General features: G+C 71.2%; 44 protein-coding genes and 1 riboswitch. Of the genes, 26 read left to right on the top strand and 18 right to left on the bottom strand.

The window, feature by feature from the left end; genetic code table 11:
• Positions 1-570: 570 nt before the first annotated feature.
• Positions 571-897, bottom strand: coding sequence for a chorismate mutase (locus AB0D57_RS14650; protein WP_362071611.1), 327 nt, complete (start codon positions 895-897; stop codon positions 571-573).
• A gap of 584 nt (positions 898-1,481) precedes the next feature.
• Here AB0D57_RS14650 and guaA point away from each other — a divergent pair.
• The gene (gene guaA, locus AB0D57_RS14645) at positions 1,482-3,062 is read left to right on the top strand and encodes a glutamine-hydrolyzing GMP synthase (RefSeq protein WP_362071603.1); all 1,581 of its coding nucleotides are present in this window, start codon (positions 1,482-1,484) and stop codon (positions 3,060-3,062) included.
• Between the two features lie 9 nt (positions 3,063-3,071).
• On the opposite strand, the gene AB0D57_RS14640 is transcribed toward guaA, so the two are convergent.
• Positions 3,072-3,584 carry a pyridoxamine 5'-phosphate oxidase family protein gene (locus AB0D57_RS14640; protein ID WP_362071601.1) on the bottom strand — a complete coding sequence of 171 codons (513 nt, stop codon included), beginning with the start codon at positions 3,582-3,584 and terminating at the stop codon, positions 3,072-3,074.
• 201 nt (positions 3,585-3,785) lie between these two features.
• Between AB0D57_RS14640 and AB0D57_RS14635 the strand changes: the two genes are divergently transcribed.
• Positions 3,786-4,580 (top strand): class II aldolase/adducin family protein, encoded by a 795-nt coding sequence (locus tag AB0D57_RS14635; RefSeq protein ID WP_362071599.1) that lies wholly within the window; start codon positions 3,786-3,788, stop codon positions 4,578-4,580.
• 32 nt (positions 4,581-4,612) lie between these two features.
• Here AB0D57_RS14635 and AB0D57_RS14630 read toward each other — a convergent pair whose 3' ends face one another.
• Positions 4,613-5,497 (bottom strand): DUF4429 domain-containing protein, encoded by an 885-nt coding sequence (locus AB0D57_RS14630; RefSeq protein WP_362071597.1) that lies wholly within the window; start codon positions 5,495-5,497, stop codon positions 4,613-4,615.
• Between the two features lie 200 nt (positions 5,498-5,697).
• Between AB0D57_RS14630 and AB0D57_RS14625 the strand changes: the two genes are divergently transcribed.
• Positions 5,698-7,011, top strand: a complete 1,314-nt coding sequence (locus tag AB0D57_RS14625) for a hypothetical protein (protein WP_362071595.1) — start codon at positions 5,698-5,700, stop codon at positions 7,009-7,011.
• Between the two features lie 326 nt (positions 7,012-7,337).
• Positions 7,338-7,877 carry a DoxX family protein gene (locus AB0D57_RS14620; protein WP_362071593.1) on the top strand — a complete coding sequence of 180 codons (540 nt, stop codon included), beginning with the start codon at positions 7,338-7,340 and terminating at the stop codon, positions 7,875-7,877.
• A 64-nt stretch (positions 7,878-7,941) separates the two neighbouring features.
• On the opposite strand, the gene AB0D57_RS14615 is transcribed toward AB0D57_RS14620, so the two are convergent.
• Together AB0D57_RS14615 and AB0D57_RS14610 are read right to left on the bottom strand one after the other, a co-directional pair.
• Positions 7,942-8,163: a hypothetical protein gene (locus AB0D57_RS14615; protein ID WP_362071591.1), complete on the bottom strand. Its 222-nt coding sequence runs from the start codon at positions 8,161-8,163 to the stop codon at positions 7,942-7,944.
• Entirely contained in the window at positions 8,150-9,592 is a 1,443-nt protein-coding gene (locus tag AB0D57_RS14610) for a PspC domain-containing protein (RefSeq protein ID WP_362071589.1), read from the bottom strand. Before AB0D57_RS14610 ends, AB0D57_RS14615 begins: the two co-directional genes overlap by 14 nt.
• Before the next feature lie 142 nt (positions 9,593-9,734).
• Here AB0D57_RS14610 and AB0D57_RS14605 point away from each other — a divergent pair, with 142 nt between their 5' ends.
• Together AB0D57_RS14605 and AB0D57_RS14600 are read left to right on the top strand one after the other, a co-directional pair.
• Positions 9,735-11,060, top strand: coding sequence for a PspC domain-containing protein (locus AB0D57_RS14605; protein WP_362071587.1), 1,326 nt, complete (start codon positions 9,735-9,737; stop codon positions 11,058-11,060).
• The gene (locus tag AB0D57_RS14600) at positions 11,057-11,905 is read left to right on the top strand and encodes a response regulator transcription factor (RefSeq protein WP_362071585.1); all 849 of its coding nucleotides are present in this window, start codon (positions 11,057-11,059) and stop codon (positions 11,903-11,905) included. Before AB0D57_RS14605 ends, AB0D57_RS14600 begins: the two co-directional genes overlap by 4 nt.
• A gap of 54 nt (positions 11,906-11,959) precedes the next feature.
• On the opposite strand, the gene AB0D57_RS14595 is transcribed toward AB0D57_RS14600, so the two are convergent.
• Both AB0D57_RS14595 and AB0D57_RS14590 read right to left on the bottom strand, forming a co-directional pair.
• The gene (locus tag AB0D57_RS14595; protein WP_362071583.1) at positions 11,960-12,592 is read right to left on the bottom strand and encodes a hypothetical protein; all 633 of its coding nucleotides are present in this window, start codon (positions 12,590-12,592) and stop codon (positions 11,960-11,962) included.
• A gap of 100 nt (positions 12,593-12,692) precedes the next feature.
• A complete protein-coding gene (locus tag AB0D57_RS14590; protein ID WP_362071581.1) occupies positions 12,693-13,763 on the bottom strand; it encodes an NlpC/P60 family protein in 1,071 nt (356 codons plus the stop codon).
• Between the two features lie 426 nt (positions 13,764-14,189).
• Between AB0D57_RS14590 and AB0D57_RS14585 the strand changes: the two genes are divergently transcribed.
• Positions 14,190-14,543, top strand: coding sequence for a hypothetical protein (locus tag AB0D57_RS14585; RefSeq protein WP_362071579.1), 354 nt, complete (start codon positions 14,190-14,192; stop codon positions 14,541-14,543).
• On the opposite strand, the gene AB0D57_RS14580 is transcribed toward AB0D57_RS14585, so the two are convergent.
• Positions 14,521-15,585 carry a tellurite resistance/C4-dicarboxylate transporter family protein gene (locus tag AB0D57_RS14580; RefSeq protein WP_362071577.1) on the bottom strand — a complete coding sequence of 355 codons (1,065 nt, stop codon included), beginning with the start codon at positions 15,583-15,585 and terminating at the stop codon, positions 14,521-14,523. The genes AB0D57_RS14585 and AB0D57_RS14580 overlap by 23 nt on opposite strands.
• Positions 15,586-15,681: 96 nt before the next feature.
• Positions 15,682-16,875, bottom strand: coding sequence for an NlpC/P60 family protein (locus tag AB0D57_RS14575; protein ID WP_362071575.1), 1,194 nt, complete (start codon positions 16,873-16,875; stop codon positions 15,682-15,684).
• A 7-nt stretch (positions 16,876-16,882) separates the two neighbouring features.
• A riboswitch (cyclic di-AMP (ydaO/yuaA leader) is annotated at positions 16,883-17,055 on the bottom strand.
• Between the two features lie 333 nt (positions 17,056-17,388).
• Here AB0D57_RS14575 and pcrA point away from each other — a divergent pair.
• A complete protein-coding gene (gene pcrA, locus AB0D57_RS14570) occupies positions 17,389-19,893 on the top strand; it encodes a DNA helicase PcrA (RefSeq protein ID WP_362071573.1) in 2,505 nt (834 codons plus the stop codon).
• A 66-nt stretch (positions 19,894-19,959) separates the two neighbouring features.
• On the opposite strand, the gene AB0D57_RS14565 is transcribed toward pcrA, so the two are convergent.
• Entirely contained in the window at positions 19,960-21,495 is a 1,536-nt protein-coding gene (locus tag AB0D57_RS14565) for a M23 family metallopeptidase (protein WP_362071571.1), read from the bottom strand.
• Between the two features lie 220 nt (positions 21,496-21,715).
• Complete coding sequence (locus tag AB0D57_RS14560; protein WP_362071569.1) at positions 21,716-22,576, bottom strand: alpha/beta fold hydrolase; 861 nt, start codon at positions 22,574-22,576, stop codon at positions 21,716-21,718.
• 494 nt (positions 22,577-23,070) lie between these two features.
• Here AB0D57_RS14560 and AB0D57_RS14555 point away from each other — a divergent pair, with 494 nt between their 5' ends.
• Complete coding sequence (locus AB0D57_RS14555; RefSeq protein ID WP_362071567.1) at positions 23,071-23,487, top strand: cobalamin B12-binding domain-containing protein; 417 nt, start codon at positions 23,071-23,073, stop codon at positions 23,485-23,487.
• Between the two features lie 233 nt (positions 23,488-23,720).
• On the opposite strand, the gene AB0D57_RS14550 is transcribed toward AB0D57_RS14555, so the two are convergent.
• From AB0D57_RS14550 to AB0D57_RS14540, 3 genes are read right to left on the bottom strand one after another with little or no spacing between them, the layout of a single operon-like run.
• Complete coding sequence (locus AB0D57_RS14550) at positions 23,721-25,343, bottom strand: DUF5691 domain-containing protein (RefSeq protein ID WP_362071565.1); 1,623 nt, start codon at positions 25,341-25,343, stop codon at positions 23,721-23,723.
• Positions 25,340-25,537 carry a hypothetical protein gene (locus AB0D57_RS14545; RefSeq protein ID WP_362071563.1) on the bottom strand — a complete coding sequence of 66 codons (198 nt, stop codon included), beginning with the start codon at positions 25,535-25,537 and terminating at the stop codon, positions 25,340-25,342. Before AB0D57_RS14545 ends, AB0D57_RS14550 begins: the two co-directional genes overlap by 4 nt.
• Positions 25,531-26,886, bottom strand: a complete 1,356-nt coding sequence (locus AB0D57_RS14540) for an SWIM zinc finger family protein (protein ID WP_362071561.1) — start codon at positions 26,884-26,886, stop codon at positions 25,531-25,533. Before AB0D57_RS14540 ends, AB0D57_RS14545 begins: the two co-directional genes overlap by 7 nt.
• A 133-nt stretch (positions 26,887-27,019) precedes the next feature.
• On the opposite strand from AB0D57_RS14540, the gene AB0D57_RS14535 reads away from it, so the two are divergent.
• From AB0D57_RS14535 to sucD, 7 genes are all read left to right on the top strand, one after another.
• Positions 27,020-28,165, top strand: coding sequence for an AAA family ATPase (locus AB0D57_RS14535; protein ID WP_362071559.1), 1,146 nt, complete (start codon positions 27,020-27,022; stop codon positions 28,163-28,165).
• A complete protein-coding gene (locus AB0D57_RS14530) occupies positions 28,162-30,594 on the top strand; it encodes a DUF5682 family protein (protein WP_362071557.1) in 2,433 nt (810 codons plus the stop codon). The genes AB0D57_RS14535 and AB0D57_RS14530 overlap by 4 nt, the downstream gene beginning before the upstream one ends.
• The gene (locus tag AB0D57_RS14525) at positions 30,591-31,766 is read left to right on the top strand and encodes a VWA domain-containing protein (protein ID WP_362071555.1); all 1,176 of its coding nucleotides are present in this window, start codon (positions 30,591-30,593) and stop codon (positions 31,764-31,766) included. The genes AB0D57_RS14530 and AB0D57_RS14525 overlap by 4 nt, the downstream gene beginning before the upstream one ends.
• 485 nt (positions 31,767-32,251) lie before the next feature.
• The gene (locus AB0D57_RS14520; protein WP_362071553.1) at positions 32,252-32,905 is read left to right on the top strand and encodes a hypothetical protein; all 654 of its coding nucleotides are present in this window, start codon (positions 32,252-32,254) and stop codon (positions 32,903-32,905) included.
• Positions 32,906-33,111: 206 nt separating this feature from the next.
• A complete protein-coding gene (locus AB0D57_RS14515; RefSeq protein WP_362071551.1) occupies positions 33,112-34,458 on the top strand; it encodes a hypothetical protein in 1,347 nt (448 codons plus the stop codon).
• Between the two features lie 423 nt (positions 34,459-34,881).
• A complete protein-coding gene (sucC, locus tag AB0D57_RS14510; protein WP_362071549.1) occupies positions 34,882-36,060 on the top strand; it encodes an ADP-forming succinate--CoA ligase subunit beta in 1,179 nt (392 codons plus the stop codon).
• A 21-nt stretch (positions 36,061-36,081) separates the two neighbouring features.
• The gene (sucD, locus tag AB0D57_RS14505; RefSeq protein WP_362071547.1) at positions 36,082-36,966 is read left to right on the top strand and encodes a succinate--CoA ligase subunit alpha; all 885 of its coding nucleotides are present in this window, start codon (positions 36,082-36,084) and stop codon (positions 36,964-36,966) included.
• Positions 36,967-37,029: 63 nt separating this feature from the next.
• Here the strand turns inward: sucD and AB0D57_RS14500 are convergent, their stop codons facing one another.
• A complete protein-coding gene (locus tag AB0D57_RS14500) occupies positions 37,030-38,220 on the bottom strand; it encodes a helix-turn-helix domain-containing protein (RefSeq protein ID WP_362071545.1) in 1,191 nt (396 codons plus the stop codon).
• Positions 38,221-38,328: 108 nt separating this feature from the next.
• On the opposite strand from AB0D57_RS14500, the gene AB0D57_RS14495 reads away from it, so the two are divergent.
• Positions 38,329-39,840, top strand: a complete 1,512-nt coding sequence (locus tag AB0D57_RS14495) for a DUF6350 family protein (protein WP_362071543.1) — start codon at positions 38,329-38,331, stop codon at positions 39,838-39,840.
• 279 nt (positions 39,841-40,119) lie between these two features.
• On the opposite strand, the gene AB0D57_RS14490 is transcribed toward AB0D57_RS14495, so the two are convergent.
• The gene (locus tag AB0D57_RS14490; protein WP_362071541.1) at positions 40,120-40,959 is read right to left on the bottom strand and encodes a hypothetical protein; all 840 of its coding nucleotides are present in this window, start codon (positions 40,957-40,959) and stop codon (positions 40,120-40,122) included.
• Between the two features lie 536 nt (positions 40,960-41,495).
• On the opposite strand from AB0D57_RS14490, the gene purN reads away from it, so the two are divergent.
• Together purN and purH are read left to right on the top strand one after the other, a co-directional pair.
• Positions 41,496-42,116 (top strand): phosphoribosylglycinamide formyltransferase, encoded by a 621-nt coding sequence (gene purN, locus AB0D57_RS14485; protein ID WP_362071539.1) that lies wholly within the window; start codon positions 41,496-41,498, stop codon positions 42,114-42,116.
• Complete coding sequence (gene purH, locus AB0D57_RS14480) at positions 42,113-43,675, top strand: bifunctional phosphoribosylaminoimidazolecarboxamide formyltransferase/IMP cyclohydrolase (RefSeq protein ID WP_362071537.1); 1,563 nt, start codon at positions 42,113-42,115, stop codon at positions 43,673-43,675. The genes purN and purH overlap by 4 nt, the downstream gene beginning before the upstream one ends.
• A 186-nt stretch (positions 43,676-43,861) precedes the next feature.
• Here purH and AB0D57_RS14475 read toward each other — a convergent pair whose 3' ends face one another.
• Positions 43,862-44,467 carry a proline-rich domain-containing protein gene (locus AB0D57_RS14475; RefSeq protein WP_362071535.1) on the bottom strand — a complete coding sequence of 202 codons (606 nt, stop codon included), beginning with the start codon at positions 44,465-44,467 and terminating at the stop codon, positions 43,862-43,864.
• Positions 44,468-44,748: 281 nt separating this feature from the next.
• On the opposite strand from AB0D57_RS14475, the gene AB0D57_RS14470 reads away from it, so the two are divergent.
• The 7 genes from AB0D57_RS14470 to AB0D57_RS14440 all read left to right on the top strand — a co-directional run bounded on the left by AB0D57_RS14470 (position 44,749) and on the right by AB0D57_RS14440 (position 53,075).
• Positions 44,749-45,603: a bifunctional methylenetetrahydrofolate dehydrogenase/methenyltetrahydrofolate cyclohydrolase gene (locus AB0D57_RS14470; protein WP_362071533.1), complete on the top strand. Its 855-nt coding sequence runs from the start codon at positions 44,749-44,751 to the stop codon at positions 45,601-45,603.
• On the top strand, positions 45,593-46,144 hold the full coding sequence (locus AB0D57_RS14465) for a DUF3017 domain-containing protein (protein ID WP_362071531.1): 552 nt from the start codon (positions 45,593-45,595) through the stop codon (positions 46,142-46,144). Before AB0D57_RS14470 ends, AB0D57_RS14465 begins: the two co-directional genes overlap by 11 nt.
• Positions 46,145-46,784: 640 nt before the next feature.
• A complete protein-coding gene (locus AB0D57_RS14460) occupies positions 46,785-48,056 on the top strand; it encodes a DUF2690 domain-containing protein (protein WP_362071529.1) in 1,272 nt (423 codons plus the stop codon).
• Between the two features lie 844 nt (positions 48,057-48,900).
• Positions 48,901-49,890, top strand: a complete 990-nt coding sequence (locus AB0D57_RS14455; protein WP_362071527.1) for a malate dehydrogenase — start codon at positions 48,901-48,903, stop codon at positions 49,888-49,890.
• Positions 49,891-50,111: 221 nt separating this feature from the next.
• Positions 50,112-51,797 carry a hypothetical protein gene (locus AB0D57_RS14450; protein WP_362071525.1) on the top strand — a complete coding sequence of 562 codons (1,686 nt, stop codon included), beginning with the start codon at positions 50,112-50,114 and terminating at the stop codon, positions 51,795-51,797.
• On the top strand, positions 51,790-52,167 hold the full coding sequence (locus tag AB0D57_RS14445) for a hypothetical protein (RefSeq protein ID WP_362071523.1): 378 nt from the start codon (positions 51,790-51,792) through the stop codon (positions 52,165-52,167). The genes AB0D57_RS14450 and AB0D57_RS14445 overlap by 8 nt, the downstream gene beginning before the upstream one ends.
• A 2-nt stretch (positions 52,168-52,169) precedes the next feature.
• Positions 52,170-53,075 (top strand): hypothetical protein, encoded by a 906-nt coding sequence (locus AB0D57_RS14440; RefSeq protein WP_362071521.1) that lies wholly within the window; start codon positions 52,170-52,172, stop codon positions 53,073-53,075.
• Between the two features lie 64 nt (positions 53,076-53,139).
• Here AB0D57_RS14440 and AB0D57_RS14435 read toward each other — a convergent pair whose 3' ends face one another.
• On the bottom strand, positions 53,140-53,643 hold the full coding sequence (locus AB0D57_RS14435; RefSeq protein ID WP_362071519.1) for a carboxymuconolactone decarboxylase family protein: 504 nt from the start codon (positions 53,641-53,643) through the stop codon (positions 53,140-53,142).
• Positions 53,644-53,682 lie beyond the last annotated feature (39 nt).

Below are 53,682 nucleotides of genomic sequence, written 5' to 3'. Positions count from 1 at the left end.
ACGCTCGGCTGGGAAACCCCAGCCGAGCGCCTGTCTAAACTGCTCGCGGCCTGATCAACCGACCACGTGTTGCAACGACCCCTTGAATTCGCCGAATCCGCGGGGCCCTCATTCGTCAGCACCGACGTCAGGGGCAGCGCCGGTGCTTGGGGAGCGGCGCCGGGGGGTGCGTCGCTGGTCTTGGATGGCAGTCAGCCTTGTGGGGGGCGTTGGGTGGGTCCTTTGGGTGGGCGGTTTTCGCCGTGCGCCGGGTGGGTGACGGCCTCCGTAACCGCCTGGACCACCTCGGCACGGATTCCGCCGGTCGGCCCCGGGCGTCCCCGGAGCCGACCGTTCTTTTGAGTGACCGGGCTGCTGTCCCCTGCCGTCCGGTCACCACCCTGGGACGAGGTCCCATGACGTACGGCACGATCCGATCCGTACGTCTCATCGCCCCAGAGGGGCCACGCGTGGTTCCTTCGAGCCCGCCCCTGGCTGGCACGGACACCATGACCAACGAAGCCCGCGCCGCACTGGTCACGCGCCGTACGGATGCGAGGGCATGCGTACGTGCGTACGCCGTGCACGGGTTCAGACGCGGCCGCGGCACAGCTCCAGCAGCGTCATGGCCAGCGAGGTGCCCGGCTTGCCCAGCGCGTTCCTGTAGTGGCCGAGGATCTCCATCTCGCGCGAGAGGTTCACCCGGCGGCCGCCCGACGTGATCCGGGCCTCCTGGATCACCACCGACACGGCCATCCGTTCCTGCACGAGGCCGATGATCCGGTCGTCGAGTGCGTCGATGCGGTCGCGGGCGTCGGTGATCACGTCGGCGGCCTCGTCGGTGCGTGCGCCGGTCTTGTCGAGTACGTCGGCCATGGTGGGGCTCCTCTGCTCTGTGGAGGTGCCCCGGAGCGGCAGGGCCCGGAAACGGCAGACGCCCCGGGCCTTGTCGGCCCGGGGCGCCTGGGAAGTCGCTTGTCAGTTGCTCAAGCAGCACGACCATGGCAGCCGGTGGGCCGGTTGCCATAGGTAAACAGGAAGTTCGTGTGCGTGAGCATGGGGGCAGTATGCCCGGTGGGGTGGGGCGGGGCCAAGCTGGTTCGGATGGTGAGACCGCTGGGCGGGTGAGTTTTTTCGCCCCCGCCGCCCCTACCCGTCCCATCCGTACCTGGGGGCTCCGCCCCCCCCAGGCCCCCGTTCGGCCTGAACGGCCTCGTCCTCAATCGCCGGACGGGCTGAGATGCCTAGGGGCGCGGGGCTGTGACATTGTGCCGCTCCGCCGCGTGGGCGCGCCCAGCCCCCACCGCCCGCAGCAAATCAACAATCTGCCGGGGGTCCGGGGGCGGAGCCCCCGGGGATGATGGGGGTCCCCCTGCTCGAGCGAAGTCGAGAGCTTGGGGGAGGGTAGGGGCGGCGGGGGCGAAAACCGGCTCGGCGGCCCCACTCCGACCCCCGGTAGACTTGGTGCACCACACCCCTCGCTCACCGCCGGAAGGCAAACCGTGCCAGAAGTGTCCCCCGCCGCCCCCGACACCGTCCTGGTCGTCGACTTCGGTGCGCAGTACGCCCAGCTCATCGCCCGCCGCGTCCGCGAGGCCCGGGTTTACAGCGAGATCGTGCCGAGCACCATGCCGGTCCAGGAGATGCTCGCCAAGAACCCGGCGGCGATCATCCTCTCCGGCGGCCCCTCGTCGGTGTACGCGGAAGGCGCCCCCCGCCTCGACCGCGAGATCTTCGAGTCCGGTGTCCCCGTCTTCGGTATGTGCTACGGCTTCCAGCTGATGGCGACGACCCTCGGCGGCACCGTCGACAACACGGGCGCCCGCGAGTACGGCCGTACGCCGCTGCATGTCTCGAAGTCGGGCTCCACCCTCTTCGAGGGCACCCCGGACGAGCAGTCGGTGTGGATGTCGCACGGCGACGCGTGCAGCGCCGCCCCCGAGGGCTTCACGGTCACGGCGTCCACGGACGTCGTCCCGGTCGCGGCCTTCGAGAACGACGAGAAGAAGCTGTACGGGGTCCAGCACCACCCCGAGGTCATGCACTCCACGTACGGCCAGCAGGTGCTCGAGCACTTCCTGTACCGGGGCGCGGGCCTCACCCCCTCCTGGACCACCGGCAACGTCATCGACGAGCAGGTCGCGCTCATCCGCGAGCAGGTCGGCAGCAAGAGGGCCATCTGCGGCCTCTCCGGCGGCGTGGACTCCGCCGTCGCCGCCGCCCTCGTCGCCAAGGCCATCGGCTCGCAGCTGACCTGCGTGTATGTCGACCATGGCCTGATGCGCAAGGGCGAGAGCGAGCAGGTCGAGAAGGACTTCGTGGCCGCCACCGGCGTGCAGCTGAAGGTCGTCGACGCGGAGGAGCGGTTCCTCGCCGCGCTCGCCGGGGTCTCCGACCCCGAGGAGAAGCGGAAGATCATCGGCCGGGAGTTCATCCGGGTCTTCGAGCAGGCGCAGGCGGAGATCATCGCCGAGGCCGCGGAGGGCGAGGACGTCGCCTTCCTGGTGCAGGGCACGCTCTACCCGGACGTGGTCGAGTCCGGTGGCGGCACCGGCACCGCCAACATCAAGTCCCACCACAATGTGGGCGGTCTCCCCGAGGACCTCGAGTTCGAGCTCGTCGAGCCGCTGCGCAAGCTGTTCAAGGACGAGGTGCGGATGGTCGGGCAGGAGCTCGGTCTTCCCGACGAGATCGTCCAGCGCCAGCCGTTCCCCGGCCCCGGCCTCGGTATCCGTATCGTCGGCGAGGTCACGAAGGAGCGGCTCGACCTGCTTCGCGACGCCGACGCGATCGCCCGCGAGGAGCTCACGGCCGCCGGCCTCGACCGCGACATCTGGCAGTGCCCGGTGGTCCTGCTCGCCGACGTCCGCAGCGTGGGCGTCCAGGGCGACGGCCGTACGTACGGACACCCGATCGTCCTGCGTCCGGTCTCCTCCGAGGACGCGATGACGGCCGACTGGTCGCGTCTCCCGTACGACGTCCTCGCCAAGATCTCGACCCGGATCACGAACGAGGTCGCGGACGTCAACCGAGTCGTCCTCGACGTGACGTCGAAGCCCCCGGGCACCATCGAGTGGGAGTAGTCCCGCGGCTCACGTCCGCCTGAGAGTGCGCACCGGCTCTCCGGGCTTCCAGATCTCGACGACCAGATAGGTGTCGTCCTCGATGTAGGTCCGTACGACCTCCGTCAGCTCGGTGCGGAAGAGGTGGAACGGCTGCGGCGGTTCCACCTCTTCCACATACAGGGCCTTCGCCGCGGGCTCGTCGACCTCGACCGCCCGCCCGCTGATCCGGACGTCGCCCCCGGCCATCCCGGTCCCCGGCCCGGGGTTCGCCTGGAGCGTGAAGCGCGGGTCGCGGCGCAGGTCGAGTGCCTTGAGCGAGTCCGGCATCATGCCCAGCCAGAGCTCGCCGTGCACGAAGCGCACCTCGAGGCCGCTGGTGCGGGGCGAACCGTCCGCGCGGAGGGTCGCCAGGACGTGGTGCGTGAAAGCGCCGAAGCGGCTTTCGGCCAGCCGGGCGAGGTCGGGTTCGGCGGCCGTGAAGGCTGCCCAGTTCGTGTGACTCGTATGGCTGGTCTGGCTCGTCTGGCTGATCCGGCTCATATGGTGAGTCTCGCGCCGATACCTGACATCTTCTGGCCGGTTTTGGCGAGGCCTTTTCGCCGGAATGCGGCCGTACGACATCCCGCTCCGTACCCCGCGTAACGGTTGCGCACTCTCTTCACGGAACGGCTCTGTTCTCCTGCACCGGCCGGAGGTACCTTCCGCTCCGTCACCGCCGAACAAGCCAGCGCTGGAGGACCTATGCAAGGGCCCACGCCGCCCCTGCCCCTGCCCACCGACCAGCTGCAGTTCGCCATGCCGCCGATGTACGAATCGCCGGACGACGAACGGCGGCACCGCAAGGAGCGGCTGGCCGGGGCGTTGCGGATCTTCGGGCGGCTCGGATTCGAGGACGGGGTCTCCGGCCACATCACCGCGCGTGACCCGGAGTACAGCGACTGCTTCTGGGTGAACCCCTTCGGGATGCCGTTCAAGCACGTGACCGTGAGTGATCTGGTCATGGCCAACCAGGACGGGCAGGTGATCGAGGGCCGCTACCACGTGAACCAGGCGGCGTTCACCGTGCATGCGCAGGTGCACGCCGCCCGCCCCGATGTCGTCGCCGTCGCCCACTGCCACTCCGTGCACGGCCGCGCCCTCTCCGCCCTCGGTGCCCTCCTCGATCCGATCAGTCAGGAGAGCTGCGCCTTCTACGAGGATCTCGCGCTGTACGACTCGTACACCGGTGTCGCCGTGGACGCCGAGGAGGGCCGCCGGATCGCCTCCGCGCTCGGCACCCGCAAGGCGCTCGTCCTGCGCAACCATGGGCTGCTGACCGTCGGCGACTCGGTGGACGCGGCGGCCTGGTGGTTCCTGTCGCTGGAACGCTCCAGCCAGGTCCAGCTCCTTGCCCAGGCCGCGGGCCGCCCGATCCTGATCGACCACAAGCAGGCGACCGCGACGCGCGAACAGCTCGGCGGCGACCTGGTGGCGTGGATCAACTACCAGCCGCTGTGGCAGGACATCAGCAGGAGCGAGCCGGACCTGCTGAGCTGAATGTCCCGGAAGCCCTCCAGACAGGCCCTGGCTCAGAAGCCCCGCAGGACCGCCGCTTTGGTCACCGCGAACTCCTCGTCCGTGAGCACGCCGTCGCGATGCAACTCGCCCAGCTCCCGCAGACGCCGCAGGAGTACGTCGTGGTGGTCGGCCTGGGGCGGAACCGCGGAGGCGAGTTGCGGGGGCTGGTCGACGTGTTCTTCCGCCCGCGCGGACGGATGCGGCAGACGGGCCGTCACAGCGGCGGCGACGAGCGCCGTCAGCAGGTCGCGGCGGGCGCTGCCCCACAGGTCCAGGGCGAACGGGTCCTTCTCGGGCGGCAGTTTCGAGAACACGGCCTCGCGCGTCACGAAACGCAGAAACCCGTCCTCGTAACCGGAGTTGGGCAGCCACTCCACCTGCACCAGGTCTCCGACGGCGATGATCCGCGGGCCCGTCGCCCGCTTGACCCGGTCGGAGGTGTCCGCCCAGTCGATCCGCACCTGCGTGCCGTCGAAGGAGACCGTGCCGTCGCTGGAACGGACGGACACGGGCACCGGCGGGCCCGCGAGGAGGTAGGCCTTGGACGGCTCCTTGGGGATCTGATCGAGGAGCAGGGCATGCCGGATCTCCTCGGCCACGTACTCGGCGACCCCGGAACGGTCGATGTCGACCATCAACCGGTACGGATCGGCCGCGTCCGGAAGCCGGCCGCCGGTCGCCTGGAGCAGCGGATCGGCGCCCTCGCGGAGCCTGAGTCGCAGCCGACCGCGCTTGCGTTCGGGCTCATAGACGATGCCGGAAACCGCCTCCAGGGGAACGGTGATCTCCCCGTACGTCTGCCGGAACAGCGGAACGGAGCGGTGGAGTCCCGGCGTGATCCTGACCGTACTGCCGTCGAAGGCCCAGGTCCCGTCGCGCTGGATGATCTCGGCCATGGACAAATTCTCGCAGCCCGGTCAACACGGGGTCCGCCCTCTTCACCCGCGCTGACCAGACCTGCCGGATACGAGCGCTGTTACGTACGGCACAATGCGCTGTCATCGCAAGGCAGTTGTACGGCGGTCAGGCGTACGGAACTCGTACCGAGCAAGGCCTGGCCGCACGAGAGTTCTTGGCGCGGAAGGCGGCAGTGGGCGTGGCGGTGCAGGAGGCTAGACACGGCGCGGAGCGCGGTGCGGGGTCCGGGGGCGGGCTCGGCGCCGGGCAGGGCGCGCACGGGGGCGGCTGCACCTGCGGGGACTGTCCGCACGGGGCGCGCGAGGGGCACCGGCGGGCGGTCGCCGCGTTCCTCGCCAAGCGCGACGAGTTGGCGTCCGGGCAGGGGCTGCCCGCCGCCGTCGCGCACTCGGCGTCCGCGTCCCGGCAGTGGGTTTCGGACGAACTCACGCAGTCCGCGGACCTCGTCGCCGAGCGCGGGCGCGTCGACGGTGAGGCGTGGCTGGGGCGGCTGTGGCGGCGTACGGCGTTCGCGGTCTGGGGAGCCGTCGGCGTACTGCTTCTCGTCCAGGCACTCACCGCGATCGGAGCGGGGTGGACGGCCGTGCGGACGGCGGGCCTGCTCGCCGCCGTGCTCGTGGGCGGCCTGCTGACCGGCGCGGGCTACCTGCACCGGGCCCGCGGAGGCGCCCTCGCCCCCGTCATCGGCGAGGACAACCGTCTCTCCACCTCGCGCGTGATGGCCGCGGCGTGGGTGTTGTTCGTGGTGTACGCGGTGCTCGTCCTGGTGGGTCAACTGGCAGCGGCCTCCGCCCATGGCAAGCGCGACGACCTGATCGCCGGTCTCGAACTCGCCCGGGGCGCCGGTGCGGTGACCGTCGTCGCCGTGGTCTGCGGGATCGCGGTACTGGTGCGGCGGGTGGTGGGCCTGCGGGTCCTCGGACAACGCCTGCAGAAGGTCCCCGCCGACCGGCCGCGCGCCGCCGACCTCCTCACCGACGACTCCGGCCGGGGCAGCTTCGCCGACATCCAGTACGTCGTCATCGGCGCCGTCGCCCTGGTCTTCGCGGCGGTACGGCTGGCCCGCCGGCCGGAGCAGCTGCCGGATCTGCCCTGGGGGCTGGCGCTGCTCGTGCTGGTGTCCGCGGGTACCTACCTCGCCGGGAAGTACGCCGAGGGCGGGCGTCCCGTGATCCTCTCCGTCGTCCGCTCCCGAGAGGCGGGCGACCTCGACGCACCGATCCGCACCGGCGACGACATCGAGATCCGCGGGGCCGGATTCGTGCCGCCGGGAGCCCAGACCGCCGACCGACTCTCACGGATGGTGGTACGGATCGGCGCGGTCCATGTCCATGTGCCCTTGGTACCGGTGCCGGGCGGCTTCAGCAATCCCACGGACGCGGTGCTCACCGTGCCGGTGCCCGTGGATGTGGAGCCGGGGCGGGTGGAGGTGCAGGTGGTGACGGCGGCCGGGGTCGAGACGAACCGGTGCGTGATCGATGTGACGGACTGAGGGCTTTCCGCCCCCCCTGCCCCCGTTCCTGGGGGCTGCCGCCCCCAGACCCCCGCTTCGGCCTGAACGGCCTCGTCCTCAAACGCCGGACGGGCTGAAAGATTGCCCCCGGCGCTGTTGGCGTCAGCCTTTTGGGCGAGTGCGGCTTCGGGGGCGGGCGGGGGCGAAAACCCACCCCGGTCAGCCCCCGCACCGACGGGCCGGAGCAGGGCCGTAACTCGGCCGAAGTCAGGAAAACCGCCCCCAAGTATTGAGCGGGGACCGGCTGTCGTACGTATGGTCTCTTGAGGGGTCAACGGCACGCGGGCGAGAGGCGGCGGAGAGCGATGACTCACGGCATGCGGACGGATACTCCCACCCCCTACCTCGACGGCGGCGGTGGACGGGACTGGCGGGACACCGCCACCCGCTACGCCCTGTTGCCCCTGCGCGTGTTCCTGGGTGTCACCTTCATCTACGCCGGCCTCGACAAACTCACCGACAGCGCCTTCATGTCCGACGCCGGCTCCGGGTCGGTGGGCGACATGATGCGCACGGTGCGCGACTCCTCGGCGATCCCGGCCCTGGTCGACCTCTCGCTGAAGAACCCCGTCGGCTTCGGTTACGCCATCGCCCTGGGCGAGCTGGCCGTCGGCATCGGCACCCTGATCGGTCTACTGGCCCGCCTCGCCGCGTTCGGCGGTGCGCTCATCTCCCTCAGCCTGTGGCTGACCGTGAGCTGGGCCGCCGACCCGTACTACTACGGCAACGACCTCGTCTACCTGATGGCCTGGTTGCCGCTGGTCCTCGCGGGCGCGTCGGTCTTCTCCCTGGACGCGGCACTGCGCACGAGGCGCAGGCAACGGGCCGGTGACTACGGCTACTAGTAGTCCTGGGCAGGGCTAGTAGTCGTGGGCGGGACGCGGGACGCAGGACGCAGCGGGGCCGCTCCTACGCCGGCCCCGGCTTCCGTCGCCCTGAGCGGCGTCTGCGTATGGCCTGGGTCAGGAGCGCCACCGCCCCCGCCAGACAGAGCCCACCCGTGACGACGGGGATCACCGCGAACCACGGGGTTTCCCACAGGCCGCCCGCGTCACCGGCGTAGATGACGCCCGCCAGGGTGAGGAAGAAACCCGCGAGCAGTTTTCCCGGCTGGAACTCATGACGTAGCACGGGTCACCTCCGCCTGGCCCAGGCCGACGTGCAGGTCGAGGTCCAGCGTGCCGCCGTTCTTTTCGGCGGTCGGGGGTGACAGCGTCACCTGCTTGCTCTTGCCCGGCTCCACGTCCACGTCCTTCTCGTCGTCGCCCGGCAACTGGATGTCTCCTACGCCCACGTCCACGTTCAGTTTCACGGTGGCGTCCTTGGGGACCACGACCTTGAGTTGGCCCATGCCCACTTCGGCGCTTGTCGTCACTGTCTGGCCCTTGGTGAGGTTCAGGTGGGTGAGGTCGAGGGTGCCGACGCCTGTACCGAGGTCGTACGTCTTCTGTACGTCGGCGGTGGCGGTGGGAGCCCATTCCGTGCGTATCCAGTGCGTGCTGATGTCCTTGGGCAGAGCCGTGGAGCCGGCCAGCAGGCCCGCCGTGATCACGGCCAGGAAGATCGAGCCCGCTCCCGTACGCCCCAGGAACGCGCTGAGCGCGATGCCCACGCCGAACACGATCAGCGCGCAGGACAGACCGGTCTGCAGGCTGGTGCCGAGCGCGTGGTCCTCCCACGTCAGGCTGGTGCCGAGACCGCACGCGAGGAGCGCGAGCAGGAACACCCAGCCGCCGATCCAGCGCGGGCCGCGCGGCTGTGGCTCCCGGGGCACGCGCAGCTCCGGGCGGGTCGTGCCGCGGGCGATGTTGACCGCCGCCGCGACATCGCGGTCCCGGGTGTCGCCCGGCCCCCACAGATAGCCGGTGCCTCCGACATGCGAGCCGTCCTTGACGATCGGGTCGCGCCACCAGGAGGGGTAGGAGGCGGGGACGGGCGGGGCCTGCGCCTCGGGCGGGGCGTCGGCGACGGCTTGGGCGGCGAGGGGGTCGGGGTCGGGGGCGCCGCGCTGCTGCGACCAGAACCCCGCGCCCGCCAGGAGCAGGGAGAGGACCACGGCGAAGGTCAGCACCCCGCCGTTGTTGAGCATGGAGAGGAACACTCCGCAGCCGACCAGCGCGAAGAGGACGGCGGCCAGCGCATGTCCGTCCACGCGGCCGGTGAGGAGCCTGCGGACCTCGTTCTCCTCCTCGTCGTCGTACGGCACGAACAGCCAGACGAAGCCGTAGAAGATGAGGCCGATGCCGCCGGTCGCGGCTAGCACCGCGAGGACGATACGGAAGATCACCGGGTCCATGTCGCAGTGCCGCCCCAGCCCGGCACACACCCCGCCCAGCATCTTCTGCCGCCGGTCGCGCCGGAACTTGCGCGGCGTCTCGGGCGCTGCCGGGTCCGAGGGCTCGGCAGCGCCCTCGTGCGCGCGCGGCTCCTCACCGCCGGCGCGGGTGGCGCCTGGGGCGGTTCCCGGGGCGGGCGGCACGGCTTTCCCCGGCCCGGCGCCCGAGGGTGGGGGGCCGGGGCCGCGGTCCGGCTCCGCTGCCGCGTGCTGCTGATCCGTCATGTGTCCATGGTGACGGGCGAGGAGCCGCGACGGCAGTCGGGATGACCCTGGCCGAACCCTGATATCGGCCCTGACGGAGGCGGCGGGATCCGTTCGGTCACCGGTTTCCCGAAGATCAGGGGAGTCTCGGGGGTCGACCCTGATGCTCCGGCCCTCCCGCCGTGTGAACATCGATGGCATGCCGGACGCCGCAGCAGTGCCCCTCGACGACCCGCGGCCCCCGCGCAAGCTCTACCGCAGCAGTGACGGGCGCTGGCTCGGGGGAGTGGCGCGAGGGCTCGCCGGGCATCTTGGGCTGCCCGTCATCTGGGTGCGGCTGGTGTTCGTCGGCCTGTTCATGGCGGACGGGCTGGGGGCGCTGCTGTATGCCGCGTTCTGGTTCTTCGTGCCGCTCGGGGTCGGCGGCGTCGGCTCCGGGCGCACCTCGGCCTTCACCACCGAGACCGCCCCGGACGGCCGCCGCCGACTCGTGGCCCGCAAGCCGGACAAGGGCCAGATGGTCGCCCTGCTCCTCATGGTCGTCGTGGCCATGGTCTTCGTCGGCAATGTGAACCTCGGCGGCGGAGCCACGGCGTATCTGTGGCCGACGGTGCTCGTCGGCGCGGGCGTCGCCCTGGTCTGGCGCCAGGCGGACAACGCGCGGCGGGCCCGCTGGGTCGAGGTCGGCCGTCGCCGGCGCACCCTCACGCTGCTGCGGTCCGCGGCCGGTGTCCTGCTCGTCACCGCGGGCGTCTCCGGCATCTTCGTGCTCCAGGGCTCCGCCGCCCACCTCGGCTCCGTCCTGCAGGCCGCGCTCGCCGTCCTGGTCGGGATAGCGCTCCTCGCCGGTCCCTATCTCGTGCGCATGACCCAGGACCTCTCCGAGGAGCGCCTGATGCGCATCCGCGCCCAGGAGCGGGCCGAAGTCGCCGCCCACGTCCACGACTCGGTGCTGCACACCCTGACCCTGATCCAGCGCAACGCGGAGAACGCGAACGAGGTGCGACGGCTCGCCCGCGCCCAGGAGCGCGACCTGCGGACCTGGCTCTACAAGCCGGAGGGCACCGGCAAGGACGAGGCCGACGAGCCCACGACCCTCGCCGAGGCGGTGCGGCGCAACGCGGCGGAGGTCGAGGACAAGCACGGCGTCCCCATCGAAGTGGTCGTCGTCGGTGACTGCCCGCTCGACGAGGGCCTGACCGCACAGATGCAGGCCGCGCGCGAAGCGATGGTGAACGCGGCCAAGTACGGTGGCGAAGGCGGCGCCGTACAGGTCTACGCCGAAGTCGAGGGCAGTACGGTCTTCGTGTCCGTCCGTGACCGAGGCCCAGGCTTCGACCTCGACGCGATACCCGCCGACCGCATGGGCGTCAGAGAATCGATCATCGGCCGCATGGAGCGCAACGGAGGCACGGCGCGGCTGCGCGCGGTGCCGGGCGGCGGCACGGAGGTCGAGCTGGAAATGGAGAGGGCGGAGAAGACGTCATGAGCGACGCGAACGGACCGACCGAGGCCAAGGGAACTGCCGAGCCCGGCAGTTCGGCCACCACGGACGAAGCCCCGCTGTCCGGCGAGTCCGCGGCCGCCCCTGAGTCGGCCGCCGCCGGATCGGCCGCTGCCGGATCGGCCGCTGCCGGATCGGCCGCTGCCGGATCGGGCAGCGGTGCGGGCGGGCGACGGGCCCGGGTCGTGCTCGTCGACGACCACCGCATGTTCCGTACGGGGGTACAGGCCGAGATCGGAGAGACCGACCGGACCGGAGTCGAGGTGGTCGGTGAGGCCGCGGACGTCGACCAGGCGGTCACGGTCATCACGGCCACCCGGCCCGAGGTCGTCCTGCTCGACGTCCACCTGCCGGGCGGCGGTGGCGTCGAAGTGCTGCGCCGCTGCGCCCCGTTGATGGCCGACGCCGAGCAGCCCGTCCGCTTTCTCGCGCTGTCCGTCTCGGACGCCGCGGAGGACGTCATCGGCGTGATCCGCGGCGGCGCCCGGGGGTACGTCACCAAGACGATCACCGGCACGGACCTGGTCGACTCCATCTTCCGCGTCCAGGACGGCGACGCGGTCTTCTCGCCCCGCCTGGCCGGATTCGTCCTGGACGCGTTCGCCTCTACCGACGCCCCGCCCGTCGACGAGGACCTCGACCGCCTCACCCAGCGCGAGCGCGAGGTCCTGCGTCTCATCGCCCGCGGTTACGCGTACAAGGAGATCGCCAAGCAGCTCTTCATCTCGGTGAAGACGGTCGAGTCCCACGTCTCGGCGGTCCTGCGCAAGCTCCAGCTCTCCAACCGGCACGAGCTGACACGGTGGGCGACCGCGCGTCGGCTGGTGTGACCCAGGGGGTGTGGAGGCGGAGTGGCTGCACGCGTACCCCGGAGGGCCGGTTCCCTACTGGTGTTTCTCTACGGGCGCCGACCCCAGCATCCGTAGCGCCCACCGGTAGTGGCGTACCGCCTTCGCGATCCCGATGAGACCGGTCAGCCACAGGATCAGGCCGATCCCCATGCCGAGCACGACATCGCTGTACAGGCTCCGGCCGGGCTCCGCCTGCGCGGCCGCGGCGAAGGAGGACCAGACGCCGATCGCGCAGACGCCGAGCGAGGAGAGCAGCCAGAAGAGGCTGAGACCGGGGGAGCGGAGCCGGGAGTCGGTCGCGGGGTGACGGTCCAACGCGGACCAGACGTCGAGCAGTTCGTGTATGTGGCGATCGCGGCGGACGGAGAGGGTGACGGCGACGACGGACGGGGCGAGCGCGGCCAGGCCCAGCAGGGCGAAGAGCGGACCCAGGATGAATCCGGTGGGGTCGTCCTCCTCGAACTGTTGCAGCGGCAGCACCAGCAGGGCCCAGCCGACGATCGCCGCGAGCGCCAGCAGCCACAGCAGCAGCACCCGGTGCACCCCGAGACTCCGTCTCCGCAGCTCCTCCAGCACCCGTCCCCGGTCGGCCAGCAGCGCCGCCCGGTCCGGCCAGGTCCTGATGTGCGCGGGCGGCGGGGGCGGCGGCAACAGGGGGGAGGGCATCGGAACCTCTCGAACGGCCGGACGGGACGGCCGACGCTACCGCGATCCGCCCGCCCGCCCCACCATGCCCGAACGGCTTCGGCCACGCGCCCTCATGCCTTCACGCCACCCGAGTGGCCCCCGCGAACGGCATCTCGTCGACCGGCGCCACTCGTACGGGAGCCGACGGATTCGGGGCGTGGATCATCATGCCGTCACCGACGTAGATCCCCACATGGCTGATGCCCGAGTAGAAGAACACCAGGTCACCGGGGAGGAGTTCGGAACGTGAGACCCGGGGGCCGGCGTTGATCTGGGCGTAGGTCGTGCGCGGCAGCGAGATGCCCGCGGCGCGGTACGCGGCCTGGGACAGCCCCGAACAGTCGAAGGCGTCGGGCCCGGTGGCGCCCCAGACGTAGGGGCTGCCGAGCTTCCCGTAGGCGTACGAGACGGCCGCCGCCGCACGGGAGGTGGGGGCCGCCGCGGAGCCGGACGGCATGGGGCCCAGGTCCCGTGCGGCGGAGCGCGAGGCGTGCTGCCCCGCGTACCCGGCCGCTCCGGTGCCTCCGAGCCGCGTGAGCTGCTCGTCGGTGAGTTGCGACATCAGCCGCCGTGCCGCGTCCAGCTTCCCGGTGATGGTCTGCTTGGTCCGCTTCAGTTCCGCCTGGCGCGACTTGAGCGAGGTCAGCTCGACATGCGCGGCCCCGCGCAGCTGTTCGATCTCCCGCAGCTGCTTGCGTACGAGGCCCACCGCCTGAGACTGCCGGCTTCCGGCCCGCTCGGCGAACGCGGCCCCTTCGAGGTACTGGTCGGGGTCGCCGGAGAGCGCGAGTTGCAGCGCCGGGTCGAGGCCCCCGCTGCGGTACTGCGCCGCGGCGATCGCACCCAGCGACTCCCGCGCGGAGTTGAGCCGGTCCTGCTTGCGCGCCGCCTCGTCCTGCAGCGAACTCAGCCGCCGCCCCGCCGCGTCGGCCTTCTCCTTCGCGCCGTTGTACTTCTCGGTGGCTATCTCCGCCTCCTCGTACAACTTGTCGACCTTGGCCTTCACCTGCGCCGGGGACAGTTGCGGCTCCGCGTGCCCCGTCCCCTCGAAGCCGGTCGCCGTCGCCGCTCCCGCGAGGGCGATGGTCATGGCCGTGCGGGCCGTGTTCCCGCCGAGCGAACTCTGTCTGGGCTTGCGGTGCGCTGCCACTAGGGCCCACATCCTTCCCGGGGGCTTCCGTACGACCGCCAAGACGAGACGACCGCCAGGACGAGCGCGGTCAGCCGTTACGCGTCCGGCGGCGGCCTGCACAGGGGGAGCGAGCCGCCGCCGGACCTTCTCGGCGGTGGTGTCCGGCTGCCGCCCCTGGCCCGGGCGGCGGTGGGGAGCCGGTCACCTGGTGGAGGACGCTAAACCTGAGAGTGATGCCTTGGTGACGCCATGTACGGAACTGGCGCGACTGGATCGCCGGCTGACCGCATCAGACCGTGATCCCGGCCCCGCGCGGGCGACTTCGCACAGAGTGATGACCGATGGGGTGGTTCCGGGGCAACGGTGGGTGCCCGACTGCTAGGGGTCTACATGGGGTGGGCCGGTGACAAGGAGGATGGGTACCGCCGATTAGGCTCCGGCCTCATGGACGTACTCATCCATCTCTTCGTCGGCCTGCACATCATCGGCATCGCCTCGCTCCTCGGCGGTTTCCTCACCCAGATGAAGGCGATGGGCCAGGGAACCGCCCGGTTCGTCCCCGCCATGCTGCACGGCGCGCTGACCATGCTGGTCACGGGCGTCATCCTCGTCGGCCTCGATCAGGCCGACGACAACCCGGTCAACAACATCAAGATCGGCGTGAAGCTCGCCCTGCTGATCGTGATCCTCGGCCTCATCTATGTGAAGCGCGACGACGAGAAGGTGGACAAGGGCCTGTTCGGGCTCGTCGGGCTGCTGACGACCGCGAACATCTTCATCGCGGTCCTCTGGACCTGACGGTTCCCGCGGATTCGCCGCTCCCCGGGGATCCTTCGCCTCCTGGGGTTCCTTCGCCTCCCGAGGACCCGCCGCCTGCCGCGGACGCGACGGCTCCCGCCGCGACGGCCAGCCAGGCCGCGACCGCGATCCACAGCAGTACCTGCCCGGTCCCCCTGAGCCACGGGACGCCGGCGGCGGCCGCGACCGACAGGGCCGCCGCCGCAGTCATCCCCATCGGGAACACCGTCGCCCAGCGCCGCACGTCGTAGCGCGGGCGCGGCCACCCCAGCTCCGCGAGGACCAGGACGCCGTACCAGCCGAGGGCGAGCACGGCCAGGGCGAGGGTCACGGCGCGCAGCACACCGCTGTCGTCGTCGTTCCACAGGTAGACGTTCACATGGTGCGCGGCGATCAGCTTCGACCCGGCCAGCGCCGAGATGGCCAGCGCGCCGCCCGCGATCCAGTGGTCCCCGGCCCCCGTGGCGACCTCCCGGAAGTCGAAGCAGAGCAGCGCCACCACGTACAGCACGATCCCCAGCCAGAACAACACGAGTGCTGTGTGCGCGAGCCAGTCCGCGTGGGTGACCGTGGCGAGCACCGCGCCCAGCACCGCGAGCCCCTGCGTGGCCACACACCCGAGGAACACGGCACCGGGCATACGGGGCCTGAAGTGCCGTACGACCAGGAAGAGCAGCCCCGGCCAGAGCACGGCCGAGAGGGCGAGCAGGGCCTCGGCCACTTCCTGCCGGCCCAGTGCGGTGAGTCGGGTGCCGAGCACGGTGGTTGCCGCGACCGCGGTGAGTGCACCCGGCGTGCAGGCCTCCGCCAGCCACCGCACCCGCTCCCGCAGCAGCCGTACGACGAAGTCGGCGGCGAGCCCGAGCCAGGCGACGGCCGTCAGGACCAGCGCGATACGGGACAGGGTCTCGTGGCCGGTCTCATGCAGCCCGACCGAGATGATGCCGGTGGCCATGACGGCGGCTCCGTCGCCCGGTGGACGCCGCGCCCACCAGACGCGAAGTCGGGCCCACCGGGTGCGGGGCGGGGAGGTGGCTGGCATGGGCCTGATGCTAAGGAACTTTGGACCGGTTGCCCGCGGGGCACGCGCGCGTGGAGCTCGACGAGTCTCACGCGCGCGTACCCCGCGGCAAAGGCGTTACGCCGGACGCAGCACGCTGTGGATGATCGACTCGCCGGCGTAGAAGATCGACTCCTCGCGGACGTACGTACCCGGCTTGGGGGCGTGGATCATCATGCCGTTGCCGACGTAGAGGCCGACGTGGCTGATGTCGTCGTAGAAGAAGACGAGGTCACCGGGCTTGATGTCGGAGAGGGCGACCGTCGTGCCCGCCGTGACCTGGTCCCAGGTGGTGCGCGGGAGGGTGACGCCGGCGGCCTTCCAGGCGGCCTGGGTGAGACCGGAGCAGTCGTACGAGCCGGGCCCGGTCGCGCCCCAGACGTACGGCTTGCCGATCTGGGCGCGGGCGAAGGCGATGGCCTTGTCGGCCTTGGCGGTGTACGAGGCGTCGGTGGCCGAGGTCCCGGAGGAACTGGAGGAGCCGGAGCTTCCCGTGGTCGCGGACGACGAGTCCGTCTGCTGCTGGGCCGCCGCCTCCTGGCGCGCCTTCTCCTCCGCCTCCTGGGCGGCCTGCTGCTGCGCCAGCTCCGCCGCCTTGCGGTCGGCCTCTTCCTGCTTCTCCTTCTCGATCGCGGCGAGCCGCGCCTTCTCCTCGGCGGTCAGCTTCGACAGCAGTTCGCGCGCCTCGGTGAGCTTGCGCTGCACCTCCGTCTTGGACGTCTGCAGCGCGTTCTCGGAGGTGGTGAGCGTCTGCAGGCTCTCGGAGGCCTCCGCACGCTTCTTCGTGGTGTCGGCCTGCTCGGTGATGTAGTCGTCGACGGCCGCCTTCTGGCGGGTGGTGAGACGGCTCATCAGCTGGGTCTGGTCGAAGTAGTCCTGCGGGTCGTCGGCCAGCAGAAGGGTCGCGGTGTCGGGGGCGGAGGCACCGGTGCGGTACTGGGCCGCGGCGAACGAACCCAGCTCCTCACGCGCGGTGTTGAGACTCTCGGTGCGCTGGGCCACGTCGTCGAGGAGAGCGTCGACGCGCTTGCGCTGCTTGGCGGTCTTCTCCCTGGTCGCGTTGTACTTCTCGGTGGCCGTCTCGGCCTGGTGGTAGAGGTCGTTGACCTTCTTCTCGACCTCTTCGATGCTCGGCTTGGGCTCGGCCGAGGGCGCGGCGTTGGCCGTCTGGGAGAGCAGGGCCATGGAGGTGAGGGCCGCCGTGGCGAGGGCGGGAGTCCGTATGCCCGCTACCCGCGCGCCCCTGGAACTCCTCTTGTGTTGCGACGCCAAGAGAGGCGACTCCTTCCGTGATCCGCCTACCGAGTTAGCTGTCGGGTTCGGGCGGGTGCTTCCGGAAGGTTTGCCCTACGGTCCTTGTCCCCCAGGACGGTTGGACCGATTCACCCCAAGGTCGGTTGGGTCCCCGGCTCCGACTGCCTTACGGCGCACCGGACTCGGCGGAGGCCGCACGGCCCGGCGACGTTCGCCGGTGAGTGTCGAGCGGCCTGCCCGGCACGCTAGCCAATGCGTGTGGCTTCTGTGAAGTTTGATGTGCGATATGCCCGATACATTTTCGTGACCTTATTGGGTGGCGTTATTGTGCGCGGGAAATCCTGGGGGGATAAGTGATGGTTTTTCGCTTTCTGTCCATTCATTACTGGCGGATTGCTGACCGTAATGGAGTGATTCTGGAGGGTGATGGGGCGGCGGCGGGGGTGGTCTGCCCGTCCCGGGTCACGGAATCCGGTCGAGTTCGCGGGGTGGCGGCGGGGTGTCAGTGGGGCGGCCTAGACTCGGAGAGCGATGAGCAGCCTCTTTGATGACAGCTTCCTGGCGGACCTCAAGCCCTCGCGGGGCCATGAGGAAGAGCCCCCGCCGCCGCCCGAGGACGATCACGTACCGGAGCCGATTCCGGACGATCTGTTCGGCGGGAAGTTCGACGTGCCGCCGGACCGGGACGCGTACTACCGCGACGGTGCCCCGCGCCCCGCCGTGGACCCGGCCGCGCTCCTCGACGGGCTGAACGAGAACCAGCGAGCGGCCGTGGTGCACTCCGGCTCCCCGCTGCTCATCGTGGCCGGCGCCGGCTCCGGCAAGACCCGTGTGCTCACCCACCGGATCGCGCACCTGCTGGGCGAGCGCCATGTCCACCCCGGCCAGATCCTCGCGATCACCTTCACGAACAAGGCCGCGGGCGAGATGAAGGAGCGCGTCGAGCAGCTCGTCGGCCCGCGCGCGAACGCGATGTGGGTGATGACCTTCCACAGCGCGTGTGTGCGGATCCTGCGCCGTGAGTCGAAGAGGCTCGGCTTCACCTCCTCCTTCTCGATCTACGACGCCGCCGACAGCAAGCGCCTGATGGCCCTGGTCTGCCGCGACCTGGACCTCGACCCGAAGCGCTTCCCGCCCAAGTCGTTCAGCGCCAAGATCTCGAACCTGAAGAACGAGCTGATCGACGAGGAGGACTTCGCCGCCCAGGCCACCGACGGCTTCGAGAAGACCCTCGCCCAGGCGTACGCGATGTACCAGTCGCGGCTGCGCGAGGCCAACGCGCTCGACTTCGACGACCTGATCATGACGACGGTCAACCTCCTCCGCGCCTTCCCGGATGTCGCCGAGCACTACCGCCGCCGCTTCCGCCACGTCCTGGTCGACGAGTATCAGGACACCAACCACGCGCAGTATGCGCTGGTCAGGGAGCTCGTCGGTCCGGCGACCGGCGACCGGCTCGAGGACGCGCCGCCGGCCGAGGGCGACCTCGAGCCCGCCGAGCTGTGCGTCGTGGGCGACGCCGACCAGTCGATCTACGCCTTCCGCGGCGCGACCATCCGCAACATCCTCCAGTTCGAGGAGGACTACCCGGACGCCACGACGATCCTCCTGGAGCAGAACTACCGCTCCACCCAGACGATCCTCAGTGCGGCCAACGCGGTCATCGAGCGCAATGAGTCACGCCGCCCCAAGAACCTGTGGACCAACGCGGGCGCGGGTTCGCACATCACCGGGTATGTCGCCGACACCGAACACGACGAGGCGCAGTTCGTCGCCGACGAGATAGACCGTCTCACCGACGCGGGTGAGGCCAAGGCGGGCGACGTCGCCGTCTTCTACCGTACGAACGCCCAGTCCCGTGTCTTCGAAGAAGTCTTCATCCGCGTCGGCCTGCCCTACAAGGTCGTCGGCGGAGTCCGCTTCTACGAGCGCAAGGAGGTCCGGGACGTCCTCGCGTACCTCAGGGTCCTGTCCAACCCCGAGGACTCGGTCCCGCTGCGTCGCATCCTCAACGTTCCCAAGCGGGGCATCGGTGAGCGGGCGGAAGCGATGATCGACGCGCTCTCGCAGCGCGAGCGGATCAGCTTCCCGCAGGCGCTGCGCCGCGTCGACGAGGCATACGGGATGGCGGCGCGCTCGACCAACGCGGTCAAGCGGTTCAACACGCTCATGGAGGACCTCCGTACGATCGTCGACTCCGGAGCGGGCCCGGCGACCGTCCTGGAGGCGGTCCTCGAGCGCACCGGCTATCTCGCCGAGCTGCAGGCCTCGACCGACCCGCAGGACGAGACACGCATCGAGAACCTTCAGGAACTCGCCGCCGTGGCCCTGGAATTCGAGCAGGAGACCGGTGAGGGCGAGGGCGAGGCGCAGGCATCGGGCGGACTCTCCGACTTCCTGGAGCGGGTCGCCCTCGTCGCCGACTCCGACCAGATCCCCGACGAGGAGGACGGCAACGGCGTCATCACCCTGATGACCCTGCACACCGCCAAGGGCCTCGAGTTCCCGGTCGTCTTCCTCACCGGCATGGAGGACGGCGTCTTCCCGCACATGCGCGCGCTGGGACAGGTCAAGGAGCTGGAGGAGGAGCGGCGCCTCGCGTACGTCGGCATCACGCGCGCGCGGGAGCGGCTGTATCTCACCCGGTCGTCCCTGCGCAGCGCGTGGGGCCAGCCCTCGTACAACCCGCCGTCCCGCTTCCTGGAGGAGATCCCGGACGCGCACCTGCAATGGAAGCGCACGGGTGCGACAGCTCCGGTGTCGTCGGGTCCCGTCTCCGGCGTGGCGGCCTCGCTGTCGTCCTCGCGCTCGCGGTCCGCGGCGTCCGGCGCCTCCGGCTTCGCGACGCGCCGCGGGGTCTCCGAGAAGCCGGTGGTCTCACTGGCGGTCGGCGACCGGGTCACCCACGACCAGTTCGGCCTCGGCACCGTGGTCGGGGTGAAGGGCACGGGTGCGAACGCGGAGGCGACGATCGACTTCGGGGAGCCGAAGCCGAAGCGGTTGCTGCTGCGGTATGCGCCGGTGGAGAAGCTGTAGCCCCTCGGCGGCTCGCAGGTGGGGACCCGGCCGTTGCCTACTTCGGGTTCGGGGCCCGGCGGTTGGTTACGTCGGGTCCAGACCGTGGCTGCGCAGCCACGCCAGCGGGTCGATCGCCGAACCGCCGGCCGGGCGGACCTCGAAGTGCAGGTGCGGCCCGGTGGAATTGCCGGAGTTCCCGGAGAACGCGATCGTGTCACCGGCCTTCACGGTGGTGCCGGACGCGACGTTGTAGCTGGAGAGGTGGCAGTACCACGTCTCCGTGCCGTCCGTGCCGGTGACGATCACCATGTTTCCGTACGCGCTGTTCCACTGCGTCCGCACGGTTCCGTCGGTCGCGGCCATCACCGCCGTGCCGTACGACACCGGGAAGTCGATGCCCGTGTGCACGGACATCCAGTTGATGCCGGCCTGGCCGTAGTAGGCGCTGAGCCCCTGCTGAGCGACCGGCAGCGCGAACTTCGGCCGCAGCCGCTCCTTGCGCGCCGCTTCCTCCGCCGCCTTCTTCTTCTCGACGGCCTGCTGAGCCTTGAGGTCGATACGCTCCTGCGTGCGGCTCGCCCGGTCGGCGAAGTCGTCCGCGCCCGCGGAGAGGCTCTCGAGCTGGGTGTCCAGCTTGTTGTTGACGGCCGAGGGCTTCACGGCGATCGCGTCGGACGCGCTGGTCGTCGTGTTCTTGCTGTCGCTCGCGCCGACGCTGCCCACCGAGGCGGCGGCGATCCCCGCGACGCCCATCACACACGCCGAGGGCACGGCGACGGTCAGCATCGCGGAGCGTTTCGCGGGGGTACGGCGGCGGGAGCGGGAGGCCGACCGGGACGCGGAACGGGGGCCCGGAACCACTTCTTCCATGTCGTCGAGCAGCGGCGTCTCGTGCGCGTCGCCGACATCCCCGAACTCGCTCTCCACCGCGGCAGGCTGCTCGTGCGACACCTGCTCGAAGGCGGCGGTCGCCTGCTGGTCGAAGGGCTCGGGTTCGGATTCCGGTTCGGGCGCGGGGTGTTCGTACGTCTCGGTTGGGTGCTGCTGTTCGTACGCCTCGTACGCCTGGTGCTCACCGGTGGTGTTCCACTGCGTGGCGTCGTACGCGCCCGTGTCCTGAGTCTGCGCGGTCCACTGCTGGGCCTGGTCGGCCGTCTGCTCGGCCTGGAGCCAGGCCGCGGCGTCCCACTGGCCGGTTGCGTCGGGGCCCGGGTGCTGCGCGGGGATGTGGGCGAGCTGCTGGTAACCGGTCGCCCAGGCGGTCGTGTCGTAGGCGCCGGTGTCGTACGCGGCCTGGTGCTGCGCCGCGTACGGGTCGTAGTTCAGCGTCTGGTGGCTGCCGGTGGACCACTGCGTGGCGTCGTACGAACCCGTGCCACCGCTGTCCTGCATGTCGCCGAAGAGCGGGTCGGTCTCGAAGCTCGCTGTCTCGAAGCTCGCGGTCGGGTAGGCGCCGGTGCCGGTCGCGCCCGGGTCAAAACCGGTGGTGGCATAGCCGTCGTACGTGGTGAAGTCGCCGTACGAGGCTTCCTGGCCGCCGTAGGACGCGTAGTGCGCCGAGACGGCATCGGAAGCCGGAGCCGGGGTAGTTGCGGTCCCCGACGGGTGACGGTCGTTCACCAACTTCTCTTTCGCCTCGACAACAGGGGCTGGCAGAGCAGTGCGGCGACTGTACCCGGCGGTATGCGGGCGCGACAATCTTCGGCAGGTTTCCCGCGCGCAGGAAACGGGCATTCGGCCGTGTTTCGGGGGACTGTGGGCACGGCTTTGGCCTGGTGTTCGACGAGTGTTCGAATTCGGGTCGGTGTCCGGCGGGCCTCCGGCGGGTCTCCGGCGGTGGTTATGCCACCGTCAGGCCACCGGTGTCGGCGGTGGGGCGGGCTTCCGTCTGCTCGATGTCGAGTGCCTGCCGTATGCCGGCGGCGACGGCGGGATGGACGGGTAGGGCCAGATGGCCGATGCCGCTCACCTGAACGCTCTGCGCGAGCAGGTCCGGATGGTCGATGGCGGCCGTCTCCAGCGGGTCCATCAGACCGTCGAGGTCGCTCCAGAAACTCACGAACTGCGTGCGGCAGCCCGGCGCGGGCTTGCGCAACTGCTCGATCACCTCGGAACCCGGGCGCATCTGGCGGACGATCGGGTGCGCGTTCATCAGCGGGAGGACCCGGGTGCCCGCGTGGGGCGTGCCGAGCGTGACGACCGTGCGCACCCGCAGGTCACCGCCGAGGCACTGCACGTAGTACCGCGCGATCAGTCCGCCGAGACTGTGTCCGACGATGTCCACCTGCTCGCGGCCCGTGCGCTCGCAGATCTCCTCTATGTGCCGGCCGAGAACCTCCGCGGCGGCGCGGATGTCGCGCGTCAGCGGCGAGTAGTTGAGCGACTCGATGTGCCGCCTGCCGTACTGCGCGAGATTGCGGCGCAGGAAGAAGAAGACCGAGCGGTTGTCCACCAGCCCGTGCAGCAGGACGACCGGGGGCTTGGCCTCGGTGGGCAGTTGGGGGGCATCGGACGGCGGGGGAACCGGGGCGGCGCGGCGCTCCTGCACGATGCCGGACGGATAGAGGAGGAGGTGTCCGGCGAGGATCGCGAGCTCCAGGGCCGTCGCCTTCAGCAGGGCCATCGAGAGCCCCGCCAACGGACTTGGCAACAGGCGCTGGTGGAAGGGGAGAAAGGGCGACTCTGCCCTGGTGACCTTCATGGCCGACCTCCAGTCGGCACGCGAAGGGACCGCTCTGTCCCCCGTGTGCCCTCGTGGATAGCCGCGATGACGGTGGCCGACGGTGCGTACGCGGCGCTTGGTGCGCCGGTGACGCGAGGGGAATCCCTGCCGTCGTGCCCTCGCCGGTGTGCCGCACCGCCGCTGCGCCTCAACGGCACGGCGGCGGTGCGACCACCTGATGGCGGCTCTCCTTGCGCAGACTCCGGCTGCGGCCCGCGCGCCGCAGGTCCATGCGGTGCGTGTGCCGCGGGTACGTGGAGTGGTGCGCGGCGAATGTGTCCCACCGTGTGATTTCCCCCTCGGTCTTCAGCGGGAAACTGCGGTTTGCACGCTTCTGACGATAACGTTCGTTCACTTGCCCGGCCGGTGCGGCGCGGGCTGCCTGCACCGCGGAGACGCGTCCGGTGCGGTGAGCGGTGGAATGTTCGATATGTATCGGTACGGTTTGGTGTAGTCGGTTCATGGAGGCAGTGATGGGTGTGGCAGCCGGTCCGATCCGCGTGGTGGTGGCCAAGCCGGGGCTCGACGGCCACGATCGCGGGGCCAAAGTGATCGCGCGGGCGCTGCGCGACGCCGGTATGGAAGTCATCTACACCGGGCTCCACCAGACTCCCGAGCAGATCGTCGACACCGCGATCCAGGAGGACGCCGACGCGATCGGCCTGTCGATCCTCTCCGGCGCCCACAACACGCTGTTCGCCGCCGTCATCGACCTCCTCAAGGAGCGCGACGCGGAGGACATCAAGGTCTTCGGCGGCGGGATCATCCCCGAGGCGGACATCGCGCCCCTCAAGGAGAAAGGCGTCGCCGAGATCTTCACGCCGGGCGCGACGACCACGTCGATCGTGGAGTGGGTGCGCGCGAATGTGAGGCAGCCGACGGGGGCGTAGCGCCTTGCCGGCGGGGGGTTGGGAGCGTCGTCTGCCGATGGTGGTGCGGGTTCGCTCGGTGCCGGTGGCGATGGCTGTCGCGGTGGCGGTGGAGGGTTGGGGCCGGGCGGTGATTTTCAGCCCGTCCGGCGATTGAGGACGAGCCCTTCGGGCGGCCGGGGGTCTGGGGGCGGAGCCCCCAGGGGACGGGACCGGGTAGGGGCGGCGGGGGCGAAAACCCCCGAGCCCGGCACTCACGGCACCGTCAGCTCCGAGGCCATCGCCGCGCGGAGCCGCAATGTGGTGACGAGGCGTTGGAAGGCCTCGGCCCAGTACCCCCCGGCACCGGGCGCCGCGTCCTCCGGCTCGTCGGGAACCGCCAACAGCCCGTCCAGCCGCCCCGCCTCCACCGGATCGAGGCACCGCTCGGCCAGCCCCATCACCCCACTGAAGCTCCATGGATAACTCCCCGCGTCCCGCGCGATATTGAGTGCGTCGACCACCGCCCGCCCCAAGACTCCCGCCCACGGCACCGCACAGACCCCGAGCAGCTGGAACGCCTCGGACAACCCGTGCGCGGCGATGAACCCCGCCACCCATTCGGCCCGCTCGGCAGAGCCCAGCGTGCTGAGCAGCTTCGAACGCTCCGCCAGTGACACCGCCCCCGGCCCGCCGGCCTCCGGGGCGGAGGGTGCGCCGAGGAGCGCCCGGGACCACCCCGGGTCCCGCTGCCGCACCGCTGCCCGGCACCACGCGGCATGCAGCTCGCCCTGCCAGTCGTCCGCCACGGGAAGCGCCACGATCTCCTCCGGCGTACGTCCCCCGAGTCGCCGTGGCCACGTCCCGAGCGGTGCCGCTTCCACCAACTGGCCCAGCCACCATGATCGCTCACCTCGTCCCGCCGGGGCTTTCGGTACGACACCATCCCGCTCCATGCTCGCGTCGCACTCGTGCGGTGCTTCGACCACGATGGTGGGCACCCCCTGTGTACGGTCCACAGCCACACACGAACCGGCCCGGGCCGCCATCCGCGCGGCAAGCGCCGAACCGGGCAGCGCGGACAGCAGCTCCGCCGCCGTGGCCCGCACATTGCGGCTCCGGTCGGTGAGCGCCTGCTCCAGGAACGGCTCGTCTGCCGCACACAGCCCCGACCGCAGGGAGTCGAGAAACATCAAACGATCCTCGGCCCGCTCCGTCGCCCAGGTGGTGGCGAGCAACTCACGTGCGGCCGTGGGGTCCTGGGCCCGCATCGCCGTGAGCAGCGCGACCCGCTCGGCGAACAGCCCCTCCTGCCACAGCTGTTGCGCGGCTTCGGGCTCCTCGAGGTGGGGCAGCACGGCGCCGCCGCCCGGTGTGGAGCGCAGTGCGAACCGCCAGTCCGGGTTCAGCCGGGCCAGCCACAGGGCGCGCGGCCCTGCGAAGGCGAGCGCGGCCGGCCGCAGGTCCGTACGGCCCCGTGCCGCGTCGAGGAGGGCGGGCAGTGTTTCCGGGGGCGCCGCGAAGCCACGCGTGTTCGCCAGCGCGAGCCACTGGGGCAACAGCTCCATGAGGTCGGGCGCCGTTCCCCTGCGGCCGCCGCCTCCCGTGCCGGGCCGGTCCGCCAGCAGCATCGCGAGTCGGCGTACCGCGGCGGGTGGGAGGGACGGTCGTGGATCGGGTGCCGCGGGCTCGGGACGGGCGGCCGCCGGCGCGGGCCGCACCCCGGCCCGCCGCCGCAGGGTCTCCACGGCGGCGGCGTCCAGCAACGCCACCGGCGCCGCATGCCCGCCCGCCCCTCCCGGAGGCGTACGCCGCTCGGTCCCGAGCAACGCCACGGTGACGAGCTCCTCCCAGGAACCCCCGACGGGCGCGCCCGCGGAGGCGGAGGTCGTGTTCATGAGCGTCCTTTCCGCACGGAGGTGGGTGAGGTCGTTGAGGTGCGGGTGGTGGTCGAGGTGGTGGAGCCGGTGGAGGTGGAGGTGGCGGTTGAGGTGGTGGAGCCGGTGGAGGTGGTGAAGGGTGTTGCGGTGGTGGAGGTGGCGAAGCCGATGGCGGTCGCGGCAGGGGTGCGGATCGCGGAGGCGGTCAGCACAGCTGCACCGCTTCCCCCGCTCCCTCCGGCCAGGCCGTCAGGGGAGTGAAGCCGCGGTGGCCGCACTCGCCGAAGACGGTGACGGGGGCGCCGCCGGAGAGGGCGGCGAGGCGCCACAGGCCGGGGCGGGAGAGCAGGGAGGGCGCGATCGGGAGCGCAAAGTCACCGTCCGCGTCCGCGAGTTGCCAAGCGTCGCCGTCGGGGGTGGGTATCACCCGGGCCAGCGTCACTGGATAGGAGTCGAGCCAAGGGTCGGCCCCCAGGGCTTCGCCGTAGCAGGCCGCCGCCTGGGGTGTGGTCACCCCTCGCGGGCGTATCCGCGCGGGTGCGGGGGGCGTGAACCGCTCGCCCAGGGCCGCGCGGAGCTGCCCCGCACCCGGGTACGCGGACACCTCCGCCTCGAAGGCCAGCCCCACGGGCAGCGTCAGCTCCGGTGCGCGCCCGGCGGCCCCGTAGGAGAGGAGCAGGGCGGTGCGGTCGGACTCCGTGCCGTGCAGCCAGATTCTGCGCGTCGTGAGCCGGCTGTCCGCCGTGTCGTACTGAGCGAGGACCAGCCAGCGGTCCCGCACCGGCGGCCCGTCCGCCGATCCGGGCAACCCGACCCGCGAACGAACCGTTGCGGCCAGCCCGTCCGGCAGCCGCTCACGACGCAGCCAGCCCTGATCGAGAAGATGGAGCAGCGCGCACTCTTCGAGCAGTCGCACCGGCCAGCCGGCCCCGGAGAAAGGGATCGCCCCCAACTCCCGCACCCGTGCGGCCAGTCCGGGCGCCTGCGCGTCGACCATCCGGGCCGCCGTCTCCTCCCACTGCCCATACCCCGCCTGCTCGGCAGCCGCCAGGCCGCCCCGCAGCAGATCCGCCAGCCGCCGCTCCAGCTCCTCCGCCCCCGCGGTGATCCGCTCGGCCCGCCGCTCCGTCCTGCGCCGTGCCGCTTCCGGATCACTCGGTGACGCCGTCCCAGATGCCTCGCCCGTCGTCCGCTTCTCCTCCGCGCGCTTTCTTCTCCCCTCTATCCACTGCTCCGCCCAATCCGGCGCCTGCCCCCGCGCCACCGTGCCGTCCTCGCCCGCCCAGAGCAGCAGCAGCCCCAGCGCGTGCTTGCACGGGAACTTGCGGCTCGGGCAACTGCACTTGTACGCAGGCCCGCTGGAGCCCGCGATGTCGATGACCGTCTGGTAAGGCTTGCTGCCACTTCCCCTGCACAGTCCCCACACCGTCCCCTCGTCAGAACTGCCCGTCTCCGACCACGGCCCGGCCGCGCCGAGTTTGCTGCCCGCTTTGCGTGACGCGACGTCAGGCGCCAGTGCCAGCACCTGATCCGCCGTCCAGCGCACCCCCTGCTGAGTCATGTCATCGAAGGTAGATCCCACCACTGACAATCGGCCTCGGCGAGCGCGTTTGTGCAGGTCAGAGCGCATTGTCAGTGGCGTGGTGCACGGTGGAACCAGATCCGAACCGGCCGAGCTGGAGGGGGACCGAGCCATGTCCGTGTCCGTTGAACCGACGACCATCAATCCATCCGCGGGAGAGCCCATGGGAGAGGCGGGTGAGGCGGCGCTGCGGCCGCACGCCGAGCACGCCTTCGCCGCCGAACTCGCCGCGCTGGCCGCGCAGGACGACCGGACCCGACCCGCCCGCTGGCGGCTCTCGCCGTGGGCGGTGGCGACGTATCTCCTGGGCGGCACCCTGCCGGACGGCACGGTGATCACGCCGAAGTACGTGGGACCGCGCCGCATCGTCGAGGTCGCCGTCACCACTCTCGCCACCGACCGCGCCCTGCTGCTGCTCGGAGTGCCCGGCACCGCGAAGACCTGGGTGTCCGAGCACCTGGCCGCGGCGGTCAGCGGCGACTCGACGCTGCTGGTGCAGGGCACGGCCGGGACACCGGAGGAGGCGATCCGCTACGGCTGGAACTACGCGCAGCTGCTCGCGCACGGGCCCAGCCGGGACGCCCTCGTGCCGAGCCCCGTCATGCGGGCCATGGCCGAGGGCATGACGGCCCGCGTCGAGGAGCTGACCCGCATCCCGGCCGACGTGCAGGACACGCTGATCACGATCCTGTCGGAAAAGACCTTGCCGATCCCTGAGTTGGGCCAGGAGGTGCAGGCTGTCGGCGGCTTCAACCTGATCGCCACGGCCAACGACCGCGACCGCGGGGTGAACGAGCTGTCCAGCGCCCTGCGCCGTCGTTTCAACACCGTGGTGCTGCCGCTGCCGGAGAGCGCCGAGGCCGAGGTCGACATCGTCTCGCGCCGCGTCGACCAGCTCGGCCGCTCCCTCGACCTGCCCACCATGCCCGACGGTATCGACGAGATCCGCCGTGTCGTCACCGTCTTCCGCGAGCTGCGCGACGGCGTCACGGCCGACGGGCGTACGAAACTGAAGTCGCCCAGCGGCACACTGTCCACCGCCGAGGCGATCTCTGTCGTCACCAACGGACTCGCGCTCGCCGCCCACTTCGGCGATGGCGTTCTGCGGGCCGGCGATGTCGCCGCAGGCATCCTCGGCGCCGTGGTCCGTGATCCGGCGGCCGACCGTGTCATCTGGCAGGAGTACCTGGAAGCGGTCGTCCGCGAGCGGGACGGCTGGAAGGACTTCTACCGTGCCTGCCGCGAGGTAAGCGCATGAGCGGACTCCCGAAGGAGACAGAGGAGGAGCGTGGTTTCGGCATGCCGGAAGGAGGGCCGCTACTGCTCGGTGTCCGGCATCACGGGCCCGGTTCGGCACGTGCCGTGCGAGCAGCGCTGGAGGCCGCGGCTCCCCGGATCGTGCTGATCGAGGGACCGCCGGAGGCCGACGCGCTCATCCCGCTCGCCGCCCACCAGGACATGCGTCCCCCTGTCGCGCTCCTCGCCCATGTCGTGGACGAGCCCGGCCGCTCCGCCTTCTGGCCGCTGGCGGAGTTCTCTCCGGAGTGGGTGGCGATCCGGTGGGCCCTGGACCACGGAGTCCCGGCCCGGTTCATCGACCTCCCGGCGACCCACACGCTGGCGTGGGGGCGGGACGAGCCTCCTTCGGAGGAGATCGCCGAATCCGACCGGCCCGTCGACGAAACCGTGCGGATCGACCCTCTCGCCGTGCTCGCGGAGACGGCCGGTTACGACGATCCCGAGCGCTGGTGGGAGGACGTGGTCGAGCACCGGGGCGGCGTCGGCGCCGACCCGTTCGCGCCGTTCGCCGTGCTCGAGGAGGCGATGGGAGCACTGCGGGAGGCGTTCGGGGTCGGGGGCCACGACCGGGACCTCGTACGGGAGGCGTACATGCGGCTCCAGGTACGGGCGGCACAGCGGGAGTTCGGGGACGACGTAGCCGTGGTGTGCGGCGCCTGGCACGTGCCCGCGCTGCGCGGCAGGAGCACGGTCGCCGCCGACCGGGCATTGCTGAAAGGGCTGCCCAAGGCGAAGGCCGACATGACATGGGTGCCGTGGACGCACCGCCGGCTGTCCCGGGTCAGTGGGTACGGCGCGGGCATCGACTCGCCAGGTTGGTACGGGCATTTGTTCGGCGCCCCCGATCGCCCCGTCGAGCGCTGGATGACGAAGGTCGCCCGGCTGCTGCGCGACGAGGACCGGATGGTGTCGTCCGCGCACGTCATCGAGGCGGTGCGGCTGGCCGAGACCCTCGCCGCCATGCGCGGCCGGCCGCTGCCGGGGCTGACCGAGACCACCGACGCCGTGCGGGCCGTGATGTGCGAGGGCTCGGACGTACCGCTGGCACTTGTGCACGACCGGCTCGTGGTCGGCGACGTGCTGGGCGAGGTGCCGGAGTCCGCCCCCGCGGTGCCACTGCAACGCGACCTCGTACGGTCGCAGAAGCGGCTTCGGCTCAAACCCGAGCCGCTGGAGCGGGAGTTGGAACTGGACCTGCGCAAGGAGACCGACGCCGGGCGGAGCAGGCTGCTGCATCGGCTGCGGCTGCTGGGCATCGAGTGGGGCGAGCCCACCGTCTCGCGCGGCAGCACCGGCACGTTCCGCGAGACCTGGCGGCTGCGCTGGGAGCCGGAGCTGTCCGTGCGGGTGGCCGAGGCCGGAGTGTGGGGCACGACCGTGCTGTCGGCCGCCACCGCCAAGGCCGAGGCGGATGCCGTCACCGCGCACGCCCTGGCCGATGTCACGGCACTCGCCGAGCGCTGTCTGCTCGCCGAACTGCCGGACGCGCTGCCCGTGGTGATGCGCGTCCTCGCCGACCGGGCCGCCCTGGACGCGGACGTCGGCCACCTCGCCCAGGCACTGCCCGCGCTGGTCCGCTCGCTGCGGTACGGCGATGTGCGCGGCACGGACACGCACGCCCTCACGGACGTCGCGGCCGGCCTCGCCGAGCGGATCTTCGTCGGTCTCCCACCTGCCTGCGCGGCTCTCGACGCCGAGGCCGCCGAGCAGATGCGGCGCCATGTGGACGCGGTGCACGGCGCGGTGGGGTTGCTGGGGGAGACGAGCCCGTCGTCACCCGACGGCATACGCCCGTCGGGCGGCCCAAGGTCCTCCGCCGACACACCGCCATCCTCGTCCGGCGGCATACGCGACCGCTGGCACTTCGTACTCCGGGTGCTGGGCGGGCGCGACACCGTGCCGGGGGTGATCCGCGGGCGGGCCGTCCGGCTGCTCCTGGACGACGGTGAGTTGGGGCAGGACGAGGCCGCGCGGCTCATGGGGCTCGTGCTGTCGCCGGGGACGGCGCCGGGGGACGCCGCCGCCTGGATCGAGGGGTTCGTCGGCGGCGGTTCCGGCGGCGGGATGCTGCTCGTGCACGACGAGCGGCTGCTCGGGCTGGTCGACACGTGGCTGACCGGGGTGCCGGCGGCGGCCTTCACCGATGTGCTGCCGCTGCTGCGACGCACGTTCTCGGCGTACGAGGCCGGGGTGCGCAGAACGCTGGGAGAGCTCGTCCGGCGCGGCCCGGGGACGCGGGGGAGCGCCGAGGCCGCCGCCTCCGGGATGCCCGGGTTCGCGTCCGACCTCGACCCCGAGCGCGCCGACGCCGTCCTGCCGGTGCTGCGCCTCCTGCTCGGGCTGGATGAATCCGATGACGTCGACGACCTTGTGGGGGTGGCCGGATGACCGCGGTAGCAGTGGACGCGACCGACGCGACCGAAGAGCGGTTGCGGCGCTGGCGGCTGGTGCTCGGGGGCGACGAGGCGGACGGCACCGGATGCGTGCTCGGCGGGCAGGACGCCGCGATGGACGGGGCGCTCACCGCGCTGTACGGGAAGGAAGGCAAGGCGGCGCAGTCGGGGCGGGAGCGTTCGGCGGGGCTCGGGGCGTCCGCACCCTCGGTCGCGCGCTGGCTCGGGGACATCCGGACGTACTTCCCCTCCTCCGTCGTCCAGGTCATGCAGCGGGACGCCATCGACCGGCTCGGGCTCTCCGCCCTCCTGCTGGAGCCCGAGATGCTGGAGGCGGTGGAGGCCGATGTGCACCTGGTGGGCACGCTCCTCTCCCTCAACAAGGCCATGCCGGAGACGACGAAGGAAACGGCGCGGGCCGTCGTGCGCAAGGTTGTCGAGGACCTGGAGAAGCGGCTCGCCACCCGCACCCGGGCAACGCTCACCGGCGCCCTCGACCGCAGCGCCCGCATCAGCCGGCCCCGTCACCACGACATCGACTGGAACCGCACGATCGCGGCGAACCTCAAGCACTACCTGCCCGAGTACCGCACGATCGTGCCCGAGCGGCTGATCGGCTACGGCCGCGCCTCGCAGTCCGTGAAGAAGGAGGTCATCCTCTGTATCGACCAGTCGGGGTCGATGGCGGCGTCCGTCGTCTACGCCTCCGTGTTCGGAGCCGTCCTCGCGTCGATGCGGTCCATCGCCACCCGGCTCGTCGTCTTCGACACGGCCGTCGTCGACCTCACCGACCAGCTCGACGACCCGGTCGACGTCCTCTTCGGCACGCAGCTCGGCGGCGGCACCGACATCAACAGGGCGCTCGCGTACTGCCAGTCGCAGATCACCCGGCCCGCCGACACGGTGGTCGTGCTCATCAGCGACCTCTACGAAGGGGGCATACGGAACGAGATGCTGAAGCGGGTCGCGGCCATGAAGGCGTCGGGGGTGCAGTTCGTGACGCTGCTGGCGCTGTCCGACGAGGGGGCGCCCGCGTACGACCGCGAGCACGCGGCGGCGCTCGCCGCGCTGGACGCACCGGCGTTCGCCTGTACGCCCGATCTGTTTCCCGAGGTGATGGCGGCGGCGCTCGAGAAGCGCCGGCTCCCGATACCGGACAGCGTGTGAGGAGAGTTGAAAAAGCGGACATGAGTACCCATCGGTAACAGGGGGCTTGCGCAACCTCAGGAGTGCCGTGCGAGGATCAACGCGTCTTCGAATCGAAGAATCGAACGGTGCGCAGTGTTCCGCCCCGTTCCGCCTGATCCCGCCGCACGGAGGCTTCCCCCGTCTTGACCCCGCCCGCCGCACTGCCCTTTACCGGTGCCGCTCTGCGCGTGCTGCGCACGGCGGCCGGGCGGCGTGCACTGCAAGTGGCGCTGCTGGTGGGTGGGTTGTTCGCCCTCGGGTTTCTCTGCGGGGAACAGGCGAATGCGGCGGACGGGTTGGCGCCGACGACTCGGGTGACCCCCACGGCTCCAGTGGCTCAGACGGCTCCGGCTGCTTCGGCTGCTTCGGCTGGTTCGGTGGCTCCTGAGACTCCTGCGGCTTCAGCGGCTTCAGCGGCTTCAGCGGCTCCGGTGGCCGAGGCTGTGCGGTCGGCGGAGAGTTCGGTGGAGCGGGTTGTGAAGCCGGGCGCGGACACTGTCCGGCACGTCGTACGACCGGTTGGCGCCACCGTTGTACCGCCGGCCGCCGACAAGGCCGTACGGCCGATCGGCGCTCTCGTGGAGGCAGTCACCGGCGGGTTGGCCGAAGCCCCGCCGAAGATCCTGCCGTCGCTGCCGTCGCTGCCGTCGCTGCCGTCGCTGCCGTCCTCGCCGGAGCTCCCCGGGCTGCCCGCGCTTCCGGGTGTGGGGGGACAGCCTCCGCATGCAGGTTCGGGCTCGCAGCCGTCGGGTGGGGTGTCTGTGCCTTCGTTCGGCGCGACCGCCCCGCATGCGGCCGGCCGGCAGCCCGGCGCCGGGGTCACCACCGTGTACGGTCCCCGGCTCGTCGGGGCGTACGTCGACGGTGTGGTCGCGCTTCGTGCCGGGCACGGTGCGGCGGCGGGAGTCGCTCCCGCGCATCAGGCACCCCCGGGTGGCCCCACGGGCGCGCTGGGTGATCAGTCGGCCGTCGGTAACGGCGCGCCGCGGCACGGCGATCCGTGTGCCGTCACTCCGAACCATCGGGCGCCGCTGCGGCTCGTGCCCGGTGCATCCGCGGTCGTGACCGCGGCCGAGACCCGGGACAGGTACCGGGACATTCCGGTTTTCCCCGGCTAGGGCAGTCCTTCCCCCGCTGACGACCTGCCGCGCGGGGGCGGAACAGGTCTGCCCGCCGTCCGGACACCCCTCCGATCCCCGGACGGAAGCCTCAGGAATTCTCCCGATTTCACCGTGATCAGCAGAAATCAGCTGTGATCGTGAGAAATCAATTGAATCTCCGGAATATCCCGAACTCTCGGAATCCCGAAGGATCTGACGTACGCATGAACAAGAACATCCGCCGTTCCATCGTCATAGCCGCCGGAGTCACCGGCGCGTGGGCGCTCGGCTCCGCCGTCGCCAGCGCCGATGAGCTGCCCTCCGCGGCGGTCTCCGCGCCCGACGCGGCCGTCGGTGTCACGGACACCGTCAGCGCGGCCACCGGCGCGGTCACCGACACCGTCGACGGCGTCGTCGGGAACGTGCCGAACGACGTGCAGAAGACGGCCTCCGACATCACTGCCACCGCCAGCACTACGGCCACCACTGGCACCACCGCCACCATCGACACCCAGGCCAAGAAGACCGCCAAGGCCGCCACGGACGTGACGGCGGAGACCGCCGACCACGCCCGCCGTTACGTCGACGCCAAGGTCCCGACCGTCGCCCACCTCTCGCACGCCGTGGACCCCACGGCCTCCGCCGTGGACCACACCGCGGCCGGGGCCGCGACCAGGGCCACGGCCGCAGCCAAGGAGACCATCATCGACGCCACGGCTCCCCAGGACGAGATCGACTACCTCTTCGGCCCGCTCGCGGCCTTCGCGCCCGAGCTGGAGCAGGCGCTCGCCGGGACGCAGGCGAAGCTCGCGGCCGTCCAGGGCACCGCCACCGCCACCGCGACCACCGCCACCAACCTCGCGGGACCGGTCGCCCACGAGACCGCGTCCGCCGCCCTCCCGCCGGTCGCGGCCACCGCCGTAGAGGGCGTCACCCCGGTCGTGGACCGCGCCGTCGGTCAGGTCGTCGGTGACACCGCGGCCTCCGTCCTGCCGCCCGTCGCCGCGACGGCTGTGCACGGCGTGGTCCCGGTTGCCGGGCAAGCCGTCGGGGACGCCGGGGCGCTGGTGTACGGCGTGGCCGGCGACGTGCGGCCCTTCGCGGGCGGGGTCGTGGCCGACGCGGGCACCCTCGCGTACGGCGTCACCGGTCCGGTCGGCCCCTTCGCGCAGGGCGTCGTCGCAGACGACGTGCGGCCCTTCGCCGGGGGCGTCGTCGGCGCGGTGCAGCCGGTCGTCGACCTGGTGCAGCCGGTCGTGGCGGGCGTCGAGGGCAGTGCCACCGGCCTCGCGTACGGCGTCGTGGGCGATGTGCGGCCCTTCGCTGCCGGTGTGGTCGACGAGGTCGGCCCGTTCGCGGGCGGCGTCGTCGGTCAGGTCGGTGCGCTCGGGCAGGACGTGACCGGGACGGTCGGGGCGACCGGCGGACCGCTGGCCGGGCACGCGGTGACGGGCGTCCAGGGTGTGACCGAGTCGGTCACGCCGAGCTACGTGCAGGACGTGCAAGACGTGCAAGACGTGCAGGACATGCAAGGCATGCAGAACGTGCAGTACGGCACGTACAGCGTCTGACGGTCCCCTCCCTCGCCGTACGGCCTCCCACGGTGAAACAGCCGTACGGCATCCGGCAGACTCCGCGGGGCCACGGCCCCGGACGGCCGAAAGCCGTCGGTCCCGTCCGACCGAAACCCGCGGGTGGGGAGAGCGGTCCCCATTGGGGTGGGGACCGCCCGCCCTGGGCCCCTTCGGGGCTGTTCAAGGGGTCTCACCAGGCAAACCCCAGCCTGGTGAGGCCCTGCTCTGTGACAGGTATCACCGCTCAGGTGTGATCTGCGATTTAGGGACCCGCGTCCAGCGGCGATAACCTGCGAGACGGACATGCCGCGCGCTCGGACACCGTGTGCGCCACCCTTGTGACAGCGGACGTCACGTTGCCCTTCGCGGCACGCCCACGCATCCAACGAACCGCGAGATCACTGATAGGGACGGACGCGCGTGGACCTGTTCGAGTACCAGGCGAGGGACCTCTTCGCCAAGCACGGTGTACCGGTGCTGGCCGGTGAAGTCATTGACACGCCTGAGGCAGCCCGCGAGGCGACCGAGCGTCTTGGCGGCAAGTCCGTCGTCAAGGCCCAGGTCAAGGTCGGTGGCCGAGGCAAGGCCGGCGGCGTCAAGCTCGCCGCCACCCCGGACGAGGCCGTCGCTCGCGCGACGGACATCCTCGGCATGGACATCAAGGGCCACACGGTCCACAAGGTGATGATCGCCGAGACCGCGCCCGAGATCGCCGAGGAGTACTACGTCTCGTACCTCCTCGACCGCACCAACCGCACCTTCCTCGCCATGGCGTCCGTTCAGGGCGGCGTGGAGATCGAGGTCGTCGCGGAGGAGAACCCCGAGGCCCTCGCGAAGGTCCCGGTCGACGCCAATGAGGGCGTCTCGATCGAGAAGGCCCGAGAGATCGTCGCCCAGGCGAAGTTCCCGGCCGATGTCGCCGACCAGGTCGCCGACATCCTCGTGACCCTGTGGGACACCTTCATCAAGGAGGACGCCCTCCTCGTCGAGGTCAACCCCCTCGCCAAGGTCGCCGACGGCCGCGTCATCGCGCTCGACGGCAAGGTGTCCCTGGACGAGAACGCTGAGTTCCGTCAGCCGGAGCACGCCGCCCTCGAGGACAAGGCTTCGGCCAACCCGCTCGAGGCCGCCGCCAAGGCGAAGAACCTCAACTACGTCAAGCTCGACGGTGAGGTCGGCATCATCGGCAACGGCGCGGGTCTCGTGATGAGCACCCTGGACGTCGTCGCGTACGCCGGTGAGAACCATGGCGGCGTCAAGCCCGCCAACTTCCTCGACATCGGCGGTGGCGCCTCCGCCGCGGTCATGGCGAACGGCCTGGAGATCATCCTCGGCGACCCGGACGTCAAGTCCGTCTTCGTCAACGTCTTCGGTGGCATCACCGCCTGTGACGAGGTCGCCAACGGCATCGTCCAGGCGCTGCAGCTGCTCAAGGACAAGGGCGAGGAAGTCACCAAGCCCCTGGTCGTGCGCCTCGACGGCAACAACGCCGAGCTGGGTCGCAAGATCCTGTCGGACGCCAACCACCCGCTCGTGCAGCGCGTGGACACCATGGACGGCGCGGCCGACAAGGCCGCCGAGCTCGCGGCTGCGAAGTAAGGGAAGAGGGACTAAACAGCCATGGCTATCTTCCTCAACAAGGACAGCAAGGTCATCGTCCAGGGCATGACCGGTGCCACGGGCATGAAGCACACCAAGCTCATGCTGGCCGACGGCACGAACATCGTCGGTGGCGTGAACCCGCGCAAGGCGGGCACGTCGGTCGACATCGACGGCACCGACATCCCCGTCTTCGGTACCGTCGCCGAGGCCATGGAGAAGACGGGCGCCAACGTGTCCGTCCTCTTCGTGCCGCCGGCCTTCGCCAAGGCCGCTGTCGTCGAGGCCATCGACGCGGAGATCCCCCTCGCGGTCGTCATCACCGAGGGCATCGCCGTCCACGACTCCGCCGCCTTCTGGGCGTACGCGAAGTCGAAGGGCAACAAGACCCGCATCATCGGCCCGAACTGCCCCGGCCTGATCACGCCGGGCCAGTCGAACGCCGGCATCATTCCGGGCGACATCACGAAGCCGGGCCGCATCGGTCTGGTCTCGAAGTCCGGCACGCTGACGTACCAGATGATGTACGAGCTCCGTGACATCGGCTTCTCGTCCGCCGTCGGCATCGGTGGCGACCCGGTCATCGGCACCACGCACATCGACGCGCTCGCCGCGTTCGAGGCCGACCCCGACACCGACCTGATCGTCATGATCGGCGAGATCGGTGGCGACGCCGAGGAGCGGGCCGCGGACTTCATCGCGAAGAACGTGACCAAGCCGGTCGTCGGCTACGTCGCCGGCTTCACCGCGCCCGAGGGCAAGACCATGGGCCACGCCGGTGCCATCGTCTCCGGTTCCTCCGGCACGGCCGCCGCCAAGAAGGAGGCCCTCGAGGCCGCCGGCGTCAAGGTCGGCAAGACGCCGACCGAGACGGCCAAGCTGGCGCGCGAGCTGCTCGCGGGCTGACTTTTCAGCTGAGTACGCCGACGGGCCCGCACCCTCTTCCAGGGTGCGGGCCCGTCGGCGTACTCAACGCCCCTGCGGAACCAGCCGCTCCGGACCGCTCTCCGTCGCCTTCTGGAGCCTGGATTGCAGCGCCAGCTGCTGCGCGGACAGCGGCCCGGGAGCGGCCCGGGGTGGCAGCCCGCCGACCGTCTCGCCCGGGGCCAGCGGGGGCTCGTAGTGGTCCGGGGCCGTTCGGAGCGTCAGGCTGGTGACCCCGATCAGGACGGCCGTGAACGCGATGGCCGCGCGGGTCCAGTGACGGGCGCGGCGTTCGCTGGACCAGCGCACCGTGCGGGGTTTCGCGGCGCGCAGTCGCTCCGTTCCGGCGAGTTCGGCGAGCCGCCGGTGCAGATCCTCCGGCGCCGCCAGTTCCGGCAGGCGCGCGGCGACGGTCCCGCGGGCATGCAGCAGCCGGTTGGCCGCCGCGGGCGTGCTCGCCTCCGTCTCGGCCGCGGTCTCCGGCAGGTCGAGCCCGACCCCGTCGTAGAGCACCAGGGTCCGCCGGTACACGGGTGGCAGTTGCAGGAGTACGGCGAGCAGCGCGCGGTCGGCGGCCTCGGCGGGCGGCGCCTCCGGATGCCGGTGCCGGGGGCGGAATCGGTGCCAGGGCGAGAGCGCGTACTCGTATGTCGCCGCCCGCACCCACCCCGTCGGATCCCGGTCGACGGCCACCTCGGGCCAGCGGTGCCAGGCCAGTTGAAAGGCCCGCTCCACGGACTCCCGCGCCAGCTCGCGCCGTCCGGTGAGCAGATAGGCCTGCCGTACGAGGGCGGGGGCACAGAACGCGTAGAGCGTGTCGAAGGCCTGAGCTGGTGTCAGGGCCGTTGTGGATTCGGATTCGGACGGGGGCGACGGTTCGGGTCCGGATTCGGGTCCGGATTCGGGTCCGGATTCGGGTCCGGATTCGGGTTCAGGTTTGGGCTCGGCGTGATCGTGCGGCACTTCTGGAGGCGGGGATACGGGGCTGGAGGCATCGCCGACCAGTACGGGGGCGGACTCCTCCTGTTGGGCAGTCGCTTCAGAGGAGGTCAGCAACTTTGCGTACGCTTCCCGTTTGCGGCCGCGCGGCGTCGTGCGGCCGTTCTCCCACGAGCGCACCGTCTTGGGGGTGACGCCCACCTCGGCCGCGACGTCGGCGTGGCTCAGAGACTTCGCCTCGCGCAGACGGCGGAGCTCCTCGGGGGAGGGCAGCGGGGTCGCAGGGCTCTGGGTCATTGCGGACCCCACAGGGCGCCCCCGCGTACGAAAAAGTGCATAGCTGCATATTGGGCGACACATCCAAGGTTCGCCTGTTACGACGAGAAAGCGCGTGTCGTTGGGAGCATGGCGGTCGTGACCCCAATGACCGACCGCAGGCTGTCGTTGTCGTCCTTGCTCACCCGGATGCGCGAGCGACCGCCCGGATTGGCCGCCAGCCTCCTGGGTGGCGCCCTCGCCGCGGGGCTCGGACTCGGCTCGTTCGCCGTTCTCGTCATGGTGCTGTGGATCAGCTCGCCATACCCGGACAGCGGGCCGGGCGGCGCGCTGCACGTCGCTGCGGCACTTTGGCTCCTGGCGCACGGTGTCGAACTCATCCGCACCGACACGCTGTCCGGCCTGCCCATGCCGGTCGGCGTCACGCCGCTGCTCCTGGTCGTCCTGCCCGTGTGGCTGCTGCACCGGGCGGCGCGCGACGCGGCGGCGGACGCCGACGTCGAGGCCACGGCGCGCACGGTGTGGGCCGGGTCCGTCGTGGGCTATCTGACCGTCGGTGCGGCCGCCGCGCTGTACGCCACGGGCGGGGAGCTACGGCCGTCGTGGCTGTGGACGGTCGTATGCCTGCCGCTGCTCGCCGTGAGCGCGGCGGGGGCGGGGGTGTGGACGGCGTACACGCGCCCCGGCGGGCCGGTGCTCGCCTCGTTGCGCCGGGTTCTTGCCACGCTGCCCGCCGGCGTACGCCGTCACATCACCCTTCGTGTGCCGGCGCGGTCGACCCGGCGGTGGGTCAGGGCCTCGGTGCGTGCGGCGGGGGCCGGGGCGGCGGTGCTGGTCGGGGGTGGTGCGCTGCTGGTGGGGGCGTCGCTGGTGTGGCACGGGGGCTCCGCGCGGGACTCCTTCCTGCAGCTCACCGGCGGGTGGTCGGGGCGGTTCGCGGTACTGCTGCTGTGCCTGGCTCTGGTGCCGAACGCGGCGGTGTGGGGGGCCGCGTATGGGCTGGGGCCGGGGGTCGTACTGGGGGCGGGGCATGTTGCGGGGCCGTTGTCCGCGGCTGTGCCGGGGCCTTTGCTGCCAGCCTTTCCGTTGTTGGCGGCGGTGCCGGGGGAGGCGGCGGGGGGGCCGTGGAGTTGGGTGTGTGGGGTGGTGCCGGTGGCGGCGGGGGGGACGGTGGCGTGGTTCCTGGTGGCTGCGGGGGTGTCGGGAGTGGCGAAGGCGTCGGGAGCGTCGGGGAGTGCGGACGGGGTGCGGGGTGATGTCTGGTCGCGGGGGCGGACCGTTGCGGGGGTGGGGATCGCGTCCGTGTTGTGCGGCCTTGTGCTGGCGTTGTTGGCCGGGCTGGCCGGGGGGCCGCTGGGGGTTGCGGCGTTGGCTCACTTCGGGCCGGTGTGGTGGCAGGTGGGTGCTGCGGCGGTTGCTTGGATGGTGGGGGTGGGGGTTCCGGTGGCGGTGGGGGCGCGAGCGTGGAGGCTTCGGGAGGGGGCGGGGCGATCGGGGCGGGTTTTTCGTCGGCCTTCGTGGCTGGGTTGGGCGGTGTGGCGTGGGCGGATCTCGTGGCCTTCGTGGCTGTCCTGGGGCAGGCGGGAGCGTGACGGGGGCGATGGTCCTCCGCCGGTTCCGCAGGCGGGGGCGGTGGAGTGAGGATGCTTCCCGTGAGTCTCGCTGGGCGGCGCGGTGAGGGTGGCCGTGAGGTTTTCCGCCCCCGCCGCCCCTACCCTCCCCCAAGCTCTCGGCTTCGCTCGAGCAGGGGGACCCCCATCATCCGTTCCTGGGGGCTGCGCCCCCAGACCCCCCGCCAGGGGCGCTGCGCCCCCTGGACCCCCGCTTCGCCCGAAGGGCTCGTCCTCAAACGCCGGACAGGCTGAAAGATCACACCCCGGCCGGGGATACCCGGCGGAGCCCCCAGGGGGTGGGGAACAGCTAGCTGCGTGTTCCCAGCAGGCCCCGCAGTTCCTTCGGCAGAAGGTCGTTGCAGGACTGCTTCGACGCGTTGGTGAGCGCGTCGTTCGTACAGGCGTAGTAGTCGCTGTAGACGAACTGGGCGGTGAACGTCGCGGCGACCATGACGATGGCCAGGGACGCGGTGACGAGACCGCTCACCGCGGCTGTGGTCTGGGGCCGGGTGTTCGAGTCGGGGGCCGGCGCGTCCGGGTCCGGTGTGCGGGGCTTGGCGCGCAGGGCGCTGCCGCCCCAGTACAGGGCGAGTGCGCCGAGCAGCAGGGCCACGTACGGCCAGCTGAACAGGGCGAAGAAGAACGCCCACATGCCTGAGAGCAGTGCGTAGCGCGCACGGCGCTGGGCCGGGTCCGTCGGGTCCCAGCGCATCCCGGTGCCCGGACCGCCGCCGGGACCTTCCTGGCCGCCCTGGCCCTGGGGAGCCCCGGGCCGGTCACCGAAACCGCCGCCCGTCGAACGTCCCGGCTGCCGGTCGCTCCACTGGCTGCCCCAGGGGGACCGTCCGGGACCACCTCCGGATCCACCGCTCCCGTCCGAGCCCTGGCCCTGTCCGCCCGCGGGCCGCCTCGGCTGCCAAGGCCGGTCGGGCGTCCCCTCCGGCGGCGGAGCGAACGGATTGTCGTCGGAGCCGGAGCCGGAGCCGGAGCCGGAGCCGGAGCCGGAGCCGTTTCCGTCCGCGGAGTCACGTCCGTCCGAGGAGCCGTGCCCGCCCGAGGGCGCGTCCCCGCTCTCCCGCGGCGGGGTAGGCGAAGGGCGCCGCTCGCGCAGCAGGAGCGGAGGGAGTCGGAGACTGCGGTCCGGCATCAGGTGTGCGTCTTCCCCTTGGTGGTTCTGGCGGGCGGCGTGTCCGCACGGCATCGTGCTCGCGACGCGCACCCCGGGTTTCCCGCCCAGGGCTCGCACCCCGGACGTTCGTATCCAGGACTTGGCGCCCCGGGCACTGCGACCCGGGACTCGGCGTCCCGGGCACTGCCACCCAGGACTCGCACCCCGGGCGTTTGCTTCCAGTGTCCGCCCTGGGCTTCCCGCTCGAGGCCCGCACCTCGGACGTTCGTTTCCCAGGCTCGCACCCCGGACATCCGTTCCCGGGGGCTGCGCCCCGGGCGTTCGTACCCGTCCTCGGTCAACGTCCCACGCGCACAGGGCGTTCCCATGCCGCATGGTGTTCCCAGGAGGATCCTCCCCAGACGCTACCTTCCGGCCACGCCCCCGTCCCGTGGGGGCCGCCCGGTGTGCCGGTATCGTTGCTGACGGTCGGCCGCTTCGTAGACTTCCCCGTATCCCGGGGCGCGAAGCATTCGTACGACCGTACAAACGCTCCCCCGAGAAAGGGCCCCGCCGTGGCCAAGGCCAAGCGCCTCGTCGTGCTGGTCTCCGGATCAGGCACGAATCTGCAGGCACTGCTCGACGCCATCGCGGCGCACGGCACCGAGGCCTACGGAGCCGAGATCGTGGCCGTCGGCGCCGACCGCGACGGCATCGAGGGGCTCGCGCGTGCCGAGCGGGCGGGGCTGTCCACCTTCGTCCGGCGCGTCAAGGACTACGAGACCCGGGACGAGTGGGACGCGGCGCTCGCCGAGGCGGTCGCCGTCCATGAGCCCGACCTCGTCGTCTCCGCGGGGTTCATGAAGATCGTGGGGAAGGAATTCCTCGCCAGGTTCGGTGGGAGGTTCGTCAACACGCATCCCGCCCTGCTGCCCAGTTTTCCGGGGGCCCACGGCGTGCGTGACGCGCTCGTGTACGGCGCGAAGGTCACCGGCTGCACCGTCCACTTCGTCGACGACGGCGTCGACACCGGACCGATCATCGCTCAGGGCGTGGTGGAGGTCCGGGACGAGGACGACGAGAGCGCTCTGCACGAGCGCATCAAGGAAGTCGAGCGAAGCCTGCTCGTCGATGTCGTGGGGCGGCTCGCCCGCAACGGCTATCGCATTGAGGGACGAAAGGTAGTAATCCAGTGACCGCCGAGAGCAACAAGCGGCCCCTTCGCAGGGCGCTCGTCAGCGTCTACGACAAGACCGGCCTGGAAGAGCTGGCACGCGGGCTGCACGAGGCCGGTGTCGAGCTGGTGTCGACCGGCTCCACGGCCGCCCGCATCGCCGCCGCCGGCGTCCCCGTCACCAAGGTCGAGGAGCTGACCGGCTTCCCCGAGTGCCTGGACGGCCGGGTCAAGACCCTGCACCCCAAGGTCCACGCGGGCATCCTCGCCGACCTGCGGCTCGCCGACCACCGGCGCCAGCTGGAAGAGCTCGGTGTCGAGCCCTTCGACCTCGTCGTCGTCAACCTCTACCCCTTCCGCGAGACGGTCGCCTCGGGTGCGACGCCGGACGAGTGCGTCGAGCAGATCGACATCGGCGGGCCGTCGATGGTCCGCGCCGCCGCCAAGAACCACCCGTCCGTGGCCGTCGTGACCAGCCCCGCGCGGTACGGCGACGTCCTCGCCGCCGCAAAGACGGGCGGCTTCGACCTTCGCTCCCGCAAGCGGCTCGCCGCCGAGGCCTTCCAGCACACCGCCTCGTACGACGTGGCCGTCGCCTCCTGGTTCGCGGACGAGTACGCCGCCGCCGACAGCAGCGGCCTCCCCGACTTCCTGGGCGTGACCTACGCGCGCAAGAACACCCTCCGCTACGGCGAGAACCCGCACCAGGGGGCGGCCCTCTACGTCGACGGCACGGGCGGCCTGGCCGAGGCCGAGCAGCTGCACGGCAAGGAGATGTCGTACAACAACTTCACGGACACGGACGCCGCGCGCCGTGCCGCGTACGACCACGAGGACCCCTGCGTCGCGATCATCAAGCACGCCAACCCGTGCGGTATCGCGGTCGCCTCGAGCGTCGCCGAGGCGCACCGCAAGGCGCACGCCTGTGACCCGCTGTCCGCGTTCGGCGGCGTCATCGCGGTCAACAGGCCGGTGACGAAGGAGATGGCGGAGCAGGTCGCCGAGATCTTCACCGAGGTCATCGTGGCGCCGGAGTACGAGGACGGCGCGCTCGAGGCCCTCACCAAGAAGAAGAACATCCGCGTGCTGCGCGCCCACCGGGCGCCCGCCAACCCGACCGAGATCAAGCAGATCGACGGCGGCGCGCTGCTCCAGGTCACCGACCGCCTCCAGGCCGACGGCGACAACCCGAGCTCCTGGACCCTCGCCACCGGTGATGCCCTGAACGAGGGCGAGCTCGACGAGCTGGCCTTCGCCTGGCGCGCCTGCCGTGCGGTGAAGTCCAACGCGATCCTGCTGGCCAAGGACGGCGCCTCGGTCGGTGTCGGCATGGGCCAGGTCAACCGTGTCGACTCCGCGAAGCTGGCGGTCGAGCGGGCGGGCGCCGAGCGGGCCCGCGGGTCCTACGCCGCCTCGGACGCGTTCTTCCCGTTCCCCGACGGCCTGGAGATCCTCGCCGAAGCGGGCGTCAGGGCCGTGGTCCAGCCCGGCGGTTCGGTCCGCGACGAACTGGTCGTGGACGCCGCGAAGAAGGCGGGCATCACGATGTACTTCACGGGGACGCGGCACTTCTTCCACTGAGTAGTACGCGTATTCCACTGAGTAGTACGCGTACGCATACGCACGGCGGCGGCCCACCGGACCTTCCGGTGGGCCGTCGCCGTATGCCTTTGACGGGGTGTCAGCAGGTGTGTACCGCGTAGGTCACTGCGAGGGACCCCGGACGTCCACGCCGGGGAGAAACCGAACCGCTCGGTACTTCGCGGCTCAGTACTTGGGCCGGTTGAACCAGGCGTCACCGTCGGCCTTGCCGACGAACACCGCTATGAGGACCGCGAGCACGGTGTGCACCAGGCCGATGATGATGAACGGGTAGATGCCGAGGATCGCCGTGATGATGCCGAACACCAGCGTGGTGACGCGGACGCCGTTGCCGCCGTTGCCGCACTTCACGCCGAGCCAGATCGCGAGGACGCCCCAGGCCAGGATCACGATGGTCAAGCCCCACAGCGCCCCGGCCGAGTAGTCGGCGAACTGCTGGAACTGGACGTCGTCCTTGAGGGACTCGTCGTTCTTCGCGGCCGAGACGGCGAGCGCGGACACGGCGACCAGGATGGCGCCGAGTACTTGCAGACCGGCGATGACGAACAGCATCACGCGGGCGGCCTTCACCCCGCCGGGCATCACCATCGGGCCGCCGGGGTAGCCGCCGTACGGCGACTGCTGGACCGGCGGGGCCTGCGGGTAGCCGTAGCCGGGCTGCTGCGGGGCGCTCTGGGGGTAGCCGTAGCCGGGTTGGCCCTGGGGCGGGTAGCCGGACGGCTGCTGGCCCTGCGGGGGGCCGTAGGGGTTGTTCGGGTCGCCGAAACTCATGGCGGGGTTTCCTCCGTTGCGTAGTGCGGGGACGACATGCGCGGCACGACGCGGAGGAGATTTCTTCAGGAGCGGTCTGTCCCCCCGGTACTGTCCGCAACACTGTGGCGCTCATCGTTCTAAAGGCCTTGCTTACTTGTCCAGCGCCCTCACGATTGTGTTGTGCAAGTGCAACATCGCTGATCACAGGCGGAAACGAGGGAGGGGCGGGGGCGGCACAGCGGATGGACAAGGGGTCCCCGGATTGGAACCGGGGCCGGGTCATCCGCGAGGATGGGGTCATGACCGCCCAGATTCTCGATGGCAAGGCCACCGCAGCCGCGATCAAGTCCGATCTGACCGTCCGCGTGGCGGCCCTGAAGGAGAAGGGCGTCACGCCCGGCCTGGGGACCGTCCTCGTCGGTGACGATCCCGGCAGCCAGAAGTACGTCGCGGGCAAGCACCGCGACTGCGCCCAGGTCGGCATCGCCTCCATCCAGCGTGAGTTGCCCGCGACCGCCACCCAGGAGGAGATCGAGGCGGTGGTGCGCGAGCTGAACGAGGACCCGGCCTGCACCGGCTACATCGTCCAGCTCCCGCTCCCCAAGGGCATCGACGAGAACCGCATCCTGGAGCTGATGGACCCGGACAAGGACGCGGACGGACTCCACCCGATGAACCTCGGCCGCCTCGTACTGAACGAGCCGGCCCCGCTGCCCTGCACCCCCAACGGCGTCCTCACCCTCCTGCGCCGCTACGGCGTCGAGATCAAGGGCGCCGAGGTCGTGGTCGTCGGCCGCGGTGTGACCATCGGCCGCCCGATGCCGCTGCTGCTGACGCGGCGCAGTGAGAACGCGACGGTCACCCAGTGCCACACCGGCACCCGTGACCTCTCCTCCCACCTGAAGCGCGCCGACATCATCGTGGCCGCGGCCGGCTCGGCGCACCTCATCAGGGCCGAGGACGTGAAGCCGGGCGCCGCCGTCCTCGACGTCGGTGTCTCGCGCAGCGCCGAGGGCAAGATCGTCGGAGACGTCCACCCGGACGTCGCCGAGGTCGCCGCCTGGATCTCCCCGAACCCGGGCGGCGTCGGCCCGATGACCCGCGCCCAGCTGCTCGTCAACGTGGTGGAAGCGGCGGAGCGCAGTGTCGGCTGACGGCAGGTCCGAGGGCGCCGAGGCGCGCGCCGCGCGCGCCGGGCGGGGCACCGGTGCCACGCCGTCCGTACGGGACGCGGAGGCCGAGAGTGCGAGCGGCGAGCCGACCACGCTCGACGCCGTGAGCGCGCCCGACGCCGAAGGGCAGCCGCGCCGTGCCACGCGCCGGTTCCCGAAACTCACGCGGGACACCGCGCGCCCCGAGGGCGGCGGCCGGGCGGCGGCCCGGGACGCTCCGGCGCCCGCCCGTCAGTGGCCCATCCTCGCCGTGCTGTCGGCGGTCGGGCTGGGCCTGCTGCTGACCGCGCTGGACGCGTTCCGGATCGGCACGATCCTGATCGGTGCCGCGCTGCTGGCCGGCGCCGTGATGCGCTGGATGCTGCCCGACGTGGGCATGCTCGCGGTCCGCTCCCGCTTCACGGACCTGATCACGTACGGGGTGCTGGGCGTCGCCATCGTGCTGCTCGCCCTGATGGCGCAGCCCAACCCGTTGCTGGAGATCCCGTTCCTGGACGACACGCTGCACTTCACGGTCCGCTGAGTCCCGTCCGCCGTCCGCGGACATGGGCGCGACCCGTCCCCTCCCCCGAGTAAGGACGGGCCGCGGCCGGGCGGTCGGGCCGCCCGGAAGCCAACACTTCTGCACAGGGACAAGCTGTTCAACAGCCAGCAGTTCGCTGTGGCGCGGAGGTGACCGTTCCGCTACGGTGTCCGCGCCGCGCAACGGGGGCCGACCGGCGTCCCCAGGGGGCCCAGCGGGTGAGCTGAGCGCTCCCGTGATAGGTGGGGTCGGACTTGTGTTCCCCGGGTGTCGATGTCTTGACAAGTTCAGGGATTTGCACTGATCCACGCCAACAGCCCGGCTAACGTGGGCAATCGGGACGGTCCGGGACGTCCTGTACGGAGCCCGAGCGTCCGATTGGCGTGCGCGATGTCGATGGGACACTGGACCGCAGCCCAACGGGCGCGCAACGGCGCACGCCCGGCCCGAATGCTCCTGTGCGCCCCCATCCCGGGAACTGAGATCCCGACCGAGGGCATCCCTGTGGGTAGCCAGAACGGGGACTCGGCGGAGACGGGGAGGGTAGCCCCTGCTCTAACGTTTTCTGAGAGCTTGGGGGAGCCACGCGTGGGAGAACAGTCAGGCACGTACGGGGGGAAAGAAGCAGGGGGGAGCAGTAATGCCTCGTTGGAGGGCTTTGCCGGATGAACTCGATCCGCAGGTCAGGGAGTTCGCCAGCCAGCTGCGCCGGCTGGTCGACCGAAGCGGGCTGAGCATCGCCGCGGTGGCCGACCGTACGGGCTACAGCAAGACGTCCTGGGAGCGTTACCTCAACGGCCGGCTCCTAGCGCCCAAGGGCGCGATCGTCGCCCTGGCAGAGGTGACCGGGACCAATCCCATCCATCTGACCACGATGTGGGAGCTGGCCGAGCGTGCCTGGAGCCGCTCGGAGATGCGCCACGACATGACCATGGAAGCGATCCGGATCTCCCAGGCGCGCGCCGCGCTCGGGGAGTTCGGGGCGGCGCCGGCGAAGGGGAGCAACGGCAAGCAGGCCCGCAAGGGCGGCAGCGCGACCGCGACACCGGGGATCGCAGGGCCCGCGGGTGTGGCGCCGACTGTGCCGCCTCAGCCGTCCGCCACCGAGGTGGAGGACTCGTCGTACGGGGGTGGCTCACGCGGCGATTCCGGGCACGGCAGGTCCTCGTCCGGCGGCTCCTCGCCCGGGGGTTCCTCGTCCGGTGGGGCCTCGCGGGGCGGCGGCGGTTGGGGGGCTGTCGCCACACCTTCCGGCTCCGGTTCCGGTTCCGGTTCCGGTTCCGGTTCCGGTACAGGCTCCGGCTCCGGTGGCCCGGGGCAGTACGGTCCGCCGGCTCCGGTCGGGCCGGTCGGTCCTGGCGCCCCCGCCGGTGGTCCGCCGCGCGACTCCCGGCCGCGCACCGGCGCTTCGCCCGACGGGGCGCGGCGCAAGCGGCGGGTGACGATGTTCCTCGCGGGTGTCGTGGGCGCACTCGTCGTGATAGCCGCGGCCGTCTTCTTCACCGACGGCGACGACAAGAAGGAACAGGGCGCGCCTCAGACGCCGTCGACCTCCGCCGCCACCGACCCCGACCTGCCGGCCGGAGTGAAGTGCAGCGGCGACGGCTGCACCGGCAAGGACCCGGAGAACATGGGGTGCGGCGGCGAACTGGCGACGACCACGACCAGCGTCACGATCGGCACCACCCTCGTCGAGGTCCGCTACAGCAAGACCTGTGCCGCGGCCTGGGCCCGCATCACCCAGGCCGTGGCCGGTGACACGGTCGAGGTATCCGCCGGCACCGCGGCCAAGCAGACCGGCTCGGTCGACACGGACACCGACGCGTACACCCCGATGGTCGCCGTCAAGGACGCCGGCGACGCGAAGGCGTGCGCGACGCTGGCGTCGGGCCAAAAGGGGTGCACGACGTGAATTAGGGCCTGTCCGGCGGATCATGCCGCAGACGCGGGGTCTGGCACGCCCATCTGCGGCGTTGTCGTCGGTTGCCGACGCTCCGCGTCGACGCCCTCCTCCGCCTTGCAGCTACACGCACCACACCCCGCTCACCGGCACTTCGCAGGCACCGCCGCTCTCCTGCGACTTGATCGGCCGGACAGGTCCTGGGGGGCGTGTGGCCGGGGTGGGTGGAGTGGGGAGGCGCGCGGGGGTTGGCTTTTCGCCCCCGCCGCCCCTACCCGTCCCATCCTTCTGGGGCTCCGCCCCAGACCCCGCCAGGGGCGCTGCGCCCCCTGGACCCCCGCCAGGTATCCCAGCCAGTCATGGGGGTCCCCCCTGCTCGAGCGAAGCCGAGAGCTTGGGGGAGTTTGAGGACGAGGCCGTTCAGGCCGAACGGGGGTCTGGGGGCGGAGCCCCCAGGGGACGGGACGGGTAGGGGCGGCGGGGGCGAAAAATCGACCCCGGAATCGAGGAATGCCCGGCCCGCTACGGGGCAGTCGCACCGTACCCCCACGGGATCCGGTGCCGTCCCGGAGGAGCCGGAGGACTACACCGCCTCCAGGACCCCGGTACCCCTTCGGGCGGCCGTCGTGCCAACTCTCCCGGGCCGGCGGCCGCCCCTCAGGGGACTCTGTGGGGCGGGCCACACGGGACCCGGCCGACCGGGATCCCGGATGCGCGATAACCTGACGGCGAATCTCTCTTGACGCCAAGAGATCGATCATCGGTACCCCTGATCGATCATCACGGCGAACGCAAGAGACGATTCTGCACCCCGGGGCAGGGACGCCCCACCGCCAGCTGTCATACGGAGAACGCCATGACCCGCACTCCCGTGAACGTCACCGTCACCGGCGCGGCCGGCCAGATCGGTTACGCCCTGCTCTTCCGCATCGCCTCCGGCCAGCTGCTCGGCGCGGACGTGCCGGTCAAGCTGCGCCTCCTGGAGATCACCCCGGCGCTCAAGGCCGCCGAGGGCACGGCCATGGAGCTGGACGACTGCGCGTTCCCGCTGCTCCAGGGCATCGACATCTCGGACGACCCGAACGTCGCCTTCGACGGCGCCAACGTCGCCCTCCTCGTCGGCGCCCGCCCCCGCACCAAGGGCATGGAGCGCGGCGACCTGCTCTCCGCCAACGGCGGCATCTTCAAGCCGCAGGGCAAGGCCATCAACGACCACGCCGCGGACGACATCAAGGTCCTGGTCGTCGGCAACCCGGCCAACACCAACGCGCTCATCGCGCAGGCCGCCGCCCCGGACGTACCGGCCGAGCGCTTCACCGCGATGACCCGTCTGGACCACAACCGCGCGCTGACCCAGCTCGCGAAGAAGACCGGCACGACGGTCGCGGACATCAAGCGCCTCACCATCTGGGGCAACCACTCCGCCACCCAGTACCCGGACGTCTTCCACGCCACGGTCGCCGGCAAGAACGCCGCCGAGGTCGTGAACGACGAGAAGTGGCTGGCCGAGGACTTCATCCCGACCGTCGCCAAGCGCGGCGCGGCCATCATCGAGGCCCGTGGCGCGTCCTCCGCCGCCTCCGCCGCCAACGCCGCCATCGACCACGTGCACACCTGGGTCAACGGCACCGCGGACGGCGACTGGACCTCCATGGGCATCCCCTCGGACGGCTCCTACGGCGTCCCCGAGGGCATCATCTCGTCCTTCCCGGTCACCACGAAGGACGGCCGGTACGAGATCGTCCAGGGCCTGGACATCAACGAGTTCTCCCGCGCCCGCATCGACGCCTCCGTCAAGGAGCTCGAGGAGGAGCGCGACGCGGTCCGCGGCCTCGGTCTCATCTGAGCGACCGCCCCCCGCTGTTGCGTACGCAGGCCCCGTCCGGGTTTCCCGGGTGGGGCCTGCGGCGTTCCTGTGAATACAGGTGCAAGGGATGCCGCAAGCCCTCTATGCTGTGACGCTCAACACAGTAATACGCCGTGAAACAGGACAGTTCACGCCTCGGGGGAGCAGCGTTGACGCAGACGTTCCATTTACCTCAACAGCCACAACCGCCGGATGCCGGTGTGCCGCACCCGCCCGGTGTGCCGCCGGGCGCGAGTGAGGCCACCCGGCTGCTGTGCGCGGGCAGTTACCTGGACTCGGACTACCGCGACGCGGTGATCGAGGAGCTGTACGTCCACGAGGAGCGCCTCGCCGCCCCCTCGCTCGGCTACGACGCCGCGCGCGTCCTGGCCCACGCACTGCGCGCCCGCCGGATCGAACTCGGCTGGGCGGCCGGGATCCTGGGGCTGTGGGCGGTGGGCTTCCCGCTCTCCAACTACCTGCTGATCGTCCTGCTGTTCCCGTGCCTGCTGCTCGCGGCCGCCTCCTGGGTCCGTGGTAGCCAGGAACATCCCCCGTGGTACCGGAGGTTCCCCGCCTGGCAGCTGCGCTGGGCCGGACGGCTCCTGCTGCTCTACGCCGCGATCACGACGGTGCGCGCGGCCTTCGGGGCGGCGGATCAGGAAGAGCTCTACGACCTCTTCCGATCCTTCCTTCCCGACGAGCTGGCCACGGCGCTCTTCGAGAACGGCTTCAACATCAAGCCGATCCACGCCTGGGCCGCCCTGACCGTCCTGCTGCTGGTGGCGGTCTGCGTCGCCCTGCAGCGCGGCCAGTTCGCGCGGGCGCTGGCGCACGAACTGCACCCGGCGCGCTTCGGCGACATGGCCGGCGACCCGGCCGAACTCGCCGAGGGACGGCGCTTCCAGCGGCTGCGCGCACGCATCCGGGTCGAACAGAACTCGCCCCTGGTGATGTACCACGCGGCGCACCCCTTCTGCGGCGCCGGACAGGCGCACGACACCTGGAGCCTCGCCGTCGAGCTGCGGCCGGACCCGGACCGTCACGAGCCGCCGCTGCCCGTCAACAACCGGGTGATCCTCGACAAGGTCCATGAGCTGCTCGCGCAGTTGCGGCTGCCCTCGCCGCATGCCGGTGACGCGGTGCGGGACCGGCTGCGTCGGCTGGAGATCGACGAGTGCGTGTTCCTGCCGGTGGCGGGCCTGCCCCGGCGGGACCTGGCGCCGTACCACCCGGACGCGTTCCTCGTGCACCGCGCGGAGTCGGTCGAGGAGGGCGGCGAGACCCGGCGGCACTTCCTGCGGGCACGGGTCGGAGGCTGGGAGGAGGAGGTCGTCACGACCGTCTTCGTCCGCGTGCACACCCAGGGCGGCATGCTGATGCTGGAGATCGCCCCGCACGTCCTGCTGCCGGTGCGCGCCGACTTCGAGGAGGCGGACCGGATCGCCCACCAGTACCGTCACAACAGCCCGCTGGGCAAGGCGGTCTGGGCCCTGGCGCGCACCCCTCGCTCGGTGCCGCTCGCCTTCGCGACACTGGGCCGCGGGGTGGCCCTGACCTGGCGGATCCTCACCGCGGGCTATGGCGCGGCGATGCCCGACGGGCCCGCGCGCTCGGTCCGTGAACTGGGCTCGGGGGACCAGGCCTCGCTCTTCCAGGACATGGACGTCAGCCGCTATCTGAAGTCGATCCAGGACCGGGTCGCGCAGGGAGTGCGGCAGGTGCTCAAGGACGCGGGCTACCGGACCGACGAGTTCGCCCAGAAGGTCGTCAACGTGAGCGGCGGCAGCACCCTGATCGAGAACGTGCAGGGGGCGTTCGCCATCGGCGACAACAACGTCGTCACCAACAAGACGCCGAGCGCGCCCGGCGCGCCGGGTACGGCGGGAGTGGATGGAAATGGCTGACGAGGAGGGCGCCGGAAGGGGCTCCATCAACATCAGCGGTGTGAGCGGCGCCTTCGCGATCGGCGACGGGAACAGCGTCGTCAATCAGTCCGGCGCCGGCCTGCCGCAACGGGACCCCGCGCAGGAGGAGTTGCTGCGGCGGGTCCGCGAACTCCGGGCCGACCTGGAGCGGCTGGTCGCCAGCAGCCAGACGGCCGAGCTGGACGCCGAACTCGCCGGGGCGCAGGCCGAGATCGAGGAGTCGGGCCGGGCCGGTCAGGGGCGTCTCGCCCGGATCCGGCAGGCCCTCACGGACGCGGGCGCGCTGACCGGGCTGTTGGCTTCGGCAGGCGCGGTGGCCGAGTCCGTCGCCGCGCTGCTGGGGAGCTGACCGTGGCCGGTGAGGGCGAGGTCCACTGGAACTCGGAGACACAGAGCTGGGAGACGGGCGCGGGACCGGCCCGCTACACCCCGCCGCCTCCGCCGCGGCCGGCCTTCGAGCCGGTACTTCCGCCGGGTCCGGCTCCTGGCCCCGGCCCTGCTGACCTGAGCGGGCAGTACCTGATTCCCGGACCCGGACCGGGCGGCGACCCCGGCCCGGGTCCGCGCCCGACGACGAGGAAATGGGTCGCGGTGCTGACCGCCGCCCTGCTCGTCGGCGCGGCGGCGGGATTCGGCGGCTGGTACGCGTCGAAGGGGGACGGCGGCGGTACGCACAAGGATGACGCCCGTACCAAGGTGTCCACCGCCCCCACCACCCCGAGCACCTCCGAGTCCGCGCCCACACCCACCCCGAACCTGGACGAGACGTCCGCGTCCCCCTCGGAAAGTGCCCTCCCGGCGGGATACCGGTCGGTCTCGACCGGGGAGTTCGACATGGTCGTACCGGAGGACTGGGAGCCGGATGCGGAGGAGGGCCAGAACGGCGTCATGATCTACTACTTCAGGGAATCGGGCGGCGGCCCCCGCTATCTCCAGGTCTTCCGGGTCAGCGAGGCCGACCCCACCCCGCGCGGCACGCTCACGGCGGCCGAGGCGGACCTGAAGAAGCGGCTGCCGGACTATCACCGCAACAGCCTCGAAGCCGTCGCCGACGACCGGGGCGAGGCCGCCGAGCTCGACTACACCCACTCGAGTGAGAAGTGGGGCGTGGGGCTGCGCACCCTGGACCGGGTCATCCACGCCGACGACAACCAGCTGTACGCCGTTCTCACCGCGGGACCGGCCGACGCGTGGCCCGAGCAGCAGGAGATCCAGGACGCGGCCGTACGGTCGTTCTGCCTGACCGGGGCCTGCTGAAACGGGCACGACGAAAGAGGAGTGGCGCAGCGCCCCGCCCGCCACGGGATACGCGTGAGTTCCCTTACTTGTGCTGCCCCGCCGTGTAGTGGCCGGGCACCAGTCGGCAGGTCACGCCGAACCGGTTCCACGCGTTGATCACCGTGATCGCGGCGATCAGCTGCGCCAGCTCGGCCTCCTCGAAGTACTTGGCGGCGTGCTCGTAGACCTCGTCCGGCACGAACCCGTCGGTCAGGACGGTCACCGCTTCCGTCAGCTCGATCGCCGCGAGCTCCTTGCCGGTGTAGAAGTGCTTCGACTCCTCCCAGGCGCTGAGCTGCACGATCCGCTCGACGCTCTCGCCCGCCGCGAGCGCGTCCTTGGTGTGCATGTCGAGGCAGAAGGCGCAGTGGTTGAGCTGGGAGGCGCGGATCTTCACCAGCTCCAGGAGCACGGGGTCCACACCCCGCCGGGCCGCCACGTCGAGTCTGACCATCGCCTTGTAGACGTCGGGGGCGAGCTCGGCCCAGTTCAGGCGCGGGGTGGGCTCGGGGGTGTACGCGGAGTTCTTGTCGTTGTTCGTCGTCATGGTGTCGACCCTACGAGCGGAGCAGCCCAGGAGTATGGT

This window comes from Streptomyces sp. NPDC048275 (assembly GCF_040652275.1).
Classification (GTDB): Bacteria; Actinomycetota; Actinomycetes; order Streptomycetales; family Streptomycetaceae; genus Streptomyces.
Note: the sequence above shows the minus strand (reverse complement) of the source record. Positions and strands in the feature narration are given on the sequence as shown.

What these genes read in the sequence shown, in the direction of transcription:
- AB0D57_RS14640 (WP_362071601.1), bottom strand. Translation starts at nt 3,584, where the DNA reads ATGAGCCGGATCAGCCAGACGAGCCAGACCAGCCATACGAGTCACACG.
- AB0D57_RS14635 (WP_362071599.1), top strand. Translation starts at nt 3,786, where the DNA reads ATGCAAGGGCCCACGCCGCCCCTGCCCCTGCCCACCGACCAGCTGCAG.
- AB0D57_RS14630 (WP_362071597.1), bottom strand. Translation starts at nt 5,497, where the DNA reads ATGGCCGAGATCATCCAGCGCGACGGGACCTGGGCCTTCGACGGCAGT.
- AB0D57_RS14620 (WP_362071593.1), top strand. Translation starts at nt 7,338, where the DNA reads ATGACTCACGGCATGCGGACGGATACTCCCACCCCCTACCTCGACGGC.
- AB0D57_RS14610 (WP_362071589.1), bottom strand. Translation starts at nt 9,592, where the DNA reads ATGACGGATCAGCAGCACGCGGCAGCGGAGCCGGACCGCGGCCCCGGC.
- AB0D57_RS14605 (WP_362071587.1), top strand. Translation starts at nt 9,735, where the DNA reads ATGCTCCGGCCCTCCCGCCGTGTGAACATCGATGGCATGCCGGACGCC.
- AB0D57_RS14600 (WP_362071585.1), top strand. Translation starts at nt 11,057, where the DNA reads ATGAGCGACGCGAACGGACCGACCGAGGCCAAGGGAACTGCCGAGCCC.
- AB0D57_RS14595 (WP_362071583.1), bottom strand. Translation starts at nt 12,592, where the DNA reads ATGCCCTCCCCCCTGTTGCCGCCGCCCCCGCCGCCCGCGCACATCAGG.
- AB0D57_RS14585 (WP_362071579.1), top strand. Translation starts at nt 14,190, where the DNA reads ATGGACGTACTCATCCATCTCTTCGTCGGCCTGCACATCATCGGCATC.
- AB0D57_RS14580 (WP_362071577.1), bottom strand. Translation starts at nt 15,585, where the DNA reads ATGCCAGCCACCTCCCCGCCCCGCACCCGGTGGGCCCGACTTCGCGTC.
- pcrA (WP_362071573.1), top strand. Translation starts at nt 17,389, where the DNA reads ATGAGCAGCCTCTTTGATGACAGCTTCCTGGCGGACCTCAAGCCCTCG.
- AB0D57_RS14560 (WP_362071569.1), bottom strand. Translation starts at nt 22,576, where the DNA reads ATGAAGGTCACCAGGGCAGAGTCGCCCTTTCTCCCCTTCCACCAGCGC.
- AB0D57_RS14555 (WP_362071567.1), top strand. Translation starts at nt 23,071, where the DNA reads ATGGGTGTGGCAGCCGGTCCGATCCGCGTGGTGGTGGCCAAGCCGGGG.
- AB0D57_RS14550 (WP_362071565.1), bottom strand. Translation starts at nt 25,343, where the DNA reads ATGAACACGACCTCCGCCTCCGCGGGCGCGCCCGTCGGGGGTTCCTGG.
- AB0D57_RS14540 (WP_362071561.1), bottom strand. Translation starts at nt 26,886, where the DNA reads ATGACTCAGCAGGGGGTGCGCTGGACGGCGGATCAGGTGCTGGCACTG.
- AB0D57_RS14535 (WP_362071559.1), top strand. Translation starts at nt 27,020, where the DNA reads ATGTCCGTGTCCGTTGAACCGACGACCATCAATCCATCCGCGGGAGAG.
- AB0D57_RS14530 (WP_362071557.1), top strand. Translation starts at nt 28,162, where the DNA reads ATGAGCGGACTCCCGAAGGAGACAGAGGAGGAGCGTGGTTTCGGCATG.
- AB0D57_RS14525 (WP_362071555.1), top strand. Translation starts at nt 30,591, where the DNA reads ATGACCGCGGTAGCAGTGGACGCGACCGACGCGACCGAAGAGCGGTTG.
- AB0D57_RS14515 (WP_362071551.1), top strand. Translation starts at nt 33,112, where the DNA reads ATGAACAAGAACATCCGCCGTTCCATCGTCATAGCCGCCGGAGTCACC.
- sucD (WP_362071547.1), top strand. Translation starts at nt 36,082, where the DNA reads ATGGCTATCTTCCTCAACAAGGACAGCAAGGTCATCGTCCAGGGCATG.
- AB0D57_RS14500 (WP_362071545.1), bottom strand. Translation starts at nt 38,220, where the DNA reads ATGACCCAGAGCCCTGCGACCCCGCTGCCCTCCCCCGAGGAGCTCCGC.
- AB0D57_RS14495 (WP_362071543.1), top strand. Translation starts at nt 38,329, where the DNA reads ATGGCGGTCGTGACCCCAATGACCGACCGCAGGCTGTCGTTGTCGTCC.
- AB0D57_RS14490 (WP_362071541.1), bottom strand. Translation starts at nt 40,959, where the DNA reads ATGCCGGACCGCAGTCTCCGACTCCCTCCGCTCCTGCTGCGCGAGCGG.
- AB0D57_RS14475 (WP_362071535.1), bottom strand. Translation starts at nt 44,467, where the DNA reads ATGAGTTTCGGCGACCCGAACAACCCCTACGGCCCCCCGCAGGGCCAG.
- AB0D57_RS14470 (WP_362071533.1), top strand. Translation starts at nt 44,749, where the DNA reads ATGACCGCCCAGATTCTCGATGGCAAGGCCACCGCAGCCGCGATCAAG.
- AB0D57_RS14460 (WP_362071529.1), top strand. Translation starts at nt 46,785, where the DNA reads ATGCCTCGTTGGAGGGCTTTGCCGGATGAACTCGATCCGCAGGTCAGG.
- AB0D57_RS14455 (WP_362071527.1), top strand. Translation starts at nt 48,901, where the DNA reads ATGACCCGCACTCCCGTGAACGTCACCGTCACCGGCGCGGCCGGCCAG.
- AB0D57_RS14445 (WP_362071523.1), top strand. Translation starts at nt 51,790, where the DNA reads ATGGCTGACGAGGAGGGCGCCGGAAGGGGCTCCATCAACATCAGCGGT.
- AB0D57_RS14435 (WP_362071519.1), bottom strand. Translation starts at nt 53,643, where the DNA reads ATGACGACGAACAACGACAAGAACTCCGCGTACACCCCCGAGCCCACC.